Origin of the sequence: Moorena producens 3L (assembly GCF_000211815.1) — a bacterium.
GTDB classification, from domain to species: Bacteria; Cyanobacteriota; Cyanobacteriia; order Cyanobacteriales; family Coleofasciculaceae; genus Moorena; species Moorena producens.
Genome location: NZ_GL890839.1, coordinates 18766 through 59832 on the forward strand (window position 1 = coordinate 18766; position 41067 = coordinate 59832).

34 protein-coding genes and 3 pseudogenes are annotated in these 41067 nt (G+C 43.0%); 17 read left to right on the top strand and 20 right to left on the bottom strand.

Annotated features, from left to right (window positions below; genetic code table 11):
- A pseudogene (locus LYNGBM3L_RS44915) lies at positions 1 to 465 on the bottom strand (hypothetical protein); the annotation flags it as partial.
- Positions 466 to 533: 68 nt separating this feature from the next.
- A complete protein-coding gene (locus LYNGBM3L_RS06530) occupies positions 534 to 797 on the bottom strand; it encodes a hypothetical protein (protein ID WP_008177637.1) in 264 nt (87 codons plus the stop codon).
- 168 nt (positions 798 to 965) lie between these two features.
- Here LYNGBM3L_RS06530 and LYNGBM3L_RS06535 point away from each other — a divergent pair, with 168 nt between their 5' ends.
- The gene (locus tag LYNGBM3L_RS06535) at positions 966 to 1358 is read left to right on the top strand and encodes a hypothetical protein (protein ID WP_008180559.1); all 393 of its coding nucleotides are present in this window, start codon (positions 966 to 968) and stop codon (positions 1356 to 1358) included.
- A complete protein-coding gene (locus LYNGBM3L_RS06540; RefSeq protein ID WP_008180560.1) occupies positions 1355 to 3907 on the top strand; it encodes an NB-ARC domain-containing protein in 2553 nt (850 codons plus the stop codon). The genes LYNGBM3L_RS06535 and LYNGBM3L_RS06540 overlap by 4 nt, the downstream gene beginning before the upstream one ends.
- A 234-nt stretch (positions 3908 to 4141) precedes the next feature.
- Here LYNGBM3L_RS06540 and LYNGBM3L_RS42940 read toward each other — a convergent pair whose 3' ends face one another.
- The 5 genes from LYNGBM3L_RS42940 to LYNGBM3L_RS06555 all read right to left on the bottom strand — a co-directional run bounded on the left by LYNGBM3L_RS42940 (position 4142) and on the right by LYNGBM3L_RS06555 (position 6620).
- Positions 4142 to 4318: a hypothetical protein gene (locus tag LYNGBM3L_RS42940; protein ID WP_008180562.1), complete on the bottom strand. Its 177-nt coding sequence runs from the start codon at positions 4316 to 4318 to the stop codon at positions 4142 to 4144.
- A 2-nt stretch (positions 4319 to 4320) separates the two neighbouring features.
- Positions 4321 to 4542 carry a hypothetical protein gene (locus LYNGBM3L_RS06545; RefSeq protein WP_008180564.1) on the bottom strand — a complete coding sequence of 74 codons (222 nt, stop codon included), beginning with the start codon at positions 4540 to 4542 and terminating at the stop codon, positions 4321 to 4323.
- Between the two features lie 533 nt (positions 4543 to 5075).
- A complete protein-coding gene (locus tag LYNGBM3L_RS06550; RefSeq protein ID WP_008180566.1) occupies positions 5076 to 5834 on the bottom strand; it encodes a DsbA family protein in 759 nt (252 codons plus the stop codon).
- A gap of 71 nt (positions 5835 to 5905) precedes the next feature.
- The gene (locus LYNGBM3L_RS39920; protein ID WP_131827129.1) at positions 5906 to 6148 is read right to left on the bottom strand and encodes a hypothetical protein; all 243 of its coding nucleotides are present in this window, start codon (positions 6146 to 6148) and stop codon (positions 5906 to 5908) included.
- A gap of 55 nt (positions 6149 to 6203) precedes the next feature.
- Positions 6204 to 6620 (bottom strand): hypothetical protein, encoded by a 417-nt coding sequence (locus tag LYNGBM3L_RS06555; protein WP_008180569.1) that lies wholly within the window; start codon positions 6618 to 6620, stop codon positions 6204 to 6206.
- Positions 6621 to 6807: 187 nt separating this feature from the next.
- Here LYNGBM3L_RS06555 and LYNGBM3L_RS42945 point away from each other — a divergent pair, with 187 nt between their 5' ends.
- Positions 6808 to 7020: a hypothetical protein gene (locus tag LYNGBM3L_RS42945; protein WP_154659696.1), complete on the top strand. Its 213-nt coding sequence runs from the start codon at positions 6808 to 6810 to the stop codon at positions 7018 to 7020.
- 142 nt (positions 7021 to 7162) lie between these two features.
- Here the strand turns inward: LYNGBM3L_RS42945 and LYNGBM3L_RS06560 are convergent, their stop codons facing one another.
- Positions 7163 to 10111, bottom strand: a complete 2949-nt coding sequence (locus LYNGBM3L_RS06560; RefSeq protein WP_131827130.1) for a zinc-dependent metalloprotease — start codon at positions 10109 to 10111, stop codon at positions 7163 to 7165.
- Positions 10112 to 10766: 655 nt separating this feature from the next.
- Between LYNGBM3L_RS06560 and LYNGBM3L_RS48430 the strand changes: the two genes are divergently transcribed.
- Positions 10767 to 10895, top strand: coding sequence for a hypothetical protein (locus LYNGBM3L_RS48430; protein ID WP_267871995.1), 129 nt, complete (start codon positions 10767 to 10769; stop codon positions 10893 to 10895).
- A 467-nt stretch (positions 10896 to 11362) separates the two neighbouring features.
- Here the strand turns inward: LYNGBM3L_RS48430 and LYNGBM3L_RS06565 are convergent, their stop codons facing one another.
- Positions 11363 to 11713, bottom strand: a complete 351-nt coding sequence (locus tag LYNGBM3L_RS06565) for a phage holin family protein (protein ID WP_044492381.1) — start codon at positions 11711 to 11713, stop codon at positions 11363 to 11365.
- 579 nt (positions 11714 to 12292) lie between these two features.
- On the opposite strand from LYNGBM3L_RS06565, the gene LYNGBM3L_RS06570 reads away from it, so the two are divergent.
- Positions 12293 to 12673 carry a pentapeptide repeat-containing protein gene (locus LYNGBM3L_RS06570; protein WP_008180578.1) on the top strand — a complete coding sequence of 127 codons (381 nt, stop codon included), beginning with the start codon at positions 12293 to 12295 and terminating at the stop codon, positions 12671 to 12673.
- A gap of 164 nt (positions 12674 to 12837) precedes the next feature.
- Positions 12838 to 14001: a 5-(carboxyamino)imidazole ribonucleotide synthase gene (locus LYNGBM3L_RS06575; RefSeq protein WP_008180580.1), complete on the top strand. Its 1164-nt coding sequence runs from the start codon at positions 12838 to 12840 to the stop codon at positions 13999 to 14001.
- A gap of 305 nt (positions 14002 to 14306) precedes the next feature.
- Here the strand turns inward: LYNGBM3L_RS06575 and LYNGBM3L_RS06580 are convergent, their stop codons facing one another.
- The 5 genes and pseudogenes from LYNGBM3L_RS06580 to LYNGBM3L_RS06600 all read right to left on the bottom strand — a co-directional run bounded on the left by LYNGBM3L_RS06580 (position 14307) and on the right by LYNGBM3L_RS06600 (position 22084).
- Complete coding sequence (locus LYNGBM3L_RS06580; protein ID WP_008180582.1) at positions 14307 to 16610, bottom strand: dynamin family protein; 2304 nt, start codon at positions 16608 to 16610, stop codon at positions 14307 to 14309.
- Positions 16611 to 16739: 129 nt separating this feature from the next.
- On the bottom strand, positions 16740 to 17588 hold the full coding sequence (locus tag LYNGBM3L_RS06585) for a hypothetical protein (RefSeq protein ID WP_131827132.1): 849 nt from the start codon (positions 17586 to 17588) through the stop codon (positions 16740 to 16742).
- A 74-nt stretch (positions 17589 to 17662) separates the two neighbouring features.
- Positions 17663 to 19951 carry a dynamin family protein gene (locus LYNGBM3L_RS34695; protein WP_161603130.1) on the bottom strand — a complete coding sequence of 763 codons (2289 nt, stop codon included), beginning with the start codon at positions 19949 to 19951 and terminating at the stop codon, positions 17663 to 17665.
- A 564-nt stretch (positions 19952 to 20515) separates the two neighbouring features.
- Positions 20516 to 20827: an ABA4-like family protein gene (locus tag LYNGBM3L_RS06595; protein WP_075873636.1), complete on the bottom strand. Its 312-nt coding sequence runs from the start codon at positions 20825 to 20827 to the stop codon at positions 20516 to 20518.
- Between the two features lie 21 nt (positions 20828 to 20848).
- Positions 20849 to 22084: pseudogene (locus LYNGBM3L_RS06600) on the bottom strand (RNA-guided endonuclease InsQ/TnpB family protein).
- 267 nt (positions 22085 to 22351) lie between these two features.
- Here LYNGBM3L_RS06600 and LYNGBM3L_RS06605 point away from each other — a divergent pair.
- The 4 genes and pseudogenes from LYNGBM3L_RS06605 (at position 22352) to LYNGBM3L_RS42950 (ending at position 27046) form a co-directional block, all read left to right on the top strand.
- The gene (locus tag LYNGBM3L_RS06605; RefSeq protein ID WP_008180593.1) at positions 22352 to 23734 is read left to right on the top strand and encodes an aminopeptidase P family protein; all 1383 of its coding nucleotides are present in this window, start codon (positions 22352 to 22354) and stop codon (positions 23732 to 23734) included.
- Positions 23735 to 24500: 766 nt separating this feature from the next.
- Positions 24501 to 25435, top strand: a pseudogene (locus LYNGBM3L_RS45480) (Rpn family recombination-promoting nuclease/putative transposase).
- Positions 25436 to 25524: 89 nt separating this feature from the next.
- Positions 25525 to 26787 (top strand): RNA-guided endonuclease InsQ/TnpB family protein, encoded by a 1263-nt coding sequence (locus LYNGBM3L_RS06620; RefSeq protein WP_131827134.1) that lies wholly within the window; start codon positions 25525 to 25527, stop codon positions 26785 to 26787.
- Between the two features lie 112 nt (positions 26788 to 26899).
- Positions 26900 to 27046: a hypothetical protein gene (locus LYNGBM3L_RS42950; RefSeq protein ID WP_154659697.1), complete on the top strand. Its 147-nt coding sequence runs from the start codon at positions 26900 to 26902 to the stop codon at positions 27044 to 27046.
- Positions 27047 to 27190: 144 nt separating this feature from the next.
- Here the strand turns inward: LYNGBM3L_RS42950 and LYNGBM3L_RS45485 are convergent, their stop codons facing one another.
- The gene (locus tag LYNGBM3L_RS45485; RefSeq protein WP_008180599.1) at positions 27191 to 27349 is read right to left on the bottom strand and encodes a hypothetical protein; all 159 of its coding nucleotides are present in this window, start codon (positions 27347 to 27349) and stop codon (positions 27191 to 27193) included.
- A gap of 6 nt (positions 27350 to 27355) precedes the next feature.
- On the opposite strand from LYNGBM3L_RS45485, the gene LYNGBM3L_RS06625 reads away from it, so the two are divergent.
- Positions 27356 to 27664, top strand: a complete 309-nt coding sequence (locus LYNGBM3L_RS06625; protein ID WP_008180600.1) for a hypothetical protein — start codon at positions 27356 to 27358, stop codon at positions 27662 to 27664.
- 74 nt (positions 27665 to 27738) lie between these two features.
- Here the strand turns inward: LYNGBM3L_RS06625 and LYNGBM3L_RS06630 are convergent, their stop codons facing one another.
- Positions 27739 to 28923, bottom strand: coding sequence for a DUF3095 domain-containing protein (locus LYNGBM3L_RS06630; protein WP_008180602.1), 1185 nt, complete (start codon positions 28921 to 28923; stop codon positions 27739 to 27741).
- A 171-nt stretch (positions 28924 to 29094) separates the two neighbouring features.
- Between LYNGBM3L_RS06630 and murJ the strand changes: the two genes are divergently transcribed.
- Positions 29095 to 30717 carry a murein biosynthesis integral membrane protein MurJ gene (gene murJ / locus LYNGBM3L_RS06635; protein WP_008180604.1) on the top strand — a complete coding sequence of 541 codons (1623 nt, stop codon included), beginning with the start codon at positions 29095 to 29097 and terminating at the stop codon, positions 30715 to 30717.
- 167 nt (positions 30718 to 30884) lie between these two features.
- Here the strand turns inward: murJ and LYNGBM3L_RS06640 are convergent, their stop codons facing one another.
- The 3 genes from LYNGBM3L_RS06640 to LYNGBM3L_RS06650 all read right to left on the bottom strand — a co-directional run bounded on the left by LYNGBM3L_RS06640 (position 30885) and on the right by LYNGBM3L_RS06650 (position 35641).
- Positions 30885 to 32102, bottom strand: coding sequence for a glycosyltransferase family 4 protein (locus tag LYNGBM3L_RS06640; protein WP_008180606.1), 1218 nt, complete (start codon positions 32100 to 32102; stop codon positions 30885 to 30887).
- A gap of 100 nt (positions 32103 to 32202) precedes the next feature.
- On the bottom strand, positions 32203 to 33690 hold the full coding sequence (locus LYNGBM3L_RS06645) for a M16 family metallopeptidase (protein ID WP_008180608.1): 1488 nt from the start codon (positions 33688 to 33690) through the stop codon (positions 32203 to 32205).
- Positions 33691 to 34018: 328 nt separating this feature from the next.
- Positions 34019 to 35641, bottom strand: coding sequence for a M16 family metallopeptidase (locus LYNGBM3L_RS06650; RefSeq protein WP_008180609.1), 1623 nt, complete (start codon positions 35639 to 35641; stop codon positions 34019 to 34021).
- 797 nt (positions 35642 to 36438) lie between these two features.
- Between LYNGBM3L_RS06650 and LYNGBM3L_RS06655 the strand changes: the two genes are divergently transcribed.
- On the top strand, positions 36439 to 37053 hold the full coding sequence (locus tag LYNGBM3L_RS06655; protein WP_008180610.1) for a TetR/AcrR family transcriptional regulator: 615 nt from the start codon (positions 36439 to 36441) through the stop codon (positions 37051 to 37053).
- A gap of 135 nt (positions 37054 to 37188) precedes the next feature.
- Here the strand turns inward: LYNGBM3L_RS06655 and LYNGBM3L_RS06660 are convergent, their stop codons facing one another.
- Positions 37189 to 37629 (bottom strand): DUF4332 domain-containing protein, encoded by a 441-nt coding sequence (locus tag LYNGBM3L_RS06660; protein WP_008180612.1) that lies wholly within the window; start codon positions 37627 to 37629, stop codon positions 37189 to 37191.
- A 72-nt stretch (positions 37630 to 37701) separates the two neighbouring features.
- Between LYNGBM3L_RS06660 and LYNGBM3L_RS45490 the strand changes: the two genes are divergently transcribed.
- From LYNGBM3L_RS45490 to LYNGBM3L_RS36015, 4 genes are all read left to right on the top strand, one after another.
- Complete coding sequence (locus LYNGBM3L_RS45490) at positions 37702 to 37998, top strand: hypothetical protein (RefSeq protein WP_008180614.1); 297 nt, start codon at positions 37702 to 37704, stop codon at positions 37996 to 37998.
- Positions 37970 to 38269, top strand: a complete 300-nt coding sequence (locus LYNGBM3L_RS06670) for a hypothetical protein (RefSeq protein WP_044492383.1) — start codon at positions 37970 to 37972, stop codon at positions 38267 to 38269. Before LYNGBM3L_RS45490 ends, LYNGBM3L_RS06670 begins: the two co-directional genes overlap by 29 nt.
- 112 nt (positions 38270 to 38381) lie before the next feature.
- Entirely contained in the window at positions 38382 to 38624 is a 243-nt protein-coding gene (locus tag LYNGBM3L_RS06675) for a hypothetical protein (RefSeq protein WP_008180619.1), read from the top strand.
- A gap of 763 nt (positions 38625 to 39387) precedes the next feature.
- Positions 39388 to 41017 (top strand): ISKra4-like element ISMpr2 family transposase gene (locus LYNGBM3L_RS36015; RefSeq protein WP_131827135.1). Its coding sequence is split into 2 segments (ribosomal slippage): positions 39388 to 40427 and positions 40426 to 41017, totalling 1632 coding nucleotides; the frame shifts between segments, so codons are not numbered across the junction.
- Positions 41018 to 41067 lie beyond the last annotated feature (50 nt).

The following is a 41067-nucleotide window of genomic DNA, read 5'->3' on the forward strand; positions in this document are numbered from 1 at the left end:
TTGATGGTATAAGCGAATGCCCTTATAGAGATCACTGCCTTGGTTTGAGACAAGCTGTAAGGGGACCCCGACCTGGTCACCAACCGCTTCGAGGATGGGGTAGATCAAGTCTCCTTTAGTGCTCTTCATGACCTTTAACGCTAGTAGTGACAAGTCCTGATAGCACAATTTCCCAGCTGATTGCTCGACGATTTGCTTCCACCGAGCTTGGCTGATTCCTAACACTACTAAGCATTTGTGAGCCCCTAATTCCAGGGTAAGATCGGCAATGTATAGCCAGTCGTGACGATACTCGCACGGACGCTGTAGCAAGTATAGTCCCATCCGCAATACCCATTGCCGAATACTACTATAACTCGGTAAAATTTGACCGATGAACCGACTCAATAGGGCAAAATTTTTCGAGGCTCCCCGGAAACTGCTTAAACTTTCAACCACAAACGAGATGGCTAAGCTAATCGTCAATGCTCCATAATGGTGGCTGGCTAACAGGGTGCCTTGGGTTTCAACGATCCCAACGGTGGCAGAGCCGCCTAAGGACGGGGGGGGACTGCTGTCTGATCAGACAGGGGGCTAAGCGATGGGGATGAGGTCTGTTGACGATACCCTCGCACTTCCTTTTCCGCTATCTGGGCTCGTCGTTTCCACAGGGCTCGACTTTTCTCTAAGTCCCGAATCCGGATTTCTTGTGCTCGCAATTTCTTTTGCTTCTCACTCGCTCTTTGCTTCCAACGATCACGGCTTTGCTTAAATAAATTGGCCAGACGCTCAATTGAGCTTTTGTATCCTTGTATCATGGGCAGATCCTGGCAACCTCTTCACACAGATTATGCATGAACTCATCCCATCAATCAAGTCCTAGAGTGAACAGCCTAGGCACTGCCCACCCTACTAAACTCTAAAATATCTAAACCCAATTTAAAAATACTATAATATACTTTAACTTTGAGTAATCTTGTTCAACTATGGAACCATTAACAACTGTGAGTTTACCTATTGCTACTGTTGGTATTCTGGTAGCGACTAAAGCCGTAGAAAAAATCGGGCACAAGGTAGGGGAAGCTCTCTGGGACACACCTAAGCGGTTGTTTCTGGAATTATTCAGAAAACAGTCTCCAGATACAGTAACTGCGATCGAGAAAACCCCAGAGCAATCTCTTCATTATGCCAAGGTGGTATTGGAAGTAGAAGCAGCAGCTAAGCAAAATCCGGAAGTTGCCCAAGCTATGGAGCGTTTAGTGACTACTGTTGATGCTCAAGCTTTGCCTAATTTAGAGCAAATTATTCAAGAGATTACTAAAGCATTGGAATCCCACCAAGCTACGCTACTAGTTAAAATTACAACATTGAGAATATGAATAACCAAACTCGATTCAATCAAGCTCCCCCACTACCTCTGTATTATGTGGAACGCCCGGAAGTTAGCCAACGACTAAAACAAATCCTTTTATCCCAAGAAACATCAAAAGCTGGCACCTTAGTAGTTAGTGCCATCTATGGCTTAGGAGGAATTGGAAAATCCACCATTACTGCTGCGTTAGCCCATGATCCAGAGGTTCAATCCCATTTTACCGATGGTATTTTTTGGGCAACCTTAGGTCAGCAACCTGATATCTTATCCTTTCTAAGTAGCTGGATACAGCAATTAGGAGATTATGACTTCAAAGCGATTAACATTGATAGCGCTTCTTTACAATTAAGAACGTTATTATCCGATAAAAAAGCCTTGCTAGTAGTGGATGATGTTTGGCATCCTGACCATGTTGAACCCTTTCGAGTCGCTGGGGATGGCTGTCGGCTTTTAGTAACTACCAGAGAAGCCCAGGTTGAAGGTGCGATTGCCTATGATTTAGACGTGATGACTCCCAATCAATCCTTGGAGTTATTAATGTCTTGTTTACAGCTGTTTTCAGATGAATCGACCTCACTACCTTTAGCTACAAGCCCCCTAAATCCCCCAATTCTGGGGGACTTTAACTCAATTTCCCCCCAGAATTGGGGGGCTAGGGGGGCGGGGGACTTTAACTCAATTTCCCCCCAAAGTTGGGGGGCTAGGGGGGCGAAAATTGCTGTAACCAACCAGCTAACTAATCAAGACCTGGAATATGCTGAAACCTTAGCCAAAACTGTGGGATATTTACCCCTGGCCTTAGAATTAGCTGCTGCCCAAGTTAGAGATGGCATCTCTTGGCAGGAGTTACTGGATGAGTTACAAGATTTAATTGTTGGCATAGAAGCCTTGGATAGATTGAAAGCAGAGGAAGAGCCAAGTGACGCTAAGCGCAAAAACTATAGTCTAGTGGCTTCCTTGAATCTCAGTTTAAAGGGATTATGCGACGACGAGAGGTTGAAAAACTTTGCTTGGTTAGGGGTACTGCCAGAGGATGTTACTATTACTGAAACCATGGCCACAACGTTATGGGACTGTAATTTAGTTGAAGCTAAAGATACGTTAAGATACTTACGACAAAAAGCGTTATTACTACCAGGTTTATCTACTACACCAGAAACTAACTATCGCCTCCATGACTTGTTACATGATTTAGCCCGTCGTCTGGTACAATCAGAGTTAGGATTATCAATTACCGAAGCTCATCAACAATTATTAGAACGTTATCAAACTAAGACCGATAAGGGATTATGGCATACTTTACCCGATGATGGTTACATCTATAGTCACTTATTCTGGCATCTAGAGAAAGCTAAAAAAATTAATGACATTCATCAACTCCTGAAAGAAGAAACTCCAGCAGGAGATAACGGTTGGTATTGGCAGTGTGAGAGACAGGGGAACACTGCTAATTTTATCAAGGATGTATCGAGAGCTTGGGCAATAGCAGCAGATAATTTTACAGAAAATCCTACAGAATCGATTAGTTTACAGTGTCGGTATGCTCTGATTACCACATCCCTCAACAGCTTGGCTGGAAATATTCCTCCAACGTTAATGGCAGCATTACTGCAGAATAAAATCTGGACGCCAGCTCAAGCACTAGCTTATGTGCGACAGAATAAAGATTATAGTAGTCAAGTAACGGGTTTGGAGGCAATTAGTGAGTATCTTCCCCCTTCTTTATTATCGGAAGCCTTAGATTGCGCCAGAGGGATTTCCAATGAATTATCCCGAGTTAATGCCTTAGTCACCTTAGCCCGCCACTTCCCGGATGTGTTACCGGAAGCCTTAGATTGCGCCAGAGGGATTAAGTCTGAATACTACCGAGTTAATGCCTTAGTCGCCTTAGCCCCCCACTTACCCGATGTGTTGTTACCCAAAGCCTTAGATTGCGCCAGAGGGATTTCCGATGAATACGAACGAGCAAAAGCCTTAATCACCTTAGCCCCCCACTTACCCGATGTGTTACCAGAAGCCTTGGATTGCGCCAGAGGGATTTCCGATCAAAACTGCCGAGCCAGAGCCTTAGTCGCCTTAGCCCCCCACTTCCCGGATGTGTTACCAAAAGCCTTAGATTGCGCCAGAGGGATTAAGTATGAATACCACCGAGCATTTGCCTTAATCGCCTTAGCCCCCCACTTACCCGATGTGTTACCAGAAGCCTTAGATTGCGCCAGAGGGATTGAGTTTGAACACCACCGAGCCTATGCTTTAGAGCGCTTAGCCCCCCACTTACCCGATGTGTTGTTACCCCAAGCCTTAGATTGCGCCAGAGGGATTGAGTCTGAATACTACCGAGCATTTGGCTTACAGCACTTGATTGAGAACTTAACTCCTTCGTCAGTTGATTTTCCTCTTTGGCAAGAAATTCTTGATAGTTTAGCTAGTCTAACCCGTCCCAATTTTCTTGAAGCTCTTCCTCAATTAGCTCCTTTAATCATTAAGTTTGGGGGTGTTGAAGCCCTAAGAGAAACGATGGCAGCGGTTGAGGATGTTAGCGGATGGTGGAAGTAAAGGAAAGGGAGTAGGGAGTAGGGAGTAGGGAGTAGGGAACAGATAAGAGGCAAAAGGCAAAAGGCAAAAGGCAAGAGGCAAGAGATAAGAGTTAATCAAGGATAGAGGAATTATTATTAGCTTTACTGGGTGTGGGGCGAACAGGTATTAGGATTCAGTTGATGCCTGTTCCATGGGGAATAATTGCGCTGAAATAAAGTTCAGGAAATATAGAGTGCGTTCGCATCCCTCAATTCAAAATCTAATATCTTGCCATCTTCGAGTAACTTCATAATCACACAAATCAGAACTCAGTACATAAACCCCTCTAGCTAAAAGAGAGTAAAGCGATTGCTGACATTGTTGTGCTTCTAATTTGTCATTGGGAGAAGATAGCAACCCTAAAACCCCTGTATCGACAAAAACAATCATTCTTAGTTATATAGCTTAGAGCCTTCTGGACGAAAACTATCAACAATTTGTTTAAATTTTTCTAAATCTTCCTGTCTGATTTTAGCTTCTTCTTGAGTGATTTCCTCTTCGAGGCGTTTTCTTAGCCATGCCAGAGCAGGTTGATTGAGTTTAATTTGTTCTTCAACAGTTTTACCTCTATATTTTAAGTAGGGAGCAAAATGACTTTTAGTATTCCTTGCCATAGATTTTAACGCCTTGTTTACTTCATTCAGTATAGCGGTTTTCAATAGGGTGAGGTACTGTAGCTTGTAGGGTGGGCAAAAACAGTTTGGTTCTTGTGAGTATTCGAGATTAGATTAATTTGCCCACCCTACTTTATTGAGCTTGTAGGGTGGGCAAAAACAGTTTGGTTCTTGTGACTATTCGAGATTAGATTACTTTGCCCACCCTACTTTATTTAGCTGTAGCTTGTAGGGTGGGCAAAAACAGTTTGGTTATTGTGACTATTCGAGATTAGATTAATTTGCCCACCCTACTTTATTGAGCTTGTAGGGTGGGCAAAAACAGTTTGGTTCTTGTGAGTATTCGAGATTAGATTAATTTGCCCACCCTACTTTATTGAGCTTGTAGGGTGGGCAAAAACAGTTTGGTTCTTGTGACTATTCGAGATTAGATTAATTTGCCCACCCTACTTTATTGAGCTTGTAGGGTGGGCAAAAACAGTTTGGTTATTGTGACTATTCGAGATTAGATTAATTTGCCCACCCTACTTTATTTAGCGCACTCGTGCCAATATCGCTTCCATCTGTTGTAGGGGCACGGCACCAGAGAAGGCTTCACCATTCATAACAAAGAAGGGTGTGCCGCTCAGTCCCAATATTTCTGCTAGCTGCATGTCTTCTGCAATAGCACGATCAGCTGCGTTCCGATCTCGGTTAAACTCCTCTAGGTCTAAATTTAGGTCTTGGGCAATGGCAAGATATAACTCTTCTCCTAATTGCTTTTGATTGGCGAAGAGGGCATCATGGTACTGCCAGAATTTGCCTTGTTGAGTGGCGGCCCAAGCTGCTTGAGCGGCTGGCAGGGCTTGGGAATGAATGCTGGTAAGGGGGAAGTGTTTGTAAACTAAGGTGACTTCATCACCATGGTTTGCTATAAACTGGTTGACGGTGTCGTGAGCTCTGGCACAGAAGGGACACTGAAAGTCTGAGAATTCTACTAGCACAATTTTATCTTCAGTGGAGCCAGTCGCGGGAGAGGAACCAATGAAGGCTTGGGGATTGGTTTTGAAGCCCTGCAAGATTGCTTGCTGTTGCTGCTGGCTTTCCCGTTCCAGTTGCTGCTGGTATCTCTGGACCGATTCTAGGATTACTTCTGGGTGGTTGCGGATGACTTCGAGTATTTGTTGTTCTAGTTGAGGACTAATCTTGGAGGCTGCTGTGGCTGGCAGTGACCAGGTTGAGAAGCACAGGAGTAGTACTAATCCTGTCAGTGATAGGGCTTTCTGGAAAATGCTAAGGAGCTTAGTGAACATGATTGTCTTAAATGGAACCAAGGCATAGGGTATCTCACATCAGGCAACATCGGCAACGGATTGGTATAGCGCTACGGGCAAGGCAATAGGCATGCTAGCAATAGGCAAAAGTTTACTAAAACAGCTTTTGAGCTTGTATCAATGTCAAACACCTTAATGGGTAGTGCTATAAGGGATAGATTAATAGATGGGAGTGTCGGGAGTGTGGAGATGTTATTATAATTTTTGCCTAATTCCATGCATTGAGATGCACCCTCCAGACGTAATCCTGGCATCCCATAAAACAGGAAGATGTCTTCCTCTGTGGAAGACATCTATAAACTTCTTGATAGTCTTATTCTCTCTCAAGAAATCTATTATAAATCAGGGTTATTTGCACAAAATGTATTGATGTTTGTGGTCAGTAAAATAGCTCCACATACGACGCAAGTCGTTAGTACCAGTGTTAAATTTATGATCGATATCATTAACTCCTGTCACATACCAGCCAGACCATGAACCATTGAACCATTGAATTTTATAGGCAACAACATCACCCCCTAAAATCTGATGGTCGATCTCTGTATTTAGTCCTTTATACCATCCAGGATTTTTTCCAGTTGGAGGTAGACCAGACTCATCAGATCCTTGCAATGTACAAGCAGCTTGAGTGCGAAGTTCATGTTGGATGCAGTCACGTCTACTACACCCATTAGCGGCAAAGGCAGGCTGGGCTGGCAATATGGTTATTGCTGCAAGAATCAAACAACTTAAAACGATCAAGATACTCTTTTTTTGATTACTCATGACTCTGGTTTACTTTTTACTTCAATTAGGTACTCACGGATGCAAATCAGGTGAATAAATCTCACTGACCTTGAACCCTCTTCTAATATCTAAAAAGTATTCCTAGATCGGCAGTACCCTTAAGGGTACTATTGCCAGGAAAGAAAAATTCCTGGGAAGACCACAGGCGGGAAATGAAACAGGCAAGATGCCTGTTCCGCCTCGTGGCCAGGGTTGGGACAGACCGCCGGGAAATGAAACAGGCAAGATGCCTGTTCCACCAACAGGCTCATTCCACCCACCGGGTCAAACAGAATCCCCCAAATTCAATTCGGGGGAGTGGCTTAAGGTAAGGATTCAGCCGTCAACCGTCAGTGGTCAGCCCTCAGCCCTCAGCGGTTGGCCTTTAGCTGATAGCTGATAGCTGATAGCTGATAGCTGATAGCTGATAGCTGAAAGCTGATAGCTGATAGCTGATAGCTGAAAGCTGATAGCTGATAGCTGAAAACTGATAGCTGATAGCTGAAAACTGAGAGCTGAGAGCTTACGGCTCAAGTCATGATTTATTCCGATTGCAACGGTGCATCCAAGACTTTAGTAATGCGATCGCGTGCGCCTTCTAAGTGGGCTAAGCTAGCAGTATCAAGGTTTTTCCCTTGTTTGTTCAAGGTCTTTGCGATCGCATCCCGCAATTGACGGAGTTTATACCGGGCTAAGACCCGAGCATCCTCGGGAGTATTAAAGGTTTGGATAGCAATAATAAATTCAGGGAAGGTGCGGGCACTTTCTAGACTATTGGAATTGCGCAGTGCCATGTTCACTAAAAGACTCATATACTGCCGTTGCAATCCCCGACGCAAGCTAGAGATTGGCTCAATCTTAGCGTTACTATCTAGTTTCCAGATGCTATCTTGAACAGTGTCAAACACTTCTGCCATGGTCAAGGCTTCCCCGGAACTAGTTTTCAGTTGAGCATCCCGCAAACGAGCCAACCGTTCTGATGAAAATAAATCCCCCAGCACAATGGTTTGAACTAACATCACTCGGTCATGAATGGGATAATCGAGGGGGAAAATAGTGGGAAAAGTACCCCAGTGAGTCCAGCGAGATGGGGCTAACTGGTTGAGGAGTTGGGGTGAGAAGTTAAAGGTATCTTCAGCAAACATATACTCCCCGAGCATGGCTAAAGCCTGACGCTGTTTTTCCACAGGGATGGGTTCAAAGGGGAGTGTGCCAGTCTTGCCACCAGTGTAGTTTCGATTAAAGGTTTGTCCCCCAATATAACCAGTAAGGGACATAGCGTTTTCAAAGAAATAGGAGAAGACCGTATCAAAGCGATCGCGTAAATCCCCAGCACTTTCGTCAGGCAGGAGGTAACTGGTGTTCAACCGTTTCCAAATTGCCTTAGCATTCTCCATTTGCCACTGAGAGTAGCGCAATGGATCACCACTCAGGTCCCAAACCTTAGCTTCTGGGTCAATAAAATCGAAAGTATCCTCATCTGTAGCATAGGATAGTCCTATTTCAGATCCTTCAGCAGCAATTTTGCGCAGTGTGCGTAATTCTTGTTGAGGAGTCAGAGCATCAATAGGACTGTAGCCATACTTAATCACCCACTTATCATAGGGACCAACCACTGTCGAGAAATAATCTCCCTGTTCCATTCCCTCTGGCGCTAGATTAACTGGTACATAATCCATGACTGACCCGACTAGCCCTTGGTTGCGGGTAATCTCAGTATTATTCAATTCCTCTGGACTCAACATGGTGCTGCCCCGGAAATTGTGGCGCAATCCCAGAGTATGACCAACTTCGTGAGCTGTCAGGTAGCGCAAATACTGATGGATGAAGGTTTTCATTTCCTCACCACTGGGCAACTCGTGGTTTACCATCGATAGAGACAATGCTCCAAATTTAGCTTGCTGAGCTGATGCCATGCCAAAACAGAACTCATGGTCTGGGACTTGGGTTAGTCCGGTTAGGAATTGCCCAGCTGGTAGGTTCAACTGAGCCGCTTTGCCAGGATTGCTCTTGAGGATTTCCTGCCATTTGAGGTAAGGACTTTTGATGCCATTACTACACAGGGAACCATTAAACGGGAATTGGGATAACCCAGATAATGCCTGGGATTGAGGCTGGGAAGCAATAGCCTGGTATTCGGCTTTGATCCAGCGCACCGCATTAGCATCAATAATCACGTCTGCATCCAAGATTTCCCCAGTCAAGGGGTTCACTCGGGATGGACCCATAGCGATAATGCCTGGGAATGAGGGAAAAGAATTGGACCAGCGAATGGTGTTGTAGCGAATATCAGCGGGGTCCCAGGTCGCATCATCTGGCATTTGCCGCACTTCAATGGCATTGTCAAACCCTGCCTCCCGAAAGGCTTCATTCCACATCAAAACCCCCTCCCGAATTGCATCTCGGTACTCCAGAGGTACAGTATTTTCAATCCAAAATACAATCGGTTCTTTTGGGGGGGATACAGTAGCAGTAGGGTCTTGTTTTTCTAAATGCCAGCGCCTGATATAACGGATAAAGGGCTGTTTCCGGTTTTGATTGGATAGATTTTGATAAGCACTGATGAAATAGCCTACCCGTTCATCGGCGAGTCGATGACGGTAACCATTGTTGGTCGGTAGTTTAGAAAAGCTATAGCGGACACTAAGATTAAATGCCCGTTGATCTGGCAGACTCCTTAAGGGAAAGAATAAATCTCCTCCACCAGAAAACCCATAAACCGACTCAATCTCTACATTCAACGGAAATGCTTGAGCATCACTGACATAGGATTTTTGAGGGTCTACTCCATAACTGCCTCCTAATATCCAAGGAAAAGCCGATGATAGTCCAGAGAAAGACCCATCGCTGACGAGGAGTTGTGTTAAATCCACCAACAGAGTTTTTCGTTCTGGATGAATACTAGTAATGGGCAGGGAATATAGCACCGAATCACTAAAAGAACGCTTAACAGAACGCTCTTGGGGGTCACCGGGTCGAGTACGGAAGTAGATATTTGGTATGACTAAATCTATGGTCTTCTGTCGGCGGCGGAATTGGAACAAAAAATCATTAACTGGCCAACCTGTTTGGAGCCCCAACTCCCCAATTCCCGAAGCAAGGGTGACAACACATAGGAAGTTTTGATTTAGTTGATCGGGCTCAATTTCTAAATAAACTTTGTCTTTTTCTTTATTGCGGTAGAGGGTGAGTAATCCTGCTAATTCTTCGGCATCTTCTACGACCTTATCAAAGGGCTTTAACTTGGAATTACTACTATCTGAATCGGATAAATCCTCTGAGGGTGCCTCTGAGGGGCCTTCAGCAATTTCAGGAGTTTGAACTTGGTTATGGGCTAAGGTTAGTTGGGGCGAGTCAACAATCTGTTGACCCAACTGTTGATCCAAAGTATTGCCCCTTGGAGTAGATAGAGCTATGGTTTGGAGGTACAAAGGGGATAGTACCAAGACGAATGCACACACACATAATATCAAGAACTTTATTCTTTTCATCGATTAATCACTAATTTTTTTTTTACGAAAATAAAGAGGACTGATTAATAATTATCATGGTTAGGAATCATGAAAGCTTAAAAATTTAAACTTCATCACTTCATCTCATAATTACCAACTTCCTAAATTTGACAATTAATTATTGATTATAGCGTTTATGACACTTATAGCAGTCGCCAGGGCAGTTAGGACATGACAAAAGTCTCACACCCTTTGTAAGCGCAAGAGTTTGACTTCTGACTTCTGACTTCTGACTTCTGACTTCTGACTTCTGACTTCTGACTTCTGCTATATAATGTCCCTTCATTTTTTTTATCCCTACTCCCTACTCTCTACTCCCTACTCCCCAAGACGAAAGTACTTCAACCAATTGATAGCTGCTAGAGTTACAATTGATTAGTTGTTGATTAGTTTAATCTTTATAGCTTCTGATTCCTAAGTATTACTTAAGTATTACTATCAATGGGAAGCACAGAGCAGAGCCATGGTTTTAGATGTTCTATTTATTTTTATTCAAGATGGTGTGATTTTACTATAGTGGTTTTACTATAGCTTTTTTTAATTAAATAGACGAATCAATGGACTAACCCTTCAAGCACCCCGAAATTTCCACACCTTGGGTTAGTCTAGATCTATTTTTCCTGTACTTTGAGCCTTGGCAGTTCAAAAAAACCTAAGCATTCAGCCGTCAGCTAATGCGCTACGCGCACGCTTGGCCTTGGCCGTTGGCCACGCTACGCTAATGGCCACGCTGCTTGAGGTGCGAACAGCTATCAGCTATTAGCGAGTAGGCGCTTTAACTGCACTGGGTCGGATCAGTCAAACGAGCAGGGATTGTCAACCAGCCATACTCGTTCGTAAGCTTGTTTACTACCTCCCGTTGATTAGTTAATTAGCTGACGGCTGACGGCTGATAGCTGAATGCTTACAAAAAAACTGTACAGTGACTTCAAGTCAAGCTATACTTTGAGCAGTCAGCTTTCAGGTATTTATTAGTCAGCCCTTGCAGCTGACTACTTAAGCTCAGAAGTATAGTTGACTGAAAGTAGTGTCAGCTAAATTAGGTAAGCATTCAGCAAATGCGCTACGCCCACGCTACTTGAGGTGCTGTCAACAGTCAGCTCATCAACGGCAGGTAGTAAACAAGCACCAGGGGTTATGCTACGTCTGGTTCAGAATCCCTGCTGGTTTTACTAATCCGACCCCGTGCAGTTAAAGCGGCTGATACGCGACACGCTGATAGCTGATAGCTTAAACTTGATTAGCAGCCAAGCTATTGATAACACTAGACACCAAAGTCAGAACGATGGCCCCAAAAAAAGCTGGCCAGAAACCGTTGACCATAAACGCAGCAGGAGTGAAATAGGATGCCAGGGATAGGGTGATAGCATTAATCACCAACAGAAATAGTCCCATGGATAAAATTGTGATGGGCAAGGTCAGAATCACTAGAATCGGTCTAATGATGGCGTTCACTAAACCAATGACTACTACCGCTACAGCAGCTGCACCAAAACCACTAATGGTAATTCCTGGTACCAGGTAAGCAGTAATCATTAGTGAGATAGCACTTAGCAGCCAAGTCAAAAATATATTAAGCATCGATCTCACAAAAATATCGCTCACTATGATTTTAGCGATTCTGGCAAGATTAGCCTGTAAGCATTCAGCCGTCAGCTATGAGCTATCAGCTTTCAGCCATCAGCATATGTGCTAGGCACACGCGATCGCGTTCAGCTATCAGCTATCAGCTTTCAGCCATCAGCATATGTGCTAGGCACACGCGATCGCGTTCAGCTATGAGCTATCAGCTTTCAGCCATCAGCATATGTGCTAGGCACACGCGATCGCGTTCAGCTTTCAGCTATCAGCTTTCAGCCATCAGCATATGTGCTAGGCACACGCGATCGCGTTCAGCTATCAGCTTTCAGCTTTCAGCCAACGGCTGAGCACTGACCGCTGACCGCTGACGGCACCTCAAGCAGCGTGCGCGAACGCGCATATGCTTACCTTTGGTATAACTCAAGTGATTATGCATCACAGTATGATTAAATTGGACGATTGCAGCAATAAATCTTTATGTTTTTCCGGCTACTGGTTACATTCTTATTTGCGTGCTCTGTTTTTTGTTATCCCTTACCCGTTCACGCCAAGAGTATAGCCTGCGATGGGAAACAACTCGTGGGAGCAGACTTATCTGGTGAAGACTTACAGAAAGTCAAAATTACCTATTGCAATTTGGACCAGGCTAACTTAGCCGATGCCAAATTGATCCAAGCATCTATCAAACATACTACCCTGAATAATGCTAATCTCCATGGAGCAGACTTGACCAAGAGCGACACCTACAACATTAGCTTCAATGATGCAGATTTAACTGATGTCATCTTTACTGGTGCCTTACTGCAACGTGCCAGTTTTGATGGGGCTGACATCACCGGTGCTGATTTTACTAGCACCCTGATCCAACCGGTCAGAGAACGGTTAAAACTCTGCGATGTAGCAAGTGGGGTGAATCCTACAACTGGTGTGGTGACTCGTGACTCTTTGGGGTGTTGGTAAGGTCTTGACTGTTGAATGTTGACTGTTGACTATCAAATAGTCAACAGTCTTGATCGATGGGGCTTACTTGACCGATGGTATGCTGGATGGTGTGCAAATTTGATAACTGTTTGCTAGAGGAAGGTGCATCTGAAAACTGGTGTTGTGACTTGTGAGTCTTTGGGATGTCGATTAAACGAGTAGGTGTAATTGGTGGAGGACAACTGGCCTGGATGATGGCAATGGCTGCCAAGTCTTTGGGTATTCGGCTAGTGGTTCAAACTCCTAATATTACTGATCCAGCTGTCTGTGTTGCTGCTGAAACTATCTTTGCTGCTATTGATGATGGGGTGGCTACCGAGCAAATGGCATCTCGCTGTGATGTGATTACCTTTGAGAATGAATTTATTAACCTCCATGCCCTGAAATGTCTGGCAAAGCGGGGAATTTGCTTTCACCCCAGACTAGAAGCTTTAGCGCCACTGTTGGATAAATATCACCAACGCTGCTATTTCGATCGGATTGGTTTACCCCAGCCAGAGTTTATCAGTCTGGAGGGGGAAGTGGGTAAGCAGGAATTAAAGTCCCTAGCCTCTTCTCGAACCCCCATCAACCTGAGTCAGTTAGAGTTTCCTCTGGTGCTGAAAGCGCGACGCCAAGGTTATGACGGCAAGGGTACGTTTATTATTAAAGACAGTCATAGCTTACAGGAAACTTGGAACCAGTTAAGCAATCAACCTGTGGTGCTAGAAGAGTTTATTCCCTTTGAACGGGAGTTGGCAGTAATGGCTGCTCGTTCTGTAGATGGGGAGGTGGTGGTTTACCCGGTGGTGGAAACTCAGCAGGAAGAACAGGTGTGTCGGCGAGTGATTGCACCGGCCCAGATTAGCCCAGATACGGTGGCGGAGGTGAATGCGATCGCAAAAACTCTCCTGACTAGTTTAGAGGTAGTGGGAGTCTTTGGGATTGAGTTATTCCTGACTAGCAATAACAAAGTTTTGGTTAATGAAGTGTCCCCTCGTACCCATAATTCCGGTCATTACACCATTGATGCTTGCGAAACCTCTCAATTTGAGCAGCAACTGCGAGCCGTGGTAGGTTTACCCTTAGGTAGCCCACAGATGCATTGTCCCAGTGCAGTAATGGTCAATCTTTTGGGTTATGAATCTTCCCAGGATGATTACCAACAGAAACGGCAGACCTTAGCCAGTTTACCAGGGGCGTTTGTCCATTGGTATGGTAAGACTCAATCCCGCCCAGGACGTAAGTTAGGTCATGTTACGGTTTTGAATGATGGGAATTCGGTACAAGAGGTAATTGAGAAGGTTGAATCGGTTTGGTATGGCTAATACTCAGAATTAAGAATGTAGAATGTAGAATGTAGAATGTAGAATGTAGAATTAAGAATGTAGAATCTAGAATGTAGAATCTAGAATGTAGAATGTAGAATGTAGAATTAAGAATGTAGAATCTAGAATGTAGAATCTAGAATGTAGAATCTAGAATCTAGAATCTAGAATGTAGAATTAAGAATGTAGAATTAAGAATGTAGAATGTAGAATGTAGAATGTAGAATGTAGAAGTCTCAATTCTCAATTCTAAATTCTAAATTATTAATTCTTAATTATTAATTCTAAATTCTAAATTATTAATTCTACATTCTACTACTCCCTACTCCCTTTGCTAAAGCAGTAGATAACTGGCGTAAGCGATCGCTAACTTCTAAATTGACTTCGTGAGCCTTTAAATGTTCGGGCATTTCAGCCATTAGTAAGGGATTTTCTTCTAACCATTCATTCTCGGCTACTCCTCGCCACACGGCTTCATATTGAATAAAGCGATCGCGCAATTGATCGAGTTCTTGTAGGCAAAATTGCTCAAACCCTGCGGCCTCAAAGATGGCCGAACGCAAATAGGTTTCAAACGCTGTGATATCCGTTTCAACTTCCAAGATTACCTCTTCCACTGAATTGGTAGGTTTTGGTGGCACATCCCCAGAGACGTCACGAATACCTAATAGCTCATGGCGCAGCTTGGGATCATAGAGCAACTTTGACCCACGATTTACATATCGTTTTAGCACGCTGAAAGCCTTCTCTTCCCCACTGTAGTAATTATCGACTAGTTCTATATCGGCTCCCAGTCTTTTCACAATACGCTGACGAGTTTCACTCCCTAAAGGTCCACGAATTAAGGAGTCGGCAACGGGACGGGCAAAGCGAAGAAATAACGCCGTCAAACTTCGACTTAAGACTTCCACAAACTCCTCGGGATTACCAATAAGTCGCTGCTCTAATTCCTGGGTTTTCCAGAGTAACGTGGTCAGATAGTCAACTAACTTTAATGCTTCTTCCTTGATTTCCAGAGCAAGGTTATGAGCAATATCTCCTAAGAAAATGCTAATGGTAACAGAAAGTTCTTCCCGCCAGCTATAGTCAGTTACTTGCGAATTAAATACACCAGCATTAGTTTCTTTAAATATTCGCTGTTTTCTTTGCTCAGTATTGGTTCTAATTTCTTCAATTTTGGTTGCGATATCCTGGAGGTACCGAGACCGAAATTTTTCTACGACATCTGACTTTATAGATTCTTCCCCTGCTGCCGTAGACTTGCGAATATTATCATTATAATAGTCGCTGAGGTCTGCTTTAATGGTTTTCCACTTTTCTTCCCACCACTGGGAAAATTCAATACGCCGTTGATTTTCTTGTAATCGCTTGGCTTCCGCTGGATTCTCAGGATATCGCTTACTAACGATATCAAAAATTTCTTTTGATGTTGTTAATATATTTTCAATTATAGCCTCACAACGTTTCTGTAAAACAGTAACCCGTTTATTATTAATATAGTCAGTAATACGAGCCTTGATTTCCTGAATCCCAGTCGCGTCTTGTTTTAAGACTTCCTCATTTTCGATACCTGTCACAGAGTTAAGCTTAGTTAAAATTTCTTCAGGACTGCCAACTGATTCCAATGTTTGTTGATTAGCGAAGCCATTTAATACTAAATAAGCTCCCGCTGAACCGTGTACAATTTGCTCAGGAGATAATTTAGCTATTTCATGCCATCTATTTGATGCTTCATCAAGGTGTTCTTTAAGAGCTGCTGGACTAGCCAACTGATCAATCCGACTCAAGAAAACGAAAAATTTATCTGCAACGTTTACATTCTTATCACCCTGCTCAGTAAACTCAACAATTTTAAGTTCGTAGCCCTTGGGACTAGGATCTCGCTGTACCAAAATTACAGCATCACAATCTGACAGCATTTCTCTAGATTCTTCTATATGCTTGGCTAAACCTGAGTCTAATCCAGGCACATCATAGAAAACAATACCTTCAGCCTGGGCGAGTTTATTGGTATACAGCCTAGCTTCTAATACTGCATGGGCGTATTGCTCATCAGCAACATACTTGTTCAGGTCTTTGTTAATGTCTTCTAGGCGAGTAAATGGGATAGTTTTCCGACCTTCGCTACGAACTTGTCTTAAAGTGTCTTGATACTTTCGGATTGTCTCTAAATCTTGTTTGGCTCCATCACTATGTTTAGAATTACTGTTGGAAGCTGACTCCAGTTCATGCAAAAGACTGGTAAATTGTTCTTCGGTTTTAGGCTCAACTTCTAGCCTTTGCTGAGAATCTTGTTCAACGGAATAAATTTGTGTCGTTGTAAAGGTACAACGTCCTGCTTTTGCTGGCAGTAAATCACAATCTAACCAGGCATTAACAAATGTACTTTTTCCCGCCTTTTCCAAGCCCACAACAGCAATCCGAAATTCTCGTTTCTTCAAGCGTTCAAGCTGACGACGAGCGGGTTTTTCTTCTTCCAACAGCACCTCTTTGAGGTGAGCAGGAACTCCCGCTTGAGGAAGCCTGGCTAAATCAAGGGCGTGGCGCAGCACAGTTAAGGCGTCACCCAAACGAATTTCATAATAAGATGAAGCAGTTTTCCAATCCATTTTTCCAATCTATTTTATAGCGTTTATTGCATGTATGAGGTACAGTAAGCAACCTCAAAGTCCCCCTTTTTAAGGGGGATTTAGGGGGATCCCTTGGTACCTCATGGGAAATAGAATTGCTATAATTACTTAAGCACAAATAAAGTTTTCTAAACCATATAGGTTAATAAGACGAGCAATTTTATCGATTTTAGCATCACCATCAGGTAGATTTTTTCTAAGCTCGAACTTTGTTTTTTGACCAATTATATTCTCACCTCCAGGAATTCTCAGCTGGATGTAGGCATCTTCATCACTCGAATAATTAATACTATCCGGACTGAGATTGAGGTTTACTATTTGGTCAATAGGTTGCCCTGAACCATAACATAAAAAATAAGAAGCAGACGATATCAGTTCTTTAACACGATTTGAGGGAATCAGATCATCTTGATTCTTCAAGTCACTTATCTTCAAGTCACTTAATTGATGAGAAGGAACAACTAAGCACAAAATAGATTCTTTTCCTGTAGAGTCTTTTGGTTGCGGTGACAGTGGTGGTGTATATTGCTCTGGTTTTTCTTGGGTTTTAAAAATCACTGGTTTCAGAAAAGCGTAGGAGCCAATAACTATAAGAGAGATGAAAAGTATAAAGATAATTGTCAACCAAGGCTCAGGAGTAACTCGTAAACACTGCGTCAACGGATCCTCTTCTGGCAACGGCTTATCTAATACTTCTTTACATAATACTTTTAATACTCTATCCATATTATTACTCCAATGATTGTTATCATCGTCAATGAAATACTTTTTCAAAAACTGAAAGTCTTGTGTGATGGTCGAATCCTGAGTTATATTGAAATGCTCACAGATTTCCTGGTAGTTGTCTGGAGACAGCTTGCTGATTGCTGTATACATACAACCCTTGGCTTTTGATTTGTAGCATTTCTCAATTTCACTATAAACTTCGTCGAAGCGGCTTCGAGATTCTTTATCCATTTGGTTATCATACTCTTTAAGGAAAATTGGAATATTGATCAAGTTGCTTCCCTAGCTTACAGAATAGAGGGAAACTACCTCAGCACTTTTCCAGCTTTCTTAATATTTTCCTTAAGTTGTTTAGCTTCCTGGTGTAGGGGATTCCAGATCGATAAGTCTTTTTGTAAAGATAGTTGAGCTTGATCATAGGCTTTATCTAGCCGCTCTTGATAACGGTCTACAATTTCTTTTTGAGAAGACTCAACCTTTTTTATAAACTTATTGGTTTGACAGATAAACCAATCCGCAACCTGACTATAAATTTCTATTTCTGCCTGATTTTTTTGCCATAGCCAGTCTTTATTGATGTCTTCTATTTTTGGTAACTGAGCATTATCACTAGAGCGTGGTTCTTGTTTAATCGTCTTTACTTTTCTTTTAAATAAAAATAAAGTTCGCTTGAGTTCCGTAACTTCAACGTCTTCTAGCCATGTGCCTTCTATAATTGCGAATCCAGCTTCAAACTTAAATTTTGGCTCAGGTATACTATCAATTATCTCAAGTTCTGATCTCGAAAAGCTAATGGCTAAATTGGGGGCAATATTCCCCATTCCTTCCTCAAGAAGAGACAGGTAATAATCCAATAAAGTCTTCAAGGCATCAACTACCCCTCTCATCTCTCGATCTAATATTTGTTTGACAGCTTCATTCATCAGACCCTTCAATGCACTAGTCAATTGATTGAGTTTATCATTAAGCTTCCTTAAATCTTTTTTCTCTTGCTCAGTACGTGCTTCGATCTTCTTCCCATTTTTAGTAGGATATTCTAAATCAATTAAATCTATAATTACTCCTTCTAAAAGATTCAACTTGTCCGGATCAGCTTCTTGAAGCACTTTGCTATATAAACATATTTTTCCTGTATCCAAAGACTCAACCGTTGGCGTCAATATTTCCTTTACTACTGCTTGCTCTACTCCTCTTCTCCATCGATAGAGCGATATTAAACTGTTTGCGCGCTCTTGGTAGTCTCCTTGCCTGAGTTCTTCAATGATACTTTCGACAATTTGCTCCAACTCATTCCTAGGATCTGAAGTAGTATCTGAAGAGTTATTATCCTCGGAAAAACTTTGACCGCTCTCTTCTCTAAAACCCTTTAGAGCATTTTCAATTTTTTCAAAAGGGTCTCTTAGTTCTTGAGCTTTTTGTGAAATAAACTGACTGATGTCTTGCCGAATTTGGGCGATATTATCACATTCTTTTTGGTAGTCTTCTTCTTTACTATTAATGAAGGCATAAGTGGTTTGTATAGCCCACTCTGCTACTGCATTAGCTGCTTTAGCTTTAAAGCGGTCTACAATTTGTGGAATAACTAATTGTGGAAAGTTTTCATCGATATGCTCTTTCAGGTATTTGTGAAATTCGTCTGCGTAAGATACTTCCCAAACAGCGTCTGAAACACGTTTACGTCCTTGTGAATCCCACTTCTTTGCCAGTCCAGGTAAATCTTCTAGGATATCTTCTGGAATTAAAAAATTAAAGCGCTTGTTTATTTTTTCAGATGCTTGAGTACTTTTTTGCTGATTATGACTCTTCATTTGAACCGACAATAGAGCTGGCAATGCACTCATTTTTATTACTTGTAAAGCACTAATATCTTCTTGATATTCTTCTAGCTCCTTGGTTAACTTCTGTTTGATATCGTGAACAGTTCTTTTGAAAAAAAATCTTTCACTATCCGGCCAATCTTTGTCATCCCGAAACACATCAATTCGATTCAGAACAAAAAGCATCCGGGCTGGTGAGCCTCCTAGTTCTTTGACCTGATCAACGACTTCTTGGAGTAACTGACTAACAGTATCTTTATTGATTTCTGCACTATTATAGGTAACTATACATAAGGCTTCTTTACATTTTCTAATCACAGAAGCATTCCCTTCATCACCCACATGGGCTAAACCGGGAAGATCCATGATTCGCACTTTGGTTTTTTCAGGCAAATCAAGCAGGTTAGGATCGGCTACAAGCCGGAAAGGATAATATATCGTTGCTTGTGGACAAGCAACACTGGTTTTTTCGTCTCGATTAGCTTGAAGATAGGACTTCATGACTTGGTCTAAACGGTCATAAATGTCTTCGTCGGTAAGATTGCGCCATTCTCCACATTCCCAAAGTGCCCCTGGGGTCTGATCAATTTTCAGAGATTTCGTTTCACTGTATTCTACAATCACAACCCCTGCACTCATTTCTTGTACAGCAACTGGGAGAATTTCTGTGCCACACAAGAAGTTGACCAGGGTACTTTTACCACTGCTAGTTGTCCCGGTTGTCGCTAAGGTAAGAACCGGTTCACTGAGTTCTTTAACTAATTCACTTACCGCCACCTGGAATTGGCTGTTTAAATCTTCGAGTTCACTGTAGTATTCTGGGGGTAACTGCTCACGGATATGCTCATGAAAACTCCCCCATTCCTGGTAAACATTCCCGATTGATTCTTCAACAGCTTCAAACGTCTTTTTGATGTTGCTTCTCATTATCCTCAAAGCCTTTAGTGTTGAGTTGTAACGATGGTAAAGCACCCTATAGTTCGTGTTTATTTTTACCTAATTCTTTAGTTAGCTTTTGAATAACTATTACTATAATAATAGCGTTTTTTAACCCAAATTTGTCAAGGTAACTGGCAAATTGAAATATTTCTTAATCTAGGCAAAGACATAGCGCTACGGGCAAGGCAACAGGCAACAGGCTAAATTTTAGCATAACAGCTTTTCAACTTGTATCAATTTCCTAACCTGAATGGGTAGTGCTTTAAATGAGATGTAAACCTAAAAGGTATTTTTTGACTGTCCCATAAAACTCCAGACCTCTTTACCCTATTGCCTTTTGCCTATTGCCTTTTGCCTTTTTAAGCAATCCCTGTGTTTACAACCCAGATATAAACCCGCTGATTATGTCTGTGATGGACTGGTGGTTTCAGGGTCTAAGGGATTATCTGAGGTGGATTTCTGGGTAATCCAAGCGGTAATAATATGAGAAAGTAGTCCGATTGGTCCTGCAAATAAGCATAGAATTAGGGAGTGAATAGTCCAAATACCAGCCTGTTGCCCTTGGCAATAAATCCAACGGCCTACAAACAAGTCCAGAACTAGGAAGTGTATCCAGCCAGTAGCAGCAACGGTTTCGTCACTAAAGAAACGGGCAATATCGGCTAACTGAGGATTCGATAAGGCTTGGGCGGATTCTGGTGTAATACTATTAATAAATAGTTGACACTCCCCGTCCTAAAGGCGCGGGGATTCTTCGATCATAGACTCGGCTTGCTGAACCTGGCCGGAACCAAGAACAGTAGAGGCTAAATCTCCCGAAGCGTTCGGATCTATGATCCAGGTTCCGGTGTGCCCCACCGTACCCAAGGCTTTTTTAAGGATATTGACTGCGGCGTTATGGTCTCTGTCCAACTTACAACCACACTTACAAATGTGAGTTCTAGTTGATAATGATTTCTTCACTACTTCGCCGCATTCTGAGCAGTTTTGGCTTGTATAAGCAGGATTTACTGCTACAGTCACTCTGCCAAACTTAGTTCCAAAATGCTCCAGCCATTTCCTGAATTGATACCAACCAGCGTCATTAATAGACTTAGCAAGACAATGATTCTTTACTAGATTCTTGACTCTTAAATCTTCGTAAGCGACCAGGTCGTTAGACCGGATTACGCAACGTGCCAGTCTCTTAGCATGTTCTATGCGCTACGCGCAGGCTTCGCCAACACGCTGCCTACTTATTCTAAGATGATGCCTTCCTAGTCTGTTAATGGCTTTCTTGCGGTTAGCAGAGCCTTTCACTTTCCGAGATACTCGACGTTGATAAAACTTTAAGCGTTTTTCGCCTTTCCTATAGAATCTAGGATTTGGTTCTGTGTTTCCGTCAGAGTCAGTATAGAACTCCTTTAGTCCCAAATCTAGACCAACGTTTCTCTTAGAAGGGTCTAAGTCTTCTTTTATGTCAACTGCTACGCAAAATTGAACATAGTAGCCATCAGCGCGTTTAATTATCCTTACTCTTTTGATTTGTTTTTTGTCGAATTGCCACAAATCCCAAGTTCCCTTGAGCTTGAGCTTTCCGATGCTTTTCTTGTCACTGAAGGTGATAGCCTTATTATCAGAGGATAGCTTCCAACCAGACTGCTTGTACTCTACAGACCGGCAATGTTTTTGAAATCTAGGAAAGCTCTTTTTTCCAGGCTTGTTCTTTTTGCAGTTGTCATAAAATCGAACAATCGATGACCATGCACGTTCAGAAGCTGCCTGTCGTGCTGTTGAGTTCAGCTCATTAGCAAAAGGGAATTGCTTAGCCAGTACTTTACAATACTTACTAAGGTCATATTTCCCAGTCCCTTTATTGTCCATCCATAAACGAAGACAAGAATTGCGAACAAATTTAACTGTCCGAATAGCTTCATCTATGGCTTTGTATTGACTTTCTTTCCCGTAAGCTTTGAACTCAATTATGATCATTGACCTAAGGTCACGCTCCGCGAACGCCGAATCGCATTAATCTGTTGTGTTAATCTGTGGTGTTAATCTGTTCTGGTTCAGTTTCCATAGTTGGATGTTGCTTAGACCAATAACATTGTCATTGCTCGTCCCAAACCCGATCACTGGGCAGATTTTACTATTAGGTCGCCCCTGGGGATAATTTTAAACAAATTCCACAGGTCTTGTGGAATTTACGGTATAAATATTCAACGGTGAAGGTTAAACAAATAAATTATAATAAATCCGATGATTAACAACCATGACGGCTCTCTAGCCACTACACTAAAGCAACGGCGTCAAAAACTGGCTCAGCTGGTGGATTTTCCAGTAATTCTCTGGTCTGGACATCCTAGTCCTCGAAATTTCCGAGCCAATTCGTTCCCGTTTCGGGCTAGCAGTCACTTCCTGTATTTTGCTGGTTTACCCCTAACTAATGCGGTAATTGGCCTCAATGATGGCAAACTGGATTTATTCATGGATAAGCCAGCCCCTGGTAGTGCGTTGTGGCACGGAGAAACCCCTTCACCTGAGGAAATTGCTGAGATGATTGGGGCTGATCGGGTTTTTCCCCTCTCAGAATTGCAATTGCATTCTCAGGGAGCAGCAACCATTGCTGTTCAAAATCCCACTACTTACAGCCAACAACAGGAACTATTAGGTCGTGCTGTGGGAGCCGCTGATGCTCCAAAAGGGATTGACTTGGATTTAGCGAAAGCCATTATATCCCTACGGTTATACCATGACGAGGGGGCATTATCGGAGTTGTGCCAAGCCGCTGAGGTTTCGATTGCTGCTCATAAAGCCGGAATGGCAGCTACTCCCAAGGCTAAACTAGAAGCGGAAGTGCGGGGAGCGATGGAAGGGGTAATTATTGCCCATAATATGACCCGTGCTTACACAAGTATTGTTACGGTTCATGGGGAAGTGCTCCACAATGGTGAGTATCACCATTCCCTGCAACCGGGAGAGTTACTGCTGGCGGATGTAGGAGCAGAAACCCCTATGGGTTGGGCAGCGGATATTACCCGTACTTGGCCGGTGACTGGAAAATTTTCCCCTACTCAGCGGGATATATATAATGTCGTCAAAGAAGCCCATGATTTCTGTATCGAGAATCTTTACCCTGGGGTGGAATATCGAGAGATTCATATGACAGCAGCAGGGGTGATGGCTGAGGGATTGATAGATTTGGGGATTCTGCGAGGAGACATCTCGGATTTGGTAGCAATGGATGCCCATGCTTTATTCTTTCCCCATGGTGTTGGTCATTTGCTCGGATTAGATGTCCATGATATGGAAGATTTAGGGGATTTGGCAGGGTATGCACCAGGACGGGAAAGAAGCGATCGCTTTGGCTTGGGCTTCCTGCGACTAGACCGACCCTTGGAAGCAGGGATGTTGGTCACAATTGAACCAGGATTCTATCAAGTTCCAGGGATTTTGAATGACCCAGAGCGACGCTCAACCTACAAAGATATGGTGGATTGGGATAGATTGGCACAATTTGATGATGTGCGGGGGATTCGGATTGAGGATGATGTGTTGATTACCGAGACAGGAGCAGAGGTGTTGACGGCTGGGTTACCGACTGATCTAGAGGCAGTTGAGGATTTGGTTAGGGGAGTATAAGTTTTCGGGTGTGGGTGAACGGGTTAATGGTGCTTTGACACTCCCCGCCCGCTTATGGACGGGGATTCTTGCTTCTACGAGGTGACTTGTTTAACCAGGCCGGAGCCAGAAAAAATAGAGGTCTCATCTCCACAAGCGTACTTGGTCTATGACCCAGGTTTCGGTGTGCCCCACCGTACCTTTTTTTTATATATAGATAGATACTTTTTTAATCTAATTTTTTTCATAGACGTTTAAGTCGTTAGACCAAATTACGCAATATGTATCTCTTACATATTTTTTACGTTGCCTACTTATTTTTAGATAGTATTTATCTAGCTTTTTAGTTTATTATTTAGATTATAATCATAACACGCTCTGTGAAAACTGTCAAGTTTTAGCTGAAAAAGAAAGCCGTCCTATAAGGACGGGGCTTTAAACCCAAATTTTTTGGTAAGCTATCAGCTATCAGCGCTCAGCATTCAGCATTCAGCATTCAGCTGGCGGCTGAATGCTTAGATGGTGATATTAAGAATAATTTTGATAAGACTTGATTAGATCAGGTTTTTTCTATATTTTAAGCCCGTTTATTGCATTTATGAGGTAGGGTTATAAACCTCAAAGTCCCCTTGACAAGGGGAATTTAGGGGGATAGAATTGCTATATATAAATCAAAATTGCTCCCTTATCATAACTTGAATCAATAAACAAGATCCAGGTGCGATCAATTTTTGGGGTGGGATTCACTACACTGTCTGAGATAGTCAACAGTTGTGAACAATTTGCCTTGGCCTACGATAATATTTGTAAATACCTAGCAGAAGAATACCCATCGGAATTTTTTCAGTGGCTATTGGGTAAACAACCTAGAGATATTCAGGTACTTAAAAGCGATGCAGCGCGGTCTTGGGGGTTTCCCCCATGAGCGACTGCATCAAGACAGCGAATTAAGTGCTGAACCAATTCAAGCTGATGCTCTAACTCTACTCCAAAGTACTAACCAAATTCTGCACCTAGAATTTCAAACCCTACCCCCATCCGAGCCACCATTACCATTTCGAATGTTGGACTATTGGGTCAGACTACACCGCAAGTACCGATGTCCAATTGAGCAGGTGGTAATTTTTCTAAAGTCTACGACCTCAGATCTGGTATTCAATAACGAGTTTAGGGATATTAATACCTGGCACCGTTATCGAGTAATTCGTCTGTGGGAACAAGACCCTCAACCACTGTTGGCCAATCGAGCTCTGTTACCCTTGGCAACTTTAGCTAAGAGCAATAACCCTAATCGATTGTTAGAGCAAGTGGTTGTGGAAGTGGATAGAAGCGATGCAGCGCGGTCTTGGGGGTTTCCCCCATGAGCGACTGCATCAAGACATTGAAGAAAAACCATTACGGGGAAATCTAGCGGCCTGTGTGGATGTGCTGGCTGGTTTACGGTTTGAGAAAGATTTAGTGCGTCGATTGTTATCCGAGGAAATTATGGAAGAATCAGTCACCTATCAAGATATTATCCAAAAGGGACGCCAGCGCGGCAAGCAGGAGGAAGCCCGATTCATTGTGATGCGTTTACTAACCCTGAGGTTAGGTTTACTTGACCCTGTGCTCCAACAGAAGATTGAGGGATTATCCATTACTCGATTGGAGGAATTGAGTGAAGCGTTGTTGGATTTTGAGACAGCAACGGATTTAGCGGTTTGGTTGGATCAGCAGCAGTAGTGCGTTCTTTATTCTTACGGTAACTTCAAGATCTGTTGCATTTTTCCAGGGATTCCGCTATAATGTTGATATTGGTAGCGGAAGGGTCGATGCTAACTCAAGTTAATAATCTTCGTTTAGACAGGCAACAGATTTTGGCTCTCAGGCAAATGTGTCATTTGAGCAAGAATATGTTCAACGTGGGTTTATATAACGTCCGTCAGTATTTCTTCCAGGAACGCAAACATTTGCGGTATGAGAGTAATTATTATCACTCTAAAGAGAATGAAAATTACAAGTTACTACCGACGGACATTGCCCAGCAAACCTTAAAAATTGTCGATAGATCCTTTAAATCTTTTTTTGGTTTACTGAAACTAAATAAGAGTGGAGGTTATCAAGAAAAAGTAAGACTTCCGAATTACTTACCAAAGGATGGACATTTCCTCTTGGTTATCCCAGTGAGAAAGCGCGACTGGGAGAAACTCCCGGGAAAGAACTGGTTATTTACCGTTCCTATGTCTCGTCAATTTAAAAAGGAGTACGGGGTAGTTCAGTTTACTGTCCCAGAGAGGCTAAGGTCTAAGACTGTCAAAGAGATACGCATACTTCCTAAATACAAAGCCAGGTATTTTGATGTTTGTTATTGCTACGAATATCAGCCTGAGGTAAAAGTAGAAAAAACTAGTGAAATATTGGGAATTGATTTAGGACTTGATAATTTTGCTACATGTGTTAGCACCACTCAAAAGTCATTTATTATTGACGGTAAAAAGATCAAGGCTGACAATCAGTTTTACAATAAGCGTAATGCCAAACTTCAGTCTATTAAAGACTTACAAGGCATTAAGATATTGACCAATCGACAAGCTAGGTTGCTAAGAAAGCGAAATCACAAAATCAGGGATTTCACTAACAAGGCGGCTAGATATGTCGTGAATTGGTGTAGAAGAAACAAAATCAACAAGATTGTTATCGGGTACAACCCCGACCTAAAACAAAGGGTCAACATGGGCAAGCGGAACAATCAGAAGTTCACCCAGATTCCGATTTATACGTTTAAGGACAAGCTGGAAAGCCTCTGTCAGCGGTATGGGATTGAATTAGTTGAGCAAGAAGAATCTTACACCAGTAAAGCATCTAGCCTGGACAAGGATGAATTGCCCGTATGGAATGCTGATAACCCAAAAAGTTACACATTCAGCGGTAAAAGAATAAAGCGTGGATTATACCGCACTAGTAAAGGTTGGTTGATCAACGCTGATTGCAACGGAGCACTAAATATAATCCGTAAACACACAAGTAAGCCCAATGATTTTATCGGAGGGTTTAGAGGCTGTTTGGCTCAGCCGTTAAGGGTTTTATGCTCTTAAGAATCCCCCGCTATAATCTACGATTTAGCGGTGGGAGTGTCAAGGTCCGATTACCGATAGCAGTGGCTTAGACACCTTAAAGACTTACTTAGATCAACTGGAAAAATTGGCATTGACTTGGAAAGAAAAGTCTCTGACTCAAGAACAAGTGCTGGCCAACTATTCCCAAATACCTGCTGCTTATAAGAATTATAAATTTCAAGGATTATACAAGGATAATCTTGAAACAGCTTATAAGCAAATTACCGTTGAACGTTGAGGGTTTCAGGGGGAAAGTTGCTGAATTATTCCAGGATAATTGAGGATATCATAATAAGGTAAGCTATCAGCTATCAGCTATCAGCTATCAGCTATCAGCTATCAGCTTATGGGTTAGGTCCTATGCGTCGAAGCCTGTGCCACACTACCTGAGGTGCTTTTGAATAAAATAAGCTGACTGCTGACTGCTGACTGCTGACTGCTGACTACTGACTACTGACTGCTGACTACTGACTGCTGATTGCTGATTGCTGACTGCTGACTGCTGACTGCTGACTGTTAACACGATAAAAAATCCTATCATGCTATCATGACTAATCAAGAAGAAGATCCATTAAAAAGCAAGCTAGAGAAAAATTTGCAAGAGTCCCAATGGCTACAGAAATTTAAACAACTGAGTCAAGGACTAAGCCAAATTAAGACAGAAATTCCTCTAACTCAACTCTGTAAACTAGAGTGGGTTACTGCTACTGATAGCTTAATCATTCACTGTCCAAATCTAGAAGTCAGGGATGGATTGTGTAAGCTTTCATCCCAGATTGCCCAAATCACTATTGGGGCAAAATGCTTTATTATTAGATATGCCGACTATGAAGATATTTCTATTAAGCCAGTGTAATTATTCCCTATCATGCTATTAGCTATCAGTTATTAGCTATCAGTTATTAGCTATCAGTTATCAGCTATCAGTTATCAGCTATCAGCTATCAGCTTAAGTCTATCTTTCATATCTTTCGCAGCTACAGCGTAGCCTCCGTCTGCACCATCCACAAAATGTACTTGGCGTCCATGGCGCTCAAATACCAGACAGGTCATCAGTGCTCGGTCTGAAATATGCAGACCATACACTAACTTACCTTGTTTATAATTCTTTTCCAAATAGTCTGTTAATTGTTTTCGTTGTACTTCATTGCCAGCAATCACCATGCGCAAGATATCATCAAACTTTCTGTAATCCGTTGCTGCGATCGCATTTAGTTTATAGGCTCCCCAGTCTCCATCTGGTAATGTCACCTTTAACTTCATCAACAACCAGCCCAAGAGATTTTCCAAGCAGATTTTAGCAAAATAGAGCATCCTATGGCTCAGCTTATTCGACTGGGCGCACAGGCGAGTTTCAGGACTTAAGTTTTGATAACTAAACCCTAGATTTAAATAGTTTTCATCAACTGGATTTAAAACCTCTTCACTTCCATAAATAGTGTCAATTTTTTCAATAATTTCTCGATAAGTCAAATTAGCGAAATCTCGTTGATTAGACGTTGCTTTAACAATCAAGCTGATCGTTTCACCATATTTACTAGGAATGTCTTGCCAGCGACACTCTAAATTAGACAAATCAGCTTTAGCCTTATCAGTAGGATTTTTGTAAAGGTAGATGTTAGTTGTATTTGGATGTTTAATCAATTCAGTAGCATAAGTCAAACCATCTCCAGTAAATATAGCCTGATAATAGTTTTCAGATACCTTGAGCTTCGCTAATTTAACATCATAATCATTAACTCTCACATCAGACATAGGTACTGCACCCACCCGCAATTCCATCCCAAATTCTCCCCTGGCTAGCTGACTAGTCGCTAACAACGCTTCCCGAGCAAGGGCAAACAGAGAAGGAGGAATCAACAGAGTTGCACCATCTCCCCCAAATACAAAAGGAATGTCTAAATTACCTGCTATATTTAAAACAGCGACAATGGAGCAGGCTCCTAATAGGTTAACCTCTTTGTAGCGTCCTGATTCGATAGCTTGAGTCGAACCAATAATATCGCTAATTACAACATACCAATCCCTGGGAACCGATTTAAAATTCTGAGAGTCAGTAATATCGATGAAGTTTTCTAAAAGGGGTAAATTAGCATAAAAAAAGTCTGTAGTCATGGTTTAATCTAAAGGAATAACAAACCTTTTTAGTAGGGTGATAACACCCTGAAAGGCACTTAGATAAAACCAAGCTAGCTGCTACACCCTAGCAACCGTCAACTGTCAAGGGTCAACAACAAGGGATCCTTATAAAATAAGCAAGTTAACTATTGATTTTATTAACCATTTGTGTCTGAAAACCAGAAAACCACTCGTTCCCTAGCTGGCATTGCCGGGATTGTCGCAGTAGCCACCATTATTAGTAAAGTATTTGGCTTAGTCCGCCAACAAGCCATGGCAGCAGCCTTTGGAGTTGGTCCGGTTATCAATGCCTACAGCTATGCTTACGTGATCCCCGGCTTTTTATTAATCCTCCTCGGTGGCATTAACGGACCTTTTCATAGCGCCTTAGTTAGTGTTCTCGCTAAACGAGATAAATCAGAAGCCCCACGGCTGGTGGAAACAGTAACTACCTTAGTCGCGTGCATCCTGTTACTAGTAACCATTGCTCTAGTGCTATTTGCTCCGGTCTTAATTGATGTTCTAGCACCAGGGTTTCAGGATACTCCAGAAGGGTTACAAGTTAGAGCGATCGCAATCCGGCAATTACAGATTATGGCACCCATGGCAGTGCTAGCCGGATTAATTGGCATTGGCTTTGGTACCCTCAATGCTAGCGATCAATACTGGCTACCTGCCGTCAGTCCCTTATTTTCCAGCATCACCGTCATTGTTGGCTTAGGAATATTAGCCCTACAGTTGGGCAAAGAAATTAGTAATCCCGATTTTGCCATGATCGGTGGGATTGTCTTAGCTGGGGGTACCCTTGCTGGAGCAACTCTTCAATGGGTAGTGCAGCAAATCGCTCAGTGGCGCAGTGGCCTAGGTAAAATACGCCTACGATTTAACTGGGGTATCCCTGGAGTCAAAGACGTGATGCAGGTCATGGCTCCGGCCACCTTTTCCTCTGGGATGCTGCATATTAATGTCTACACCGACTTATTCTTTGCCTCCTTCCTCCCCCAAGCCGATGCTGCTGCTGCTAGCTTAAACTATGCCAATCTTTTAGTGAATACCCCCCTAGGCATTATCTCCAATGTTATTCTAGTTCCTCTACTGCCTGTATTTTCCCGACTAGCCGCTCCCGAAAATTGGCCAGAACTCAAGCAACGGATTCGCCAGGGAATTCTGCTCAGTGCCTTGACAATGTTACCTTTAAGTGCATTGATGGTGACCTTAGCCATGCCCATCGTGCAGGTAGTGTATCAGCGTCAAGCCTTTGATGCTAATGCCTCTCGGTTAGTAGCATCAGTGCTCATGGCTTATGGGATGGGCATGTTTGTCTACTTGGGACGGGATGTGCTAGTGCGGGTATTTTATGGTTTAGGAGATGGACAGACACCCTTTCGTCTGAGTGTGATTAATATTCTTCTCAATGCTGTACTAGATTATTTTCTAATCGATACCTTTGGCACACCCGGTATTGTATTTGCCACCATTGGTGTGAATGCCTTTTCCATGGTAGTGCTGTTATGGATATTGAACCGCAGGCTAAATGGCTTACCTTGGCAAGAATGGATGTTGCCAATTCTCGGTTTAGCAGTAAGTAGTGTAATCGCTGGTGCCGCCAGTTGGGGAGTCAGTTGGGGATGTGAGCAAGTATTAGAAACCAGTATTATTTGGGTAAAATTGCTGCAATTGAGTCTAGCTGGATTAGCAGGTTTAGGTATATTTGGTTTGTTAGCAACTCAGTTGAAGTTACCAGAGGTGGATATGTTTGTAGCTCGTGTGCGCCAGAAGCTGGGTCGTTGACAGTATTTAATCCTGTTTAGGTCTTCAACCTTAAACCTTAAACCTTCAACCCGATCACCTTCAACCTTCAACCCGATCACCTTCAACCTTCAACCTTCAACCTTCAACCCGATCACCTTCAACCTTCAACCTTCAACCTTCAACCTTCAACCCGATCACCTTCAACCTTAAACCTTCAACCCACTTTCTCGTATCCACTGCAAATGCTGGGATAATAACTCATTTAAATCATAACCTTGTTGAATGGTTTCCCTTGCCTTAGCGCGAATACCAGCCATCTGTTCTGGATGGTCGAGAGCTTCCTCAACCCGATCGGCGATTTCCTCTGGCGAGAAAAAGTCTACTAACAAACCATTAATCCCATCTTCAATCACCTCTGTCACTGGGGGAGTATCAGACGCTACTACCAAACAACCTGTAGAAAGGGATTCTAGCATCGACCAAGACAGAACAAAAGGACGGGTGAGATAAATATGAACAGAGGAAGCTTGAAGGACTTGTAAGTATTCTGAGTAAGGAAGTAAACCAGTAAAGTGGACTCTGTCTAGGTCAAGAGGGACTTTTTCTAACATCAAGTCTTTGTAAGTTTTGCCATCCGGTAGGGTTTTACCATAAGCCACCCGATTTTCCCCGACAATCACAGCATGACACTTAGGACGTCGCTGCTGAAGCATACCGATTGCTTCGATCAATTGGGGAAAACCTCGATAAGGTTCCATGCCCCGTGCTACATAGGTAACCAGTTCTTCCACCTCAGACAGGTCTAAGTTTATCCGTTTTAGTACTAACTTTGCCCCTGGATTGGGTTTAAAGAACTCGGTGTCTACCCCATCATGACGCACGGTAATTCTGTTGTGGAAGTCGGCTGGAAATTGCTGGCGCTGCCAGTAGGTAGGAGACAATCCGCGATCGCAACTGGCTAGGTCTAACAAAATCGGGGCATTTTTCATCCGAATCCGGGCTTCATCGTCAGCGTTGAGGGGCTCGGATGGATCAAAATCAGCATCTGTGCCATGGGCATGATAAAACCACTCGAAGTAGCAAAGTAATTTTGCTTGGGGGAAAGCGTCTTTAATAAATAACGTTGGGCCCCAACCCGAGTGACCATAGACCACATCAGGAACAAATCCCTTAGCCTTCAGCTGATTGGCTAAGCGATAGACAGCTTGACCCTGAAGTACGGCATTTTCTAAGGGTCTAACATAGTGGTGAGTTTCTGGACGTATTTCCCTAGAGGTATTGTAAAGAGCTTTTACAACTCCAGGCAGTTGCCCTTCCTTGCGCCTGGTACCAAACATAACCTGGTTGCGGTTATCTTTAGCTAAAGCAGTTGCTATGTGGCGAAATTGGGCAGGGAAATTAGGATGTAGGAATAGAATACGCATGGACAATAGCAAATGGCAAATGTTACAAGGCAAATGGTAAATCGATTTTTTCTTAATTAACCATTAACCATTAACAATTTGCCATTGATATACTGATATACTAGCTGTTTTGTGGTTCTGGAATGGTAATATCTAAGACGGTGACCTCCTCGGAAAGGCTAGTCAGGGCTGGTTTGATTTGGGAAGCATTGCCTACAACTACCGTAACAATCTGATCGGGTTTGAGATACTTTTCCGCCACCCGCTGTATATCCTCAATCGTAGTAGCTGTCACTGCCTTTTGATAACGGAAGATGAAATCCTCTGGGTAGCCATAGTATTCATAGCGCATCAGCCGAGATAAGGTTTGCTCTGGCTTCTGGAAATTAAACACAAAGGAGTTGAGAACGCTTTCTTTTGCCTTAGCCAATTCTTCTGAGGTAATCGGACTAGTGCGCAGTTTCTGGATTTCATCTAGAACGGATTTAATAAAGGGTACGGTGGTTTCAGAGCGAGTTTGTCCCCCAGCAATAAATAAACCCGGATAGTCATAGCGAACACTCCAAACCCCGTAGACCGAGTAAGCTAGACCTTGACGCGATCGCACTTCGTTAAATAGTCTGCCCCCAAATCCATTCATCACCTCATTTAAAACAGAAAGGGCGGCGTAGTCAGGGCTATTGAGCTTGCCCCCGATATGTCCCATTTGAATATAACTTTGGGTCAGTTGAGGTTGATCCACAAAAAATATACCCCCTAACTGAGCCTGGGATGCGTCTGGCACCTTTGGCTGTGTTGGGGCAGAGGTAGATTTCCAGCTACCAAATTTCTCCTCAATTAGCGATCGCATTTTCTCGGAGTCAAAATCCCCCACAATACCCAGTATCATATTTTCTGGATACACATACCTCTGTGAGAAAGTGATTAAATCATTACGAGAGATATTGTCTAGATGCTCATACTCTATCGTGCGGGCATAGGGGCTAGTGTCACCGTAGATCAGTTTCCTAAATTCACGAGAAGCAATATCACCGGGATCATCATTGCGCCGGGCAATTTGTCCTGCTAGTTGCTGTTTAGCTAGGGCGAGCTTAGCTTGAGCAAAGGCAGGCTTTTGAATAACTTCAGCAAACAAATCAAAGACCAAGTCCAAATCTTCGCTCAAAGCACTAAAACTCGCCCTGCCAGAACTAGTGTCAATACTAGTTTCCACCGAAGCTGCCTTTTCTTCTAAGAGCACATTTAACTCATTGCCTGAGTGTTCAGTGGTACCCCCAGTACGCATCACAACTCCCGCCATAGTGGCTAAGCCAATTTTTTCAGCAGGCTCAAGGCGATCGCCCGTGCGAATTATTGCGGTACCACTTACCAAAGGCAGTTGATGGTCTTCGATCAGATAGACCACCATCCCATTATCTAACTGATAGCGAGTGTAGTCCGGTAGCTGAATTGGTGGTAACGGGTCAAAGTCTAATTCATCGTAATGGCGTGGGGTATCAGCTATTGCTGGTAGACGAGACACAAGCACTACCACTAGCATTGTCACCAATAGTAGCCCGATCCATTTCAGGTATTTGGGATTTTGGCTTTTCGATTTTAGATTGGTCATTGCTAATTGGATCAATAGTTGAAGGTTAGAAGGTTGAAGGTTGAAAGTTACCAGGTTGAAACCGATCGCGTGGCCTTTTGGCCAAGGTTAACCAGTTGAAGGTTGAAGGTTAACCAGTTGAAGGTTGAAGGTTAACCAGTTGAAGGTTGAAGGTTAACCAGTTGAAGGTTGAAGGTTAATCAGTTGAAGGTTGAAGGTTAACCAGTTGTTCGCCAAAGGCGAACAACATTTTTGAATTAAGAATGTAGAATGTCTAATGCGCGAATTTGGAATTCTACATTCTGCATTCTACATTCTGCATTCTGACCGACAACCTTGAACCGTTCAGCTACTGACTTGGTAAAATGCGTCCAATCGTACGGTTTTCTGGTCTAAAGGTTGCCTGAGCCACCCGCTGAATGTCTGCTGCACTCACTGCCTCTATATCTTCTATTTCCTTAAACAAGTTACGCCAATCACCCGTTTTGACCTCATAGGTTGCCAAATTTCTGGCCATACCCATATTGGAATCAAGCGATCGCAATAGGCTAGCCCTTGCCTGAGTTTTTACCCGTTCTAATTCTTGGGGTGAAACTAGTTCAGTTTTGAGCTTTTCAATGTCTTCTGACAATGCACTTGCCACCTCTTCCACCGTGTGTCCTGGTGCAGTTAGGGCATAGAACAACATTAAATTAGGATATTTATCACCAGGAAAGCCACTAAACCCTGCCGCCGAGAGGGCTACTTGTTTCCCTTCTACCAGAGACTTATATAGGCGAGAGGTGCGACCATCACTGAGCAAATTGCCCATAATTTCATAAACCACATGGTCAGGATGGGTAATCCCTGGTCGATGGTATCCTTCCAAGTACCAGGGTTGGGAGGGTAATTTCAAGGTAACTTCCTTGGTTTCGGACTGTGGTGGTTCTACTGTAGTGACTTTAGGAATTTCCCTTTGATGGTTGTAGCGTCCAAAGTAGACTTTAGCTAGCCGTTTCACCTGCTTTGGATCCACATCTCCCGCAATAGCTACAGTTAAGTTATTCGGACTATAGTAAGTGTCAAAAAACTCCTGGACATCTTGGCGAGTAAGATTGCGAATGTCTTTGTTGTAGCCAATCACCGGACGCCGATAAGGGTGCTTGGTATAGGCAGTATCCAAGAACGCTTCAATCATTTGACCGATCGGAGAGTTATCAGTGCGCAGACGACGTTCTTCCAGGATTACCTCTTGTTCCTTATAAAATTCGCGAAATACCGGCTCAAGGAAGCGTTCCGACTCTAAGGACATCCACAGCTCTAATTTGTTTGATGGCAAGCTGTAGAAGTACACCGTATAATCCGTAGACGTTGCCGCATTCAAGCCCACGCCTCCTGATTGCTCAATAATCTGACCCAACTCGTTTTGCTTGACATACTTAGCTGCCTCAGCTTCGACTTGGGCAAACTCTTCCTTTAACTTAGCCACCTCTGCTTCATTGCCAGTGGCTTGATACTCTTTAATTTGTTTCTTCAACTCGTCCAACTTGTCCAGCAGACTTTTTTCTGCCTCATAGTTGGTAGTACCAATCCGGGTGGTACCTTTAAATGCTAAATGTTCTAAGAAGTGAGCCACACCGGTTTTGCCATCCGGTTCATCCACACCCCCTACATCGGCATAGGTAAGAAGAGAAACTACTGGTGCTTCGTGGTTTTCTAGGACAATGAACTTCATGCCATTATCCAGGGTAAACTCAGTTACCCGTTGGATCACCCGGTCTAGATAGGGTTGGATTGAGGTTGAGGGTGATGCTGGGGTTTCAGTACGGGCTAATGCGATAGTCGAGAATGTTCCCCAGATTAGGATTGCCGCCCCCAGATAAGATAAAATCGATAGGGACTTGATAGATCCTGTCTTGAATAAGCACCGAAGTGGTCTTAAGTGATCAGCAACACGCTGGAGAAACACGACCAATCCATTCTGTTTAGTCATACAAGGGTGGCAGTAACGAACTTACAGAACTCTCCCACAACGCCCACCGCTTTCTAGGGTGGGATTTAGTGGTACCGCCTTTAGGCGGCGTGAGGTTAACAACTAATAAGCTAGCGTCTCTTCATCAAGTGTTTGACACTCCCCGCCGAAGTAAGAACGGGGATTCTTAGTTCTACGACACGCCTTAAAATTAGCTATCCTGAAAGGCAATATTCAAGCCAAATACCCGTTCAATCAGCAACCAAGCATCAAGCCTAACTTAACTAATCCCAGTGGGCTTATCTCCCTAAGCGCTAGGTACTAGGAGTGTCTAATATAACTGTTTCTCCCTTCCCTCGTTCCCGTGTGCCCCACGGTACGTTATATATTTTGAATTTGCTACTTTACTGGTTTTCGGTATCCGTTAAGACCCATGGGTTTTAGCGGTGCGACCCGTGGCGAATTTAATTAGCCGACGGAAAGCGCACCGGCGAGGTTTTTCGCGCCTCGTGTACTAGCATCGCAATGGTCGTTATTGAATCAGGTAGTACCGACGAATCCTACCTGTGCGCTTTCTACGCAATTATTGTATTATAAACCTTTGCCTTGACAAATTCCGGAAAAATCGCCCGTTTATGGGCACCTCAAGTAGCGTGGCCAAAGGCCAGCTTGAAACCCAAATTTTTGGTCACAATCAAGGCATGATTACCATCACCTACTACTAGAAGCTCAAGCCAACTCTGTCTCAAATTTGACAATTATGGGGTGAAGTGTTGGACAATTTGGATAATAGCGCTACAAGTTTCATTTTGACACCCATGGGAATAATAAATCAGCCAACTCAGTCAGAGACAGAGACCAGGCAACGTATCCTGACAGCAGCACGACGTTTGTTTGCCAGTCGAGGTTATAACGGGACAACCACCAGGGAGTTAGCCAGTTCTGCTCGGGTCGCTGAAGGTACCCTATTTCGTCATTTTGAAAACAAAAAGGCCATTCTGATTGAAGTCGCCACCCAGGGTTGGATAGACATTCTCACCGATTTGCTCACAGAACTCAGTGAAATGGGCAGCTATAAAGCAGTAGCACAGATGATGCGGCGGCGAATGATGCGTATGGGTGAGAATGCGGATCTGATGCGAGTATGCTTTATGGAAGCCCAATTCCACCCAGAATTGCGCGATCGCATTCAGTCAGAAGTGATTATTAAAATGACGGATGTGGCTGAAGCCTTTTTTGAAACCGCCATTGAGCGAGGCATTTATCGCCCTATGAACCCCAAAATTTTGGCTCAGGTGTTCTTGGGCATGTTTGCCGTTGCTGGTTTCAGCCACAATACCATCCTCGATTCAGATGCCTCCCCCAAAGAGATTCAGGAAATGGCAGAAGGCATTGCTGATATTTTCCTCAATGGAGTGTTGGTTAAAGAATAGATAAGGAATGCCTGAAAATAGCAAATTGAAAATGCCAAATGACAATTAACAATCAAGAAATTACTAGTAGACATCTCCAAAAATTAACCTCAAACCCTTGCACTGCCTGGGTCAAAACCGAGTTTCTGGAGATGTCTAGTGACTAACTAAATCTCGTGCTTGTTTAGTCCATCGTGCCACCTGATCAACACCAGGACAAAGGTCTCGGCGCTTCATGGTTGCTACCTGTAGGCGTAAAATATTTTGGTGCAAGCGGTGAGGGGGAGTCTGAGCTAGTTGGGTTAAAGAGCATATTCCTGCATGTAATACTAGTCCACAATATTGGCAGCCAATGCTAGGGATACGGGCTAAATCTGCTAGGGCTACCCATTTATTGACGTACTGAGTCTTTACCTTTAACTGGTTAGCTAGCGCTTGTTTAGCTTGGCCAGTGCTTGCTTTTTGGAGCAATTCCCTAGTGGTGGTAATGCCCAATTCTTTGAGTTTTGATTGATCTTGAATACTTAATCCGGGCAACTGCTCAATTGACCAGTGACTGACTTGGGTAGTTCTCGGAAGTTTGGATTTAGTAGACATCTAGACTACCGGGAAATGATGCTTCTAGATTAATCCAGCCTAGAGCGAACCGCAACAGGGTAATCATACCTTATGGCAGTTCTCTGTTGGGTGAGATACCTCGCCCTTGGGGTTGGGAGTAGGGAAAGGGGAGAGAGAGTGTGGGAAGTGTGGGAAGTGTGGGAAGTGTGGGAAGATGGGGAAATGGGGAGATGGGGAGTCAGATCAGCAACTGGAGTGGAAACCACGCTCAACCTTCAACAAACCACCATACATCAGTATCCGGATCTCGGTTCGGTGGAAATGAATACTGGCTTAGTGTCAAAACCGGCCAGATTACATTTGTGCTTCCAAGAAACTGATGCAACATATATGGACTTCTGTGGATAAGCTTGGTAAAGCTTTACTAGGGCATATGTGGAGAAGTGTATACCTGAGCCTTCAGGATGCGATCGCTCTGCTTGTAATCCTCTATATTCCTAGTTTAATCGGGCAGTTAATTCTCTCCAACAGCTTCTTAGATTTTAGTGTTTGTCTAGATAGTACCATTGGTGTCCAATTTTATGCCAGCTTAATCATCGGTGCCGCTAATTTTTTGCTCTGGATCCTAATTGCGGGTCGCATAATTGGTCGTTTGTGGGCACATTTCAATAATTTCTAATCTAGAATAACCTTTAATTATAACAGTTTTAAATCGGTTAAGGTGCGCGCCTCCTAGGCCGGGGAACCCGGCCTTGGGTCGCACCTGAGGTATGTTCCTTGTTGGTTTTAGAATGAAGTTAAGCCGTAACAAACTTACTTTAGAGCAGGAAGCCAAAGCTGGATTGAATTCCCTACTCCAGCAAACCGCTCAAATTGGTAGTTTTTTTTTCGTCTTGCTGTTACTCAGTCTTGGTAATCCTTCAGGATTAGTCGTCAGTTTGAGTTTTTTTTGGGGAATTGCATTTGTGGCTTGGCAAGAAAAGCAGCGACTGACTGGGAACGGCAAAAGGCAAAAGGCAAAAGGCAAAAGGTAATAGGGAAAGGAAATTTATTGACCTGATCTCAACCTAAGGGACTTGCGTGTAAAAAAAATACCAATTAAAGTAGGGTGGGCAAAGTAATATTATATAGTATAATCAAAATAAACAAACTGTTTTGCCCACCCTACTGGGAACGGCAAAAGGCAAAAGGCAAAAGGCAAAAGGTAATAGGGAAAGGAAATTTATTGACCTGATCTCAACCTAAGGGACTTGCGTGTAAAAAAAATACCAATTAAAGTAGGGTGGGCAAAGTAATATTATATAGTATAATCAAAATAAACAAACTGTTTTGCCCACCCTACAAGCTAAAAACTGACTGGGAACGGCAAAAGGCTTGCGTGTAAAAAAAATACCAATTAAAGTAGGGTGGGCAAAGTAATATTATATAGTATAATCAAAATAAACAAACTGTTTTGCCCACCCTACAAGCTAAAAACTGACTGGGAACGGCAAAAGGCTTGCGTGTAAAAAAAATACCAATTAAAGTAGGGTGGGCAAAGTAATATTATATAGTATAATCAAAATAAACAAACTGTTTTGCCCACCCTACAAGCTAAAAACTGGTATTTTATTTTTTGGCTACTCCCTAACCATTTTTGAATTCAAAAGGCAAAATTAAGAATTAAAACAGGTATAGCTTTCTAATTTTGAATTGTTGAGACCGGATACAGGCTCCTGAATTCATTTGGGTGCGGCTCTTTTAAAAGTACGGTAGACTAGATCTCAGTAAAACTGACAAATTAGTCAGAGTAATAGTTTGAGTCAATACCTCCTGGTGGGTGACCAGCTGAAAAAGTCAGCAGTAGTTCAGGAAAAGTTTGGACCTATGCAACCATCGATCTCAAATGAAGACATGTTTTTCTCACAAGCGCGAGAGCTATTTGAAGAAATAGTGGACTGGCTGGGTTCAGATAGTGTTTGCGGTTTACAACATGGGGAATTAGAGAGTAAACTGCTTGAAAACGGATACGAACTATTAAGACGACTGCTGCAAGGTTACTTCGACAGACGAAGTGATGACGAGATCGAAGGAGAATGCTTAGGTAACGACGAAGCCAAGAGAACCCATAAGAAGAGATTTACAAGGAAGCTGACAACAATATTTGGCACGATCATCGCCAATCGAATCGGTTATGGTGGACGAAAAATAACTTCCCTCAACCCACTCGATGCCGAGTTAAACCTACCAGTAGAAAAATACTCCCACGGACTGAGAGAGCGAGTGGCTGTCGAAGTAGCTCGTTCAGGGTTTGGCGAAACAGTCGAAATCATACAGAAAACAACAGCCGCAAAAGTTGGTAAGCGACAAGTTGAACAATTGGCTGATCAAAGTGCTTGTGACTTTGATCAATTCTATGCTCATCAACAAGCACAATCGGTTGAATTGAAGGAGACGGGGGAAATAGTAGTTATTAGTGTGGATGGCAAGGGTGTTGTCATGCGTACAGAAGACTTACGTGCTCCCACGCAAAAAAGAGCGCTGGCAAATAGCAAGAAGTTAAATAAACGATTAACTAAGGGGGAAAAACGCAATTCAAAGCGAATGGCAACAGTGGTTTCAGTTTATACCATCAACCCTTTTGTTCGTACACCTCAACAAATTGTCAGCACAGAAGAAGAACACAAAAAAATCAAACGACCCAAACCAATCGGTAAGCGTGTTTGGGCAAGTTTAGTTAAAGAACCATCACTTGTTATAAAAGAAGCTTTTGACGAGGCATTACACCGCGACCCCAATCAACACAAGCGTTTTTGCGCTCTGGTCGATGGTAACAAGACACAATTATCGCGCTTTGAAAAAATTTGCTCGCGAACACCATCTCAAGTTAACGATTGTCCTGGATATTATTCATGTGATTGAGTATCTGTGGAAGGCTGCATTTGCCTTCTATTCGGACACTAGTCAACAAGCCGAAGTTTGGGTTAGTAAACGTTTACTGCTGATCCTTGAAGGTAAATCGAGTACAGTTGCTGGGGGTATGCGTGGTAGCGCTACAAAGCGCCAACTTTCTGCATCACAACGTCAGCCAGTGGATAAGTGTGCCAGATATTTACTCAACAACGCTGCTTACCTCAAATACCACGATTACTTGAAAGCTGGTCTTCCCATTGCCACTGGGGTTATTGAGGGCGCTTGTCGTCACTTAATCAAAGACAGGATGGACATTACCGGGGCTAGATGGAGTCTTATGGGTGCTGAGGCGGTTTTACGTCTGCGCTCGCTTTATGTTAGCGGTGATTGGCAAGAGTATTGGCCCTTTCACTTAAAGCAAGAGCATAAACGTAATCACTTGTCTTTGTACAAAGATGGCCTTCCTTTGATGAAACGACTAATTCAAGCTCGTTGCTCTATTACTGCTCCTCCTACTCTTCCGATACCTCTCTAAACCTGACCAAACGTCTTTCCAAAAGAGCCACACCCAATTCATTTATGGGG

Bases quoted from the DNA above. Each gene is read 5' to 3' on its own strand.
- LYNGBM3L_RS06530 (WP_008177637.1), bottom strand. From the start codon at position 797: ATGATACAAGGATACAAAAGCTCAATTGAGCGTCTGGCCAATTTATTT.
- LYNGBM3L_RS06535 (WP_008180559.1), top strand. From the start codon at position 966: ATGGAACCATTAACAACTGTGAGTTTACCTATTGCTACTGTTGGTATT.
- LYNGBM3L_RS06540 (WP_008180560.1), top strand. From the start codon at position 1,355: ATGAATAACCAAACTCGATTCAATCAAGCTCCCCCACTACCTCTGTAT.
- LYNGBM3L_RS42940 (WP_008180562.1), bottom strand. From the start codon at position 4,318: ATGATTGTTTTTGTCGATACAGGGGTTTTAGGGTTGCTATCTTCTCCC.
- LYNGBM3L_RS06545 (WP_008180564.1), bottom strand. From the start codon at position 4,542: ATGGCAAGGAATACTAAAAGTCATTTTGCTCCCTACTTAAAATATAGA.
- LYNGBM3L_RS06550 (WP_008180566.1), bottom strand. From the start codon at position 5,834: ATGTTCACTAAGCTCCTTAGCATTTTCCAGAAAGCCCTATCACTGACA.
- LYNGBM3L_RS39920 (WP_131827129.1), bottom strand. From the start codon at position 6,148: ATGTCTTCCACAGAGGAAGACATCTTCCTGTTTTATGGGATGCCAGGA.
- LYNGBM3L_RS06555 (WP_008180569.1), bottom strand. From the start codon at position 6,620: ATGAGTAATCAAAAAAAGAGTATCTTGATCGTTTTAAGTTGTTTGATT.
- LYNGBM3L_RS42945 (WP_154659696.1), top strand. From the start codon at position 6,808: ATGCCTGTTCCGCCTCGTGGCCAGGGTTGGGACAGACCGCCGGGAAAT.
- LYNGBM3L_RS06560 (WP_131827130.1), bottom strand. From the start codon at position 10,111: ATGAAAAGAATAAAGTTCTTGATATTATGTGTGTGTGCATTCGTCTTG.
- LYNGBM3L_RS06565 (WP_044492381.1), bottom strand. From the start codon at position 11,713: ATGCTTAATATATTTTTGACTTGGCTGCTAAGTGCTATCTCACTAATG.
- LYNGBM3L_RS06575 (WP_008180580.1), top strand. From the start codon at position 12,838: ATGTCGATTAAACGAGTAGGTGTAATTGGTGGAGGACAACTGGCCTGG.
- LYNGBM3L_RS06580 (WP_008180582.1), bottom strand. From the start codon at position 16,610: ATGGATTGGAAAACTGCTTCATCTTATTATGAAATTCGTTTGGGTGAC.
- LYNGBM3L_RS06585 (WP_131827132.1), bottom strand. From the start codon at position 17,588: ATGGATAAAGAATCTCGAAGCCGCTTCGACGAAGTTTATAGTGAAATT.
- LYNGBM3L_RS06605 (WP_008180593.1), top strand. From the start codon at position 22,352: ATGATTAACAACCATGACGGCTCTCTAGCCACTACACTAAAGCAACGG.
- LYNGBM3L_RS06620 (WP_131827134.1), top strand. From the start codon at position 25,525: ATGCTAACTCAAGTTAATAATCTTCGTTTAGACAGGCAACAGATTTTG.
- LYNGBM3L_RS45485 (WP_008180599.1), bottom strand. From the start codon at position 27,349: ATGATAGGATTTTTTATCGTGTTAACAGTCAGCAGTCAGCAGTCAGCA.
- LYNGBM3L_RS06625 (WP_008180600.1), top strand. From the start codon at position 27,356: ATGACTAATCAAGAAGAAGATCCATTAAAAAGCAAGCTAGAGAAAAAT.
- LYNGBM3L_RS06630 (WP_008180602.1), bottom strand. From the start codon at position 28,923: ATGACTACAGACTTTTTTTATGCTAATTTACCCCTTTTAGAAAACTTC.
- LYNGBM3L_RS06640 (WP_008180606.1), bottom strand. From the start codon at position 32,102: ATGCGTATTCTATTCCTACATCCTAATTTCCCTGCCCAATTTCGCCAC.
- LYNGBM3L_RS06645 (WP_008180608.1), bottom strand. From the start codon at position 33,690: ATGACCAATCTAAAATCGAAAAGCCAAAATCCCAAATACCTGAAATGG.
- LYNGBM3L_RS06650 (WP_008180609.1), bottom strand. From the start codon at position 35,641: ATGACTAAACAGAATGGATTGGTCGTGTTTCTCCAGCGTGTTGCTGAT.
- LYNGBM3L_RS06655 (WP_008180610.1), top strand. From the start codon at position 36,439: ATGGGAATAATAAATCAGCCAACTCAGTCAGAGACAGAGACCAGGCAA.
- LYNGBM3L_RS06660 (WP_008180612.1), bottom strand. From the start codon at position 37,629: ATGTCTACTAAATCCAAACTTCCGAGAACTACCCAAGTCAGTCACTGG.
- LYNGBM3L_RS45490 (WP_008180614.1), top strand. From the start codon at position 37,702: ATGGCAGTTCTCTGTTGGGTGAGATACCTCGCCCTTGGGGTTGGGAGT.
- LYNGBM3L_RS06670 (WP_044492383.1), top strand. From the start codon at position 37,970: ATGCAACATATATGGACTTCTGTGGATAAGCTTGGTAAAGCTTTACTA.
- LYNGBM3L_RS06675 (WP_008180619.1), top strand. From the start codon at position 38,382: ATGAAGTTAAGCCGTAACAAACTTACTTTAGAGCAGGAAGCCAAAGCT.